Genomic DNA, 46,274 nt, shown 5'->3' with positions numbered 1-46,274 from the left:
CAAAGCGTTGGCCTTGGATTTTGGCCCATCCTCGGCGAATTGCCGTGCATAACTGTGTCTTTTTATAAGCGTCAGTGTGCGGTGCTGCTTGAGCAGTTGCCGACACAGCGAGGCGCGAAGACGGTGCTCCAGATAAGTCCCTGCCGGCCGTTGAGCACTGGGTAGTCGTCGCCCCAGCCGAGGTCGACTTCCTCGACGGTGGCGCCAAGCGACCGTAACACGTCGCAGGCGGCAAGCGTGTTCCTGCGCACTCCGCATCCACTTCGAAGAGAACCGAGGTCCATCGAGAAGGCGATCTTCCAGCCCTTGATCGCTTGTAGTCACGCGGCAGGCGCAATTTCGGCGCAGCGTGGCGATATCGAGCGGCTCGGTCCCGCATGCATTCTGCAGCAGGATCGCTGTCCCGGACTGTCGTGCAGCGGTCCGTGTGGCAATAGAAGTCGAGATTGAACGGCGGCTCGTCCCGGGTTGCGGCCATAAGGCGGCTTGAAGCCGACCACACCGCAGGCGAGGCAGGAATGCGGATCGACCCGGCAATGTCCGAACCGCTGCAATCGACGATGTGCCCGAGCAAGCGCCGACCGCCGCACCGCCGGACGACACCGGCGTGACGTCCGGCTTCCAGAGAGAGGATGGATTGCGCGTGACGCGCCCAGCGCCTCGACCAGTAAAGCAAGCCGGCGCAGCTGAATCGGCGTCGCTGTGCGCGCATGGACGATGCCGCCGGCCTTGATGATGCGCTCGTTCCTCGTCGAAGTGTGCCGCCCATGGCGTCCCTTCGACAGCAGCGAGCCGTGCGGACGACCTCGGCTTGTCTTGATGTAAGTCTTCATCCTTGATGCGATCGGCAGGCCCCTCGAGCGCGCCCGTCCTGCGCCGCTCGCGTCATTCGCCTTCGGCCTTTCTGGCCCCGAATCCATCGCTCGTCGAAATGCGCTTGACGGTCAGGCCGTTGATCGTCGACCTAGTGACTTCGGCGCGGCGGATGGTGGCCTGCATCAAATTCGACGGGTGAAAGTTTCTTCTTCGCCTTGACAGCCGCAGCGGCCTCGCTGGCGGCATGTAGCAAGGTCGAGATCGTCATGGGAGTCTCTGCGATCGCCGGATCGCGCTTGGCATGGACGGGAGGGCCGCGCCGCGTGTCACGGCGCGGAAGAGCCGGCTCAGGCTATTTCATGGAGGTCGGTCCTAGATTTTCGTGTAGAGCGCCTGCACCCTTGCACGCCGTCTTTCCCGCAAGCTTGGCGGCGGTGGGGACATGCGGTTCGGTGACCTCTTGAGCTCCTCCGGCTCCGGATTTTCTTTTTCTGGGCTCTGACCACATCCTCATCAAGCGCTCAAAGCTGGTCGAGGCGAGCGCCGAGGAAGCTGTTGCTCTATCAGCTCGCTCGGTGCGGCTAGCGTCTGGCATACTGGTGCTGCCTCTCCAGCACCGGTTCGCCCGTCCGCGACCCTGCCGTGCTGCGACATTGGCCCTGCTTTTCCAGGCGGTTTACATCGTCGCCTTCACCTATGTGCTTTGGGTCTGTCTGCTGCTGCGGCGCTATATCCGGCCTCGGGCTGTCCAGTTTTCACCTTCCTGTCGCACGGTTTTCGGCGTGCTGTGCAAAAGGCGCACATGACTTCTTAGAATGAGCCGCTGACCATGCGCATTTTCATTTTCCTGGCAACTTGGCCTGATTGCCAGCCGACTGATCCTCGTCAACGGCCGGCGCGCAAGCTCGTGCCGGTGTGAGAGAGACTTTTATGCGCGATATCCTCAACAGACTTGAAGCGGGCAACAGCTTTCGACCCGGATCCGGTGCGCCGCGCGCCAGATCCAGATGAAGAGACGCCACTGCCGAAGCGCTTCTAGCAAGACGATCTCGGTCGCACCCGGGTCGCGTGCGCTTTGCCGTGCATCGCCAAACCGAAGCACCCCATGTCCGCGTCCTGAGCAATCAGGATTCTGCCGTTCTCGCCGCAGGCGCACCACCGGAAATCCGAGCTCATCCTGACCTCGATCGTCGCCCGCCTCACGCCCGCGGCTCCGGCAGGTGCCTGATCATGCCTCTTGTTCGTCCGGACGACTGGCGCCCGCGTGGCATCGACGATCTCGAACCCGCAGCGTGGAATGCGCTCCGGCACGGCGGTTCGGCATGCGTGGTGGCTGGGCCTGGCGCCGGCAAGACCGAATTTCTGGCCCAACGCGCGGTCTATCTCCTCGAAAACCGGATCTGCCATGCGCCGCATCGCGTACTGGCGATCTCATTCAAGACTGACGCCGCCAGCAATCTTGCTGCGCGCGTTCGCCAGCGCTGCCCTCCCGAGCTCGCCAACCGCTTCGTGTCGCTCACCTTCGATTCGTTCTGCAAGAGCCTGGTCGACCGGTTTCTCAACGCCGTCCCGGCCGATTGCCGCCCACCCGACCCTATGACATCGCCTTTCCCAAGCGGTGGCAGGTCGATCAGTTTCCTGACGCTGGCGCGCCTCAACGCGCCGCAGGAATGGCAGGCCGACATCGCTGCCTTCAGTGCAACGGATTTCGAAGCGCGGGTGGTCGGCGGCTATCGACTTCCGCTCGCGCCTCAGGCACCGCAAAGCGCAGCAGAGTTCACCATCGCCCGATGGTGGGCGACGCAGTTGCGGCCTGGCCATCCCTCCTCGCTGACTTTTGTCAGCATCAACCGTCTCGCCGAGCTCCTTCTCCGCGCCAATCCGCATATCCGCAACGCGCTGGTCGCCACCTACCCCTTCGTCTTCGTCGACGAATTCCAGGACACGACTTTCGCGCAATACGACTTCCTGCTCTCGGCCTTCTCCGGTGGACAGACCATCGTCACAGGTGTCGGCGACGACAAGCAGCGGATCATGATATTCGCCGGCGCTCGAAGGGATGCGTTTCAGCGGCTTGAAGCCGATTTCGGTGCAGCCCGTTTCCCTCTGCTTTTCAATTTCCGATCGTCGCCCGATCTCGTTGCCATCCAGCATGTCGTCGCGCGCGCGCTCGATCCGAATGCCGCTCAGACAGTTGCCCGTGCGGCGCGCCAGGTCGATGGCGACGTGGCGCAAGTCTGGCGCAGCCAGACCAAAGCCGCCGAAGCCGCGCATCTCGCCCAATGGCTCGCCAATGACATGGGGACCCGTGGACGATCGCCGCGAGACTATGCGCTCCTCGTCAAGCAAAAATCCGATGATTACGAGCACGAGCTCGCATCACCGTTCGCTGCCCATGGCCTGCGCATCCGCAACGAGAGCCACGCTCTTGGGAAAACCTCGCTTCAGGATCTCCTCTCCGACGACCTCTGTCGCCTCGCGATCGCAATGTTTCGCCTCGGAGCGACACGCCGCGCGCCTGCGGCCTGGCAGTTGGTCTCGTCCAAAGTTCTGGCGCTCCGGGCGGTCGTAGCCGACGACGACATCGGCGCGGCGAAGGTCGAGGCAGACCTGACCGCCTTCCTTGCCGCGCTTCGCGCCGATATGGCGGCGACAGCTCCATCCCGGAATAGCGCCGCTGACTTCGCGACGCGAGTCTTTGAATATCTCGACCTGGCAGCCATCGCCCGAACCTATACCGAATACGGTGTCGGTGACCTCCTCCAAATCATCCTTGAGGCCTTCTGCCTGCATTTCTTCGCGTCGGCCGATGGCGCCGCCGACTGGACCGCCTGTCTGGACGCCTTCGAGGGCGTCAACCAGATCCCGATGATGACCGTGCACAAAAGCAAGGGATTGGAATATGACACGATCGTCTTCGTTGGCCTTGATGACCAAGCCTGGTGGGCACATGTTCCCGGAGATCCCGAGGGAGTAGCGGCCTTCTTCGTCGCCCTCTCGCGCGCCAAGCAGCGCGCCATCTTCGCGTTCTGCCAGGAGCGCGGTGCGCGCAACAATGTCGCCGAGCTCTACCAGCTCCTCACCGACGCCGGCGTGCCGGAGATCGCTATATGAGCGCGGAACCCAATCTCGGCGAGCGCCTAGCTGAATACCTCAAGACGCGCTCCACTCATGAGCAGATGCCGATCGTCGCGGCCGTCGCCGGCATCACGGTCCCGCCGCAGGAGGACAATATCAGCAAGCGCGATCGGGCGCGGATCGGCCTTCAAGGAAAGACCGAGTACGAGCTCGGCGAGATCGCGCGCAAGCTCGGGGCGCATTTCGGGGATTTCGGCCTGGAAGAGGCGGGCTGGGCCGTTCTGGAAAGGGATTGCCCCCGGATCACGGAGATCACCCGGCGCGATGTCGCCAAATGCTTCGGTGACGACCTGTCCGGCGAGCAGAGCGTTGTCGAGCTTGTCAAGCGTCTGTTCCCCATGGGCCTCGTCGGCACCAGCTTTTTCTCGGCCCGACCCCTCGCGGACGAGATCGACCAGCACATGGTCCGCAACTTCGGTGACTGGAGCGTCGAATTTCTCTTCGAGCAGATCGGCGCCCTCACATGCTCCCGCGACCGCTTCGCCCGCCTGATCGAGGCCGCGCTTCATCCCCTCGGGCGACGTGGACCCGGACAGGTCGATCTCGTCACCTCGATCAACGCCGTACTGCGGCGCGACGGATATGAGCTGAAGGTCGACGGCGAGGAATCCGGCTATCCGCTCTATCGTCTCGCGCCGATCGCCCGTGGCGTGGTCGGCGCCCCCAAAAATCTGATCTTCGCCTCCAATGGCCCAAAGCCCGAGATCGGCGTCTCCGACGCCATCAACAACGACATCGTCATCCTCTCCAATGCCGCGAGCTGCCTGGTCTATGATCGCCCCATACGGCGCGACGGCCTCCTTTGGAGCGAACTGGTTGATTGGTGGCGGTCGCAGGATCCGGCATCCGACGAACCCGCCCGCGCGCTCGGCGAGCGATTGCACGCCTCGCTCGCCTCGGATGCCGAACGCACCCTCTTCAGTACCTATTTCAAGATCTACCGGCCACGCCTCGGCGACGCGCTGCCGGCGCTCATCCCGCAGGTCTATCTTCACTACGATCCCGCCGTGGTGAAGCTTCTCCGGCATCGCTCCGGGCTACGCCGGCAGCGCATGGATTTCCTGTTGCTGCTCCCCGGCCATCAGCGTGTCGTCATCGAAGTGGATGGGTCGCAGCATTTCAGCGCCGAAGGGAAACCCTCGCTCACCCTTTATGCGGACATGGTCTCGGCCGATCGCGATCTTCGTCTGGCTGGCTACGAGATCTATCGCTTTGGATCCAACGAACTCGCCGGCGCCAATGCGCCGGCCGAAATCGAAGGCTTCTTCGATCGTCTCTGGGCACTCCACAAACCAATGCCACACAAATCCTGATGCCGACCGCAGGGGCGGTTCGAACGGATGTCATGGACGAAACGAGTCCTTTCGGCTTGGCCGTGAAGGAACTACAGAAGCCCCGCGTTCGGGTTCTCGTCGGAACCGATGCGAAGTCAAGCAAGGCGACAGGAGCAATCCTGCGGACGCACCGTCGATATTGATCGCCTGCGATAAGATCCGACTATAGAGTGGCTAAACAGGCGATTCAGCCGACGGTTACATTTAACTCGTGTCCGAAGTCTCCGCGCCATTATCATCCGTCGCGTCTTCTCCGTCGCGATCAAATTGGGACCCTGGAAAATCGCCGGCCAACAGCCTTTCCTTGCTGAGCAACCCGGCATCCTCGAGCTGCTCCATGTCTGGCAGATCGCGCAAGGTCTCGAACCCGAACTGCGACAGGAACGCCGGCGTGGTGACGAAGGTGTAAGGCGCGCCGGGCGTCGGGCTGCGCGGACCCGAGGCGATGAAGCCGAGTGAGCGGAGCGTTCCGATCAAATCGCGGCTGACCTCCTTACCGAAGAACTGGCCGAGTTCGCCGCGGGTGATCGGCTGAAAGTAGCCGATGCACATCAGCACCAGGCTCTCCGTCGAAGACAGAGGTCGGAGATTGTCGCCGAGCCCGGTGGCAGTGTGGATCGCGTTGGCGAAGCCCTTTTTGGTGCGGTGCTGCCAACCGCCGGCGACGGAGACGAGTTCGTAGGGCCGGCCGCGCAGTTCGTCGCGGATGTCGTCGATGATCAGCTCAATGTTGCAATCGCGGCCGACGACGCGGGTCAGCGCCTCCCGGCCGACCGGCTCCGGCGACGCGAAGATCACCGCTTCGATCCGGCCCATCCACTCGCGCCAGTGCAGCTCGGGCGGCAGGTCCGCAAGTTCGGTATCAAGCCCTTCGCTGGATCTAGAGCACGTCCGGTTTAATCTGGGTCATAACCTGCGGCCTTGAAGTAGTTCTGGCATTCGGCTGGGGTGAAGAGGTCGACGAGCGATCCGACGGCGGTCCACAGGGCTGTGATTGTCCTCTCGGCTTTGGCCCGCATAAGAGCCTTGAGTTTTGAGAAGGCGTTTTCGATCGGATTGAAGTCGGGGCTGTAGGGCGGCAGGAACATGAGCCTCGCGCCGGTCGTCTCGATTGCATCGCGAACGCCGGCGGCCTTGTGGGCGGGAAGGTTGTCCATCACGACGATGTCGCCCTCCGACAGGGTCGGGACCAGCACCTGCTCGACATAGGCCAGGAATACGTTGCCGTTCATGGCGCCGTCATAGACGAACGGGGCGGTCATGCCCGTCAGCCGCAGTGCGCCGGTGAAGGTGGTGGTTTTCCAATGGCCGTGCGGCACGCCCGCCCGGCAACGCTCACCGCATGGCGCACGGCCCCGCAGCCGGGCCATCTTGGTCGATAGTCCAGTTTCATCGATGAACACCAGCTTTGCCGGATCGAGGTCGAGTTGGCCGTCGAACCACGCACGACGGCGCTTCAGGATGTCGGGACGATCCTGCTCCAGTGCATGTGCGGACTTTTTTTGAACGTCCAGCCGTGCCGGCCAAGCCAGGCGCTTAAGGCGCTGCGACTGATCCGAGCCGATCGCTCGACCGCCAGCCGCTCTACCATCTCGTTCAGCGTGATGTCCTTGCGCTCATCGATCAACCCCACGATGAAGGCTCTATGCGCATCGAGGCTGGACGCGCGTCGACGGCCTTGCGGCCGCGGCGTCCGCTCGCCGATCTTCGCCCGTGCGATCCACCGGATTGCACTCGATATGCCGACGCCGAACCGCGCCGCCGCCTGCCGGGCAGACATGCCCGCGTCCGAAGCCTTCAAGACCCGCGATCGAAGATCGTCGCTCAGTGCTCTTCCCATCATCCACCTCATCAAAGTGGATGTTGAATCACCCGCGAAGCCCGACGTCACATCACAATCGATTCATTGATCGCGGGACGTGCTCTAGGGGTTGTTGATATTCAGGATTGAACGAACCCGCTGACGCGGGATTGGCGTGTGCATTGGCTGGAATGGCCTCCTGATGGGAAGGTTTGGTTGCTGAGACCAACCCCTGACCAGGAGACCATCCCATGGCTGAAGCCACGGCAGCGGTAAGCCCGCTGCGCCGTCGTATGATCGACGACATGAGCTTGCGCAACCTGTCGCCCGCGACGCAACGATCCTATCTGCATGCGGTGGCGAAGTTCAGCCGTTATTTCGGCCGGTCGCCGGATCGGTTGGGGCTGGAGGACGTCCGTGCGTTCCAGGTTTATCTGGTGTCGCAGGGCATTTCCTGGCCGGCGCTGAACCAGACGGTCTGTGCGTTGCGTTTCTTCTACGGCGTGACGCTGGACCGGGCGGAGATCCCGGAGCGCATCGTCTATGCGCGCACGCCGCGCAAGTTGCCGGCGATCCTGAGCGCCGACGAGGTGGTGCGCTTTCTGGAAGCAGTGCCATCGTTGAAGGCGCGCACTGCACTGACCACCGCCTATGCCGCGGGGTTGCGCGCCTCGGAGGCGGTGAGCCTCAAGGTGGCGGACATCGACAGCGACCGGATGGTGATCCAGGTCCGCCACGGCAAGGGCGCCAAGGATCGCACGGTCATGCTGTCGCCGCAGCTGCTCGGGATCTTGCGGACCTACTGGCGACTGGCACGCCCGCAGGACTGGCTGTTCCCCGGACGAGGCGACAAGCCGATCGACGTGCAGGTCCTTCATGCGGCCTGCCGCTCCGCGACCAAGGCGGCAGGTTTGGTCAAGCGGGTGAGCGTGCATACTCTGCGCCACAGTTTTGCGACTCACCTGCTTGAGAGCGGTACGGATATCCGGATTATCCAGGTGCTGCTGGGGCACAACAACCTCTCGACGACGGCGCGCTACACCCATGTGGCAACAAGCACGATCGCCAGGACGCAGAGCCCGCTCGACCGCCTGACGCTGGAGGTGGTGCCGCCCGCCTGAGCCCGGCGATGCGCTCCGAGCTGGAGGTGGCGGATATCTTCCGTCGCCATGATCATGCCTATCGTCTTGCCCATGACGGCCATCTCGGCCGCGTCGAGCGCCGCGTCATGTCCGCGATCGAGCTCTGCCGGACTGCGGCGCTTGGCGGCCATGTCGAGGCCTGTGAGGACTGCGCACATGCCCGCGTCTGCTATAACTCCTGCCGCAACCGGCATTGTCCCAAGTGTCAGAGCGCGACGCGCGAACGGTGGCTCGCCGACCGTCAGGCCGATCTGCTGCCGGTGTCTTACTTCCACGTCGTGTTCACGGTGCCGGCCGAAGTCGCCGAGATCGCCTTTCACAATAAGGCAGTCGCCTATGCCATCCTGTTCGAGGCCGTCGCCGCAACGCTCAAGACCATCGCCGCCGATCCGCGGCACCTCGGCGGGGAGATCGGGTTCCTGGCCATTCTTCACACATGGGGCCAGGCGCTCACCCATCATCCGCACATCCATTGCCTCGTCCCCGGCGGCGCTCTCTCTTCCGATGGGCGCTGGCTCAGCTGCCGGCCACGCTTCTTCCTGCCCATCCATGTCCTCTCCCGCCTATTCCGGCGGCTGTTCCTCGAGCGGCTCCAGGCGGCCTATGCGGCTGGGCGACTGCGCTTCTCCGGCACGCTCGACGGGCTCGGTCAGGCCCATGCCTTCACGGCCGCGATCCGGCAGCTTCGTCGCAAGAACTGGATCGTCTATGCCAAGCCGCCGTTCGGCTCGCCCGAGCAGGTCCTCGCCTATCTCGGCCGCTATACCCACCGGGTCGCCATCGCCAACAGTCGCCTGGTCAGCGCCGACGAGACCAGCGTAACCTTCCGCTGGCGCGATTATCGTCACGGCAACGCGCCCAGGCTGATGTCGCTCGATCCGCACGAGTTCATCCGTCGCTTCCTGCTGCACTGCCTGCCCGACGGCTTCCACCGCATCCGCCACTATGGCTTCCTCGCCAATGGATGCCGCCGGACCCGACTCACCATCATCCGGCAACTCCTGGTGGCGATGAAGCTCGCTGCGACCGCCGCAGCCGGCGAGACCACCAGGCCGCTCCCGCGCTTTGACCCAACCGTCTGTCCCTGCTGTGGCGGCATTCTGCGCATCACCGCCACGCTGCCGCGATGGCGCACTGGGCCATCACGACCGCAGCCGGATACCTCATGACGACAGGATGTCGCCCCAGCATCGATCGTGGCAGCGTCGCGGCATCAGCGTCGACGGACGCAATGACCCCCCATATCGTCATCTTCCCGACCAGCCCGAAGAGCACAAGCATTACCCCGAAGCACGCCCAAAGATGCCAACGGGCGCGTCGATCGCCTCGGTCAACGTCGGCGTCTCGGCCTCGTCTTCACCGACATGGCAGCGTTGCATCACACCAAGCCGCACACCTAGAGCAGGCTTCGCGATACTAATCCCATAGCGCGTGGCCGCGTCAGCGGGTTCGCTCAATCCGGCTTCAATGAGGTCGCGCACCGCGCCAAGCCAGACCATCACCGCCGCGCGACCTCACAGAACCCTCCAGATTCCCAAAACGTTTGATGGGTGATTCATTCCTCTCATGATGGAGGTATGAATGGCGCGCTTTGATCTTACGGATTTCGAGTGGTCGGTCATCGAGCCCTTGTTGCCGAACAAGCCTCGTGGCGTCGCGCGTGTTGACGACCGGCGGGTTTTGAACGGGATATTCTGGCGATTGCGGACCGGTGCGCCTTGGGCGGACATTCCGGAGCGCTATGGCCCGCACACGACATGCGTCAACCGCTTCAATCGGTGGCGCAAGGCCGGTGTGTGGGATCGGCTTCTGAGCGCGGTTTCAAAGGCTTACGATGGCGATATCGTAACCGGGGCAGATTTCCGGGCGGAGGTGGGGTTTGCAGGGGGGCGGGTTTGTGATTCACCCTTTGCGTGACTCTGCCGCCGAATGATTCGCTTGAAGGCCTGTCGCTGGCGGAACTCCGCGGGCTGGTTGGGACGCTGCTCGGCGAAGTGCGGGGTCTTCACGGACAGGTCGAGAGCCTGCAGATGGAGAACCAGGCGCTGCGCGCCGACAACCAGAGCCTGAAGGACGAGATTAAGCGTCTGAAGGACCTGCCTCCGCGGCCGCCAATCAAGCCGTCCAAACCGTCGGGGATGGAGAAGGCGACGGGGGCGAAAGCGGCCAAGGGCAAGCGTCGGCGGCGCGGCGCCAAGCGCGACAGCGCTCGTGTGAGCCGCGAGGTGACGGTTGCGGTGAGCTCCCCTGCGGGCTCCCGCTTCAAGGGGTATGAGACGATCCTGGTGCGCGATCTGGTGTTGTCGGCCGAGGTGGTGCGCTACCGGCGCGAACGCTGGGTGACCCCCAGCGGCGAGACGATCGTGGCGCCACTGCCGTCGGGGATTGTCGGCGGCTGGGGCGCGAACCTGCGCCGCTTCATCCTGGCCTGCCATTTTCAGGGCCAAGTGACGACGGAGCGATTAACCGCACTCTTGACGGGCATTGGCGTCGACATCTCGAAGCGTCAGGTGGTGCGGCTGATTTCGGAGGGCCTCGAGGTCTTCGTTGCAGAGGATCGTGACGTGTTGCGCACCGGACTTGCCACGGCGCGCTGGATCACGGTCGATGATACGTCGGCGCGCCACGCCAACCAGGACGGCTACACCGCTCAGATCGGCGATGACCGCTTCACCGCGTTCCGCACCGGGCGATCGAAGTCACGGGGGGCGTTCCTGGTAACGCTGCGCGCCGGGCACGGCGATTACGTCATCAATGACGAGGCGTTGGCCTATATGCGCGGCCGCAACCTCGCTGGTCCGGTGATCGACCGGCTGGCGGCTTTCCCGCAAAAGGTGTTTGCCGACAGCGCCGCCTGGCAGGCGCATCTGGCAGCACTGGGCCTCGACCAGCTTGCGGTTGAGCCGAACCCGGTCAAGATTGCCACTGAGGGGGCGATGTGGGGGGCGATCCGCCATCATGGCTTTCTTGCCGACGCCGTTATCGTCTCCGATGACGCCGGCCAGTTCCGCATCGCCGACCATGCTCTGTGTTGGGTCCACGCCGAGCGGCTCGTCCACAAATTGGTGCCGATGACGCCAGACCAGCGCCAGGCCGTTGACGTCATGCGCCAGTTGATCTGGTGGTTCTATCACGACCTGAAGAGCTATCAGCGGTCACCTTGTCCGCGCCGCGCGGCGGCCTTGCGTGCCCGCTTCGACCGCCTGTTCAAACGACGAACCGGCTACGTCATGCTCGACAGGCTGCTCACCCGGCTTCACCGCCGCAAGCATGAACTCCTGCGCGTTCTCGATCGCCCCGAGATCCCACTCCACACCAACGGTTCGGAAAATGACATTCGCGCCGTCGTTATCAAACGCAAGATCTCCGGCGGGACCGTCAGTGACGCAGGCAGAGATGCCCGCGATGTCCTGCTCGGCCTGATGAAGACCTGCACCAAGCTCGGCGTCTCCTTCTTCGCCTACCTCGGCGACCGCCTTGGTATCCCCACACAAACCGCCGTTCTGCCGCTTCCCGATCTCGTCAGCCAAGCCGCTCCAGCCTGATCGCCCGGAAATCTGCCCCGGTTACGGCGATATCCAGATGATCGATAGTTCCAGCGTGCGCGTGCATCAGCACGCCGCCAACGCCCAAAAAAAGATGGCCGACCCAGTTGCATGGGTCGCTCGCGGGGCGGTTTGACGACCAAGATCCACGCGCTCGTCGATGCTGAAGGCCTGCCGATCGACCTAAAGCTGACCGAGGGCCAGGCTCATGACGGTCGCAGCGCCCGTGACATGCTTGATACACTTGTCGAGGGACAGATCCTGTTGGCCGACCGTGCCTATGACAGCGACGAACTGCGGCAAGGCCTGACAGAGCGAGGGGCATGGGCCAACATCAAGCCCATGCCGAACCGAAAGAATGTCCCAGCTTTCAGCCCCTTCCTCTATAGATACAGAAACCTCGTCGAGCGGTTCTTCAACAAAATCAAACACTACCGTGCAGTCGCCACACGATACGACAAGCGATCTGATAACTTCCTGGCTGGCGTCAAACTCGTTTCCCTGAGAATCTGGATGCGATTTAATGAGTCTATGGCCTAGCATTACAGTTGCATATTTATCTATGGTCTGAATCTATGGGTCTCCATGATTCGGAGGTCATGGATGACAGGTGCATCAATCGAAACTACGCTTGAGCTTTGGGCATCATCGCTGCGTGACGTGAAAGCGCGTATGCGCGGACTGTTTACGCAGGAGCGAGTTGCAGCATCTGCGAACCTTTTCCTGGACGGCTTGCTGGGTGACGAGCGGCGTAAGACAGGTTGGATGCGCGCTGAGGCGGCCGGTGATCCCGGCCCGTGGCGGCAACAAGCCATTCTGGGTCGCGGGCGTTGGGACGCGGACGCACTTCGCGACATCGTGCGAGAGTATGTTGTAGAAAACCTCGCCACAGATGATGCGGTCCTGGTCATCGATGAGACGGGCTTCCTCAAGCAGGGCAAGACATCGTGCGGTGTTGCGCGTCAATATACAGGTTCTGCAGGCAAGATAACGAACTGCCAGATCGGTGTGTTCGCCGCCTATGTGTCCGCTCGCGGTCATGCCTTTGTCGATCGGGCCCTGTACTTGCCCAAAAGCTGGACCGGAGATCCGGTAAGGCTTGCAGCAACCCATGTTCCTGAGGCTATAGCCTTCGCTACCAAGCCAGGCTTGGCTGTCGATATGATACGGCGTGCGCTGGCAGCCGATGTGCCGTTTTCATGGGTGGCCGCAGATGCGGTGTATGGCGTCGGGGACGTCGAAGGAACCCTGCGGCGAGCCTGCAAAGGCTACGTTCTTGGGGTCAAGTCGGACCACCATTTCGGCTCTTGGTCGGGGAAGCCTCCGGTCGCCGGCACAGCTCAGGAGATCGCCCGTGATCTCGATCCAAGTGCATGGCAGCGTCTTTCCGCCGGTGAGGGCACCAAAGGCGCGCGGCTTCATGACTGGGCCTACTGCGAACTCGCCGATCTCGATGCCGACGAATATAACGAGACGAAATCGGGGCTTTGGACCCGTGGCCTCCTGATCCGGCGCAATATCAGCGACGGCGATCTCGCATTCTTCACCACATGGTGCCCGGCCGGGACGGGCATCCAGACGCTCGTTTCCGTGGAAGGCCATCGCTGGGCGATCGAAGACAGCTTCGAGACCGCCAAGAACGAGCTCGGACTCGATCACAACGAAACCCGGTCATGGCATGGCTGGCATCGCCACGCCTCCCTCGTCATGCTCGCCTTCGCCATGATGGCGGTGATCCGATACCGCGCCAATGACGCGACGCCCCAAAAAAGACCGCGGATGCCGACCATCAGGATTTGATCCGCTGGTCTATCCAGGAAGTCCGGCGCATCGCCATCAGACTCGCCCAGCGTCGCATAAACCCCGCCTACGTCATCGCATGGTCATGCTGGAGGCGCGCCCATCAGGCGGCCGCTCGACGAGCTCACCTAAAATCTAGAATGCAACTGTAATGCTAGAGCGGTTTTCCCTTAATCGGAGTCGTTTGTTTGCAGTGAACGGCTTGTTCTGATTCCCTGATCGAAGTGATTTGCGGAAGGAGCAGCGGCATGGCACGAGCTTACAGCCTGGATTTGCGGACGCGTGTTATCGAGGCGATAGAGGCAGGCCTGTCGACCCGAGAAGCGGCACGGCGGTTTGCCATCGGGATATCGACGTCTGGTGCATGGTATCGGGCCTGGCGTTCGAGCGGCAATCTGGAACCTGGGCGGCAGGGCAAGCCGAAGGTATCGAAGCTGGACGCGCACGAGACTTTCATTCTCGCCTTGGTCGAGACCGATGAGCGGGACATCACGCTTGCCGAGATCGTCGATCGCCTTGCGGCAGAGCGCGGGGTCAAAGCCAGCCTGACGACGGTCCATGCGTTCTTCGCAAAGCGTGGCATCACGTACAAAAAAAGACAGCGCACGCGGCCGAACAGCAGCGACCGGATGTTTTGGCAGCGCGGGAAGAGTGGTTCGAAGGCCAACTCGATCTCGATCCGAGCCGCCTGATCTTCATCGACGAAAGTGGCCTCAATACCAAGATGGCCCGGCTACGAGGCCGCTCTGCGCGTGGACAGCGTTGCCGGGCGGCTGTTCCTCATGGGCACTGGAAATCCACGACCTTCACGGCCGGCCTGCGCCTCGACGGGATCGTCGCGCCCTGGCTCCTGGACGGCGCCATGGATGGCGAAGCATTCCTGGTCTACTTGCGCCGCGTCCTCGTGCCGACGCTTCAACCCGACGATGTCGTCGTGATGGACAACCTGCCTGCTCATAAAGTGGTCGGTGTCCGCGAAATCATCGAGGCTGCGGGGGCTTCCCTTCGCTATCTTCCGCCCTACTCCCCGGACTTTAACCCCATTGAAAGCGCATAGTAAGGAAACCTCTGGAGGTGAGGTTCCGCTGATACCACGCATTGGCCACAAAGCGCTGATTCTGTTGACCCAATGGATGGCGAATCGTGATGAGCCAGAAGCGAATATACATCCGCTGGACGGATTTGCCGGCAGATCGCCGTCGTCGCCTCGTAGCGCTGATCAGCAGCCTGATACAACGGAATGTGTCGACGGATCGGGAGATCGGTCATGAATGCAGAACCGAGCCTGCTCACCTTCACGTTGCCGGAAAAGATCCACAGCCGTCACAATGATCGCCAGGCCATCGTGTACGTTCGGCAGTCGACGGTTCGACAGGTCGAACACAACCGCGAGTCAACGCGGCTTCAATACGCCTTGGCGGACCGGGCATTCCGGCTGGGGTGGCGTCGTGACCAGATAACGGTGATCGATGACGATCTGGGCCGCTCGGGCGCGTCGGCGCTTGATCGGCCCGGCTTCCAGCGTCTCGTCGCGGAGGTTGGGCTCGGTCATGTCGGAATGGTCATTGGCATCGAAGTCTCCCGCCTCGCACGATCATGCCGTGACTGGCATCAACTTCTGGAAATGTGCGCGTTGTTTGATACGCTGATTGGCGATGCCGACGGCATCTACGATCCGAGCACCTACAATGACCGGCTGTTGCTCGGCCTGAAGGGCACGATGAGTGAAGCTGAGCTCCATATTCTGAAAGCTCGGATGTACGAAGGGCGCAAGGCCAAGGCGTGTCGTGGCGAACTCATCCTTGGTCTGCCGCGCGGTTATGTGCTGAAGCCCTCAGGCGAAGTGGCACTGGACCCGGACGAGGAGGTTCAAAGGGTCATACGCCTGGTCTTCGCTTTGTTTGAAAGGTGTCGCTCGATCAGTGGCGTCCTGCGATACCTCGTGGACCATGACATCGCACTTCCCGATCGTATACGGAGCGGCCCTGAAAAGGGCGACGTGTGCTGGAACCGACCTAATACGGCCACTCTCAGCGACATGCTTCGTCATCCTGGTTATGCCGGTGCCTATGTCTTCGGGCGCCGTCACCATGACGGACGCCTCCGGCTTCCCGGAAAGCCGCATAGCGGCCGACGCTTCGTTCGCGATCCACAAAAATGGATGGTGCTGCACCAAAACGCACATCCAGCGTACATTGACTGGCAATCCTATGAGCGGAATCAGGAACTGATGGCGGCAAACCGTTCTCGATATACCGGCGTCCCGCGTGGTGGCGCAGCACTGCTTGGCGGCTTGATGATCTGCGGCGTGTGTGGCCGCAAAATGGTGACCGGCTACAATGATGACGGACGGGAAGCGCGCTATAGCTGCAGCTATGAGGCCACCACCTATGGCGGTCCACGGTGCCAGTCGATCAGCGCCCGTCCGGTGGACACATGTCTGACCGCGTTGATTCTTGAAGCCCTTTCGCCGGCAGCAATCGACGTCAGCCTTCAAGTTGCCGAGGATATCGAACTCGAACGACAGCAGCTCCATGACGGCTGGAAGCAGCGACTGGAACGCGCAGATTATGAAACATCACTCGCACGTCGGCGCTACGAAGCTGTCGATCCTGACAACCGTCTGGTCGCGCGGACGCTTGAACGGGATTGGGAAGCAGCAATGGCGACGAAACAGGCGCTCGCGGATGATCACCAGCGGGCCCTTGCGCGCCAACCTGAGCGGCTAACGGCGGAGGAAAAGGACACGGTCCGCCGGCTGGCAGAAGATGTGCCTGCCCTGTGGAGGGCGCAGTCCACTACATCACGCGACCGGCAAACCATCGCCCGTATGATGCTCGATCGCGTCGTCATCCGGGTGTTTGGAGAAACCGAGCGTGCCGAGGTAAAATGCCACTGGGCCGGAGAGATCGTGACGACGCATCCGATTGTCCGAACCGTAAGACGCTTTGAACAACTGGAGCATCACGACGAAATACTGGATCGGATCGCGGCGTTGCGTGCCGAGGGGGCGACCGCTCGACAGATCGCCGACGATCTCAATGCGAAAGGCTGGACGCCTGCGAAGAAGCCAACGTTCGACGCGTTGATCGTCCAGAAGCTTCTGGTACGAAAGGGACTTGGAAAGAAGCGACCCATCTGGTCCGGCAATGTTCCCCGTCGCAATGCCGACGAGGTGACCCTGCAGGAACTCTCCGAACAGCTCGGCGTCCATCGCCAGACCGCCTACGGCTGGCTCCGGCGCGGAAAGCTCAAGGGGCGTATCGCCAAAGTGGGGACACAACGTATCTGGCTCGTCAGCCTGTCTCACGCCTCAACAGGAATCCGGACTGGAGAGTCATCATGACAACACGATCGAGATGGCCTTCGCCAAGCTGAAGGCTTTACTGCGAAAGGCAGCAGCCCGGTCCATCCCGGAATTATGGGACGCCGTGGCCGTCGCCATCGATCGTTTCCACCCCAAAGAATGCGAAAACCTGTTCGCCCACGCCGGCTACGATGCCTAACCGTGATTATCCAGAAACTGCTCTAGGTGGAGTTAATAGCCCATCGGTTCAGCAGTGGGGCCGAGGAGCGTTTCGGACTCGAGAATTTGAAACGGACCAACCAACAATCGAGCGGCTTGGTCACGTAGAGAATTCCGAGAAATCCGATTCCGAGTCAGGGAGTAACGGGCAGAATTCGTGTCAACCCTGCGGCATCCGCTTGCGGACGCGGGATATCTCGACAATCCGCTCAAGATCCCGCCTCCCCTGGCGGGTGACACGCCTGCGCAGGACATTCGTTGCTTCGGCGCGGTCGTAGCCGGCGGCGACAAGAAGATCGAGCGTGCCCCGGAGTAAAATCTTGATGGTCAAGCGGTCTGCCGGAGAGCTGACCCTAGCTTCGAGGACATCAATGTAAGCAACCGACGCTGCCGCCAAGGCGAGGTCGACGGCGATGGCCTCAGGCGCGCCCCGGCGCATCAATCTTGCGCGGTATCGGCGCTGGTGCGCCTGATGTGGCGTGAGCGGTTCATCCTGTTCGCCTGGCATTTTGTGCTCCTACATCACAATGAGAACGTCCCTATCTCAATGTGACGAAGGTTGGCTCCGACGATGCAAGTAACAACGGTGCCGTTGCACGGGCGGTGTAACCGAAAGGTGTCAAACTCAATTTAAGTCAGGTTGCCTGCAACGGCAGGTGAGGTGCCGGCACGTCCACTCAATTCCCCATACGGAGGTATTGGCTCACCATGTGACTTGCACACCTTCCTGCCGATCTTGAGATTGGAAGTTCGCCGATATTGGTCATAGCTGCTCGGCGAGCGCGTCACCGAAAACACACGGCGTGCAGGCGTGTCAGGATCTGGATAAATTCCTGCCCGGACGGCGGAACCGTGCTCTTTTCGCCGGGTCGGATCAGATACACCGCAGGCAAAGTTCAGAGGCGCCGGGAGCGACGGCCTCCAAGCGTCCGGCCTCCGCCTTTCCTTTTCAGCTGAACAGGCCGCCTAGAATAGGGGCCCGTCGCAGTAGTCACTGGTCATGTGGCGGCGAGGCTCAGCTTTCTGCTACCGAGCGTGCAGGATTACGTGGCCGAGAACCACCCGCCGCGGCTGATCGTGGCGCTGATGCGGGAATAGCTTCATCTTTCGGCGATTGTTGGCGGCTGCCGGAGCGGACTTGGTCAGCCACCGTTTGATCCGCGATGATGACGGCTACCAACGCATGAAGAAGCGGGAGGCTGAGCTTCAGGCCGAAATTGGCCGGTGGCCGACGCGGCGGAGGACACGCTCCACGGCAGGAATGCTGCTAAGATGCCCGATTGGAAAGCCGACAAGCAGAAGCGGCTGGAGGGATCGCGGTGCCAAGGCCCAAGCTGGAGGCGAAACCCAAAGCCGCCGCCCCTTGAAGCCGTATTGATATGACGTCTGCCTGGCCACGCCGATCTCGCCGGCTATGCGAAGTGAATCCCAGCCAGCCCGCTTCAGGATGCCGCAAACGGCGATGTAGTGATCCCTGATTTCCTGGTGCGACGCAGTCCTCATGACGGCCTCACTTCCGATCGTGCTGCGTCGGCTGCGAAGGCTGCCCAATCCCAGTCGGGCAGCTGCATGTCGCGGATGACGTTCAGCGCGTGTGAGACGGCACGGTCCATCGACCGGACCAGACGTTCGTCCGGCTGGCCGACTTTCAGGTATGAGGCCTTCGCCTTCTCCGCTTGCCGGACAGAGTACTCGAGCAGACCGATCATCGATGCCGGGTCAGGCTCGCGGCATACGGCGGCGACCGTGTTGAGCAGCCATTGTGTCTGCATCGCGACCTCGGCGCTGGCCTTAGCCAGGGCTTCGAATTCGTTTCTCATAGTGTTCCTCCCGTTCTTTTTGAGGTTGATCAACATCGTAGCGTGTAGGGATGTGCTCGCGGACGATACCTTTGCGCTCAGGTCTCTCTGGTAAGACCGCAGGCTCACAGGAACCTCCCGACGCAGCCGCTCTGCAGATCGTAGCGGTTGTCGATCCAGAACATAGCCGACTGAAATTTTTCTCCGAAAAGCAGCTTATCAGCGGTCTCTTTCGACACCTTGCCGAGCGTGTCCTTGCGGATCGTTTCAGCCCAAGCCCTCTGCTTCGGCGTCCCGGTGAGAGCCTTGCCGCCGAGGACCGTTGCGGCCCGACGTTCCTCCTTTGCGGTAACCTTGGCCTTTTCGGTTCTCAGCGCGTCAGCCTCGACCGCATTCTTCGGCAGAGCGGCCTTCGCTGCGTCGTCCATCGCATCGTATGCATCTGCTTTAGCGACGTATGCGTATTGAAGCCATTTCTCTGAATACGTGTTCCTGAAGGGCTCGCCGACACCCGTGACGACATACTCGCGCAGCGACTTCGATGTGAACCTATCGCCTGCGGCGAAAGTGCCCGGAGCTGCTTCGACGTACATCTTGTCGTCCGTTCTCGTGATAGAATCGAGCGGCTCGTCGTGACGCTTTGGCTCGCGCGCCAGCGCCGACATGACGGCGATGATCCGGCCGAAATCCTGGTCTTCGACGAGATGCACGATCTGCCCGCGGTTGGTAATATCCGACAGCTCAATAATGCGCGTCGTCAAGCTGCCAGAAACGACGCGGTCGCCCACGGCCGCGCCCTGGGGCACGTATGTGTAAAGCTTGTGCGCGCCGTCGTGAGTGCGTGTCCTGATACCAGTGCGCTCGTCTGCTTCGATGTCTTTCGGTTCAGAGGTCACGACGGGCATTGAAGGCTTTGCCTTCGGCTCCGCCGGCTGCGCGGCCTTCTTCGGAGCCTTCGGAGCGGCAGGCTTGCGGATCGGAGCAAAGCCGCTGTACGCCTTGCCGTCTGCCGCCGTGAAGACCAGCAGCTTTTTCGAGAGCGTCGGGATGCCATAGGCGCTGACGGATACGCCGTTCACGTCGACGGTCTCGAGGAACTCGTGCCTGTGGCTCGTGTCCGCCAGAGCCCTGCGGACGATCTCGTCCGCGGAGAACGGCACCGCCCGCAGCTGCGTCTTCTGCGCGGTCGTTTTGAACGCGCTCAGTATCGATGCGGTGAGTGTTTCAATGTCGCTCATGTCATTCTCCTTTGTCTTCAGCACTTTTGAAAATAATTACCTTCAGCAAAGGTGTGTTCGCTGTTCAGCCATCGAGAATTTCGCCGGCACGATCGTCAGTCCCTCAAAAGGCACCCGACATAGAGGCCGAGCAGTGCCTGACAGGTGCCCTGGTTCCACTCATGCAGGCATCCTCGACGGACCGAGATGGTCGAATTCCGGAATCCTTGCGGACCGGCTACTCGGACCACCGGACGACACTGCTCGCTGACGAAATCGTTATGGTACCGAACGACTTGGCTGCAAGGTAGGCCGCCTCGGCTTCGGCATCAAAGATCAAAGAAGCCCCGCCTATCCTGGCGGGGCTTCGGGGTCTGACGGATCAGACGTGGGGTCTCGACATGGCCGTCAGGCGGTCGAGCAGCCGTTCGCGGACGGCACCCGGCTGACGCTGTTCGCGATCGTGCCGGACTTCGAACCGCTCGCCCGTCTCGGCGTAGTAACGTCGGAGCGCGTCGAGCGCCAACGCCGCCGACCGTTTGGCAGCCGCTTCGGAACCGCGGTTCGCGCACGGGTAGCGACGCGGAATGGTCACCGCGCAGCGCGGCTGCATTCTGTCGCCGGACGGCACGAACTGGATCTCTGCCATCCAGTTCGGCGGACCTTGGCGCAGGGTTCGCATGTCGAGGGGGGTGGCCTGGAACACCCGCGTTTCGTAACTGCCCGGGAGGGTCAGTTCGTTGACGGATCTAAGTTTGAGTTTGAGGGCAGCCTTCATCTTCTTGGACTCCACTGTTGGTATGATGAGGTAGGAGTGGGAAGTCCCGGACCCGCTTAGAGAGCGCGGTTCAAGCAGTCAGGCGATGACGCAACATGACAGCCAATGCGGCTGTAATCATGGATCAGCATCGGAGTCGAGATCTCCGAAATATGCAGGCCAGATTATTTAGGATGAGGTGAATCCTTTAGGGAGGGAACCGTTCAAATTGTAACGGCTCCGCACCGGCAGGCGCGGAGCCGTATGAATCAGGCGGCGAGCTTGTCGGAAGCTGGCGACAATCATGGACGACGCCGAGCCCGACGTGCTGGCCTACATGACCTTCCCGAAGGAACATCGCGCCAAGCTCCACTCGACGAATCCGATCGAGCGTCTCAACGGCGAGATTAAGCGGCGCACCGAGGTCGTCGGAATCTTCTCGAACGACGATGCGATCGTGCGCCTCGTCGGCGCAATCCTGCTCGAACAAAACGATGAATGGGCAGTGCAGCGGGCCAGATATATGACCCTGGAAACGATCAGCCAGATGATCGATGATCCCCTCATCAGCCTGCCAGCCGTGGCACGCTGATCAGCCCGGCCCATGCGGGAGAGCATGGCGACCAATGCCGCCAGCTACACCACGCCGGGGGACACGATCGATCGCCCCCACAGCGATTGGAGTTCAAGAGCCGCGAGCCGTTGGCAATCACCGCGGCACACCAAGCAGCCTCGCCCCATATTAGGCGGGACCGGCCGACGTTCGGATAAGAACCGCCTTGCGTCAGCCGATGCGCGAGGTCATCACGCGACGTCTCTCAGCGGCAGTGTCCGCCGCAGCCAGCAATCCAGCAGCCGCTCGCCGATGAAGCGCATGCACGGCACAGCCATGGAATTGCCGACGGCCCGGTATCGCGGCGTGTCCGCAGCCTGGCGCCCACGGAACGGAACATCGGTCCATCCGTCCGGAAATCCTTGCAGGCGCTCGCATTCCACCGGGAGCAGATATCGGACGACCCACCGAGGGCCGGTAGCAGAAGCGGTTTTTCGCCGGCTCGATAACCCATCCCGTGATCTCGATCGACCCGTCGAAAGACGTAGATCCCCACGCCTACGCCGCGCGGCACTGGACGACGCGCATCCCGGGAGGGACTGGACAACGCTCGGCACCTGGTTGGTGCCGCTGTCGCTAGAGCGCAGCGTTGGCGCGATGGTCCAGGAGGCGGCGATGCCTCCTGCCTTGCTCCCCTGCCCGGCCATAAAGGCCAAAGCCTCGCCGTGCACGACACATTGCTTATGCCCGGTGCCCGTACGTGATCCGGCGAGCAACGTATAAGCGACATCCGGCGAAGCCTTTGGCACATAGTCGTCGCAGAGTGCATAGACTAGCGAACCGCCCGCAGAACCTTCGGCAGCGGCGCCGGGAGTTCCTTTCCGCGTTTCTCCGCCCGCCGCAGAATGCCCTCGCAAGCCTTCCGGCTCAAACAATATCGCGCAAGGATCGATGGACTGGTCTCCAATACTTGCGACAGCGAAGACGCGACGGCGACGTTGGGGCACTCCCCAATATTGTGCGTCGAGGACACGCCATGCCACCTGCCCCTCGGGTCCAGCAACGTGACCCGCGTTCGTCCACTTTTGCCCTGGCGCGACGAGCGCCTGGCTTTCCCCGACCAGCGCGGCGAGCAAATTCCCAAAACCGTTCGTCTTGTCTGACAAGATTCCATGCACGTTCTCCCAAATGACAAATTGAAGATTGTTGATGCGGCGCATCCGCTCCACCAACCGGCAGAAAGCGAGCGTCAGATTGCCCCTTGCTCCGGTCAGTCCTTCCCGCAGGCCAGCCACCGAAAAATCCTGGCAAGGTGTGCCACCCTCGAGCACGTCGACCGGCCCTAGCGCCTTGAGATCCTCATCGGTGATCCGGGTGATGTCGCCAAGATTTGGTATGCCGATTTCCGGCAGCCCCGCCACGGCTTTGGCACGCTTGAGATCGCCCTCGGGCAAATGTTTGGGGCGGCTAGCGCCACAGCGATGATGAAGCACATGACACGGAAGTGGTTCGATCTCGCTGAAGCCGACGAACCGAAAGCCTAACGGCTTCCAAGCGACACTTGCCGCCGAGATACCTGAGAAAGTCGAGAAAACCCGCATGCAAGAAAGCCCTCGTTGTTGATGCCTGCAACCAGGGTTCCCCGGATTTTTAACCAGGTCAAATTCCCAAATAGAACCAATATGTTGACACGCTTCAGCTTTCACTGGGGTCGGTCAACAGATTTTGCTGAAAATAATTTGACGAGGACTGATTCTGTTGCATTTCAGCAACATTTTTGAGAGCAACGATGGAACACATGCCAAGTGCCCAGTCACCGAGTAGTAGCCGTCATCGCAATAGACGTCGTTAAACTCGGCCATGGCGCGCCGGGCGACTTCCGGGATCATTTCATCGAGAATTTCGGCGATGTACGCCTCGCGGCTGCGATCGTCTGGAAACTCGTGTGCGCCGAGGAACGTCGAGACCACCTCGAAAGGCTGGGAAAGCCCGCCAGACGGCTGGCGACCACAAAATTCCATACTGCTGAACGTGAGTTGCGGCCGCGCCGATGTCGCCTGAGACGTCCGCGACGAGAAGCGCATCGACCGCTGGTTCAAGGCATGCCGCATCGATCGAGCCGCTCTCCGGTAAACTCGCCCGGGACCGTCACGCCTGTCCGCATGCCCGCGGGCCGCGCCCGCCGAGCACCCACATGTCTATTAATTGAAGCGCGCGGCGCGCTGCCGCTCCCGCCTCTGCCTTTTTCTCTCAGGATTTCCAGCCGCCCGTGAAGTTTTCGCCGGCTCGAGGCATGTCAACAATTGCGGGAGTCCTTGGTGTCACAACCGGGACCAGCCCCCCTGCGACCGGACGCCGCCGGCTTCGTCGTTGACGTCCCTCCGCATCCAGATGACCCTTGTCCAGTTGGCGCTGCCGGCGGACGGGTCCGGGACGGGATCGGATCCTTGCGACACGTCCATGATGCCACGCCCGGCGGCCCGAATCCCGCCAGCGAGGCGACAGATCAAGAAAATAACTTCATCGTAAACTGCAGATTAAATAAAGTCTTATTCCAAGGATTCGTCAAAGTTTTGATATGTGTCAACAATTACGGAAGCACTCGTCAACAAATTAGTCCTTGCAATTGTATCCGACAGCGGACACCCTTAGAGCATGGACGGCGCAAAAAGCGACCGGGACCATGGGGAAAGCCTCCGATGGGGCACGGATACAGGGGTTTTAGATATGTCAGACTTCAACAGCGGCTACGACGGGATCCGCAAGCTTATCGAAAACGGAATCGACAGCGGCGACACCAAGTCTTCCAGGATCGGCGTCATCGACGGCTGCGGGTACCGCGGCATCCGAGGCGCAGACAGCGCCGACACGCTGCTGATGCACGTAGCGGATCAGATCATGGATATCCACGGGCTCAACCAGCTCTCCGGAGAGACTTGGCGGCTGGCCCGGGCGATCATCAGGGGCATGATCGCCCACTTCAACGCCACGGAATCCGCCGAGATCAGCGTGGCTATGAACGGCGTCGAAGATTTCTTCGTGGTCACCGTGCCGGCCTGCGCGATCGAGGAAGAGATCGTCGAGGAGATCGAGGCCCAAAACCGAAGGGTCGGGGGCCAGGACGCGACAGTGGCTTTCAGCAGCAGGAACGCCGTCCGGGTCTACCGCAAGGGCATCGAGATCGAAGGCCTACGCAGCGACGAAGGGAGCGACCTGCTGGACGACGCAGCCTGACGGCGCCAGGGAACCGGGGCTATGGCCCCGGCTGCCCCCTTCCAAGTCCTCCGTGGCGAGGGCTTCGATGGCGGCAGCCACCCGCAAGGACGCGGGAACGAATGAAGGGAGAGATACGATGTTTACGGAGAAAGAAGCGAAGGCCGAAATCCTTATCGCGCTGGGCGCTATCGATGCGGTCAGGCAGCGGCTCCACGGGTTCAAAAAGGTCCGGCTGCACGAGTGCGGCGCTGCCGGACTGACTGCAGCGTTAGACGAGGCGGAAAGCATCCGTGCGGCCGCTGCAGATGCCTTCGGGCAGACGCTGGATCTCCTTTGCGCCGGCATGCCGACCCGTGAACTGAACCTCGACCTCGCCCGCGAACTACGCCAGTGCGGCGACCAGTTGCACCGCGCCGAAACGGCCGTCGCCTTCGTCGCGGAAAAGTTGGTTTCCGTAGCTGGCGATGCCGCCGACGAAGCCCTGCGCACACGGCTACAGTCAGAAATCGACGATGCGATCGGGCTCCTGGACCGCGCCAGGGTCGCGTCTGCAACAATCGCCGAGCGCAAGATCGACGGGCTGATCCGGATGCCGAAATTCTGGGCCAGCGCATGCGCGAAGGAGATCGCCGCGCTCCGCGTTCTCAAAGTCAGGGAGGCCGCATGATAGACGCCAAAGCCCGCTTCAACGATCTCCGAGGGGAACTGGGCGTTCCCCTTGACGAACTGGCCACGCTCCTGCGGAGGCCGTTCGGCACCGTAAAGGCCTGGGGCTCCGAAAGCCGACCGGATTGCGTGCCGCCGGCCAACGCGCTCGGCAGCATGGAGGCCGAGCTAGTCGCCAGGGCGATCTCGCGCTGCCGTGCGGCCGGGCTCGAGGTGATCCCCCGCCGGAAGGCCGCCTAGGCATCTCAGGAGGCCGCTGTCCGGCGGCCTTCAGAAAAATCTTACTGTAACATCCAAATCAGTCGGCAAGCAGTTTCAGCATACCGTTAACAATATTGGCGCTCACGAAGGCTGGAATGGGTCGTTGTCAACAAACTAGTCTATTGCAATTCTATCCGATTGCGGACACCCTTGTTATCTGAGCGGCGAAGAAACGCCATGATCACAGGGAAATCCTCCGATGTGGCAAGTTAAAGGAGTTTTAGAGTCCCCGATAGGGGATCTGTAAACCCCACGCCTTTAGGCGGCCGGGATGGGGCGGTGACGATTTGCGGTATAGATTGTCTGGATGGAAGCGTACAAGCGCGGCAGCCATACGGTTTGGGACTGTAAGTATCACCTGGTTTGGGTGACGAAGTACCGCTATGCGGTTCTTGGTGGCGACGTTGGCAATCGGTGCCGTGAATTGCTGCGCGAGACGGCGCAAGCGCATGAAATGGTGGTGCATGCCGGGTCGATCAACCGAGACCATGTGCACATGCTGGTGTCGATCCCACCGAGCCTGTCGGTATCGCGCGCGGTGCAATATCTGAAAGGTCGCAGTTCGCATAAGCTGCTGAGCGAATTCGGGATATTGCGCAAGCGCTACTGGGGTCAGCATCTGTGGGCGAGGGGCTATTGGGCGGCGACGAGCGGAAACGTCACCGACGAGATATGGCTTGAGTACATCAAGAACCAGATGCCACCGGAGCCCGACGACAACTTCAACGTGACATGAGTTGACGCCCTGTCCGCCAATGGGCGGACCGATCCGGCTTTAAGCCGTAAACTGAAGCCACCGCCTTTCAGGCGGTGGAGAATTCACATATGTCAAACTACTTAAGCGTCATGAACGAGCCGGCCGAGCCGGAGACCGAAGAACTGGTGATCCGCACCGAGGTGCCGGCCGACCTCGCCGGCACGGTCGATCTCATCGAACGCAACGATGCCCGTACCGCGACGGTGTGGTTTACCAAGTCCGCCGGGGCGGTCCTCTGCACGGAGGCGGTAACGCTCACTTTCGGCATGGACTCGTATTCCGGGGAACTCACGTACAATGGCGTCGAGCGCTACTACGAGTTCGCTCCTGGGTCGCCGACTGAGGGAGCCATAGGGACCGCCTGGGCGGCGGCGAATCCTGCCGCTGCCGCGATCGAGGCCTGCGAATGGGCGGAGCGGATCGAGGAAGAGGAAAAAGAGGCCGCCTGACCGCGGCGAGGGAAACCGGGGCTTCGGCCCCGGCTGCCCCCTTCCAAGCTCTCCGTGGCGAGGGCTTCGATGGCGGCAGCCACCCGCGGGGGCCCGGAAACGAATGGGAGGGGATGATGGCGACGAAACTCGAGATAGCCGGCAAACACGTCTGGAACGTGTGCATCGCGCTCGACCAGCTGGCGAATACGGTCCTCGGCGGCGATTCGGACGATACCGTCTGCAGCCACGCAGCGAAGCGCATGCACGCCAGCAGGCTCTGGGGCGCGTTCGCGGCCGGCATGGAACGGCTCGACCCAGGTCACATGCAGCGCAGCGCGGAGCATGGCTGCGGCAAGGACTCGATCTCCGAGTTCATCGCCCGCAAGCGGCGGAAGAAAGCCGATTGCGAGTCGGAAGGCGACTCCCCGCCGTCGATCGTCACGCGGCTGGTCATGTGGATGATCATGAGAGCATGGCGCAGCTCGATGACGTCCTGACCCGCTGCGGGAGATCATCGGGTCATCGCTGTCCTGATGGCCCCTGGCTCACCCCGGGGGGCTTTTGCTCCTGCAGGCGCTGTCCGCAATCGGATACCCATCACGGGCTTTTTCCATGGGCCCGAGTAGCCTGGCGCCTCGCCGAGGGCACTCAGTGCCAACGTGTGTCGATCCGTTTTGCGATGAATCAGCCGAAAAGGCTTGAACACACTGACCCGGGCAGGTTTTCCCGATCGGCGCCCGCCCTGATCGCACCCGCTGCGTGCGCGTCCCGCGCTTGCGATGCCTGACCGGCAGGAACGAATCCTTCGTCCAGCGCCGACATCCGCCCGCTGCGGGCGCATTGCCGGAGGCTGCGGCGAGGCATCCGAGAATGGCGTGTAATGGCCGGCTCCCCCGTTACTTCCCTCAACGGAATCGGGATTTCGCGGATCCTTCAGGAGGCGATCGCCTCGAAGCCGCCCTCGACGCACTGAGCTCCTTGCATAGTCGACTGCGCCTGAACGAAGGCGTTCAGCTTGCCCTCCAGCCGGGTCTGCTTCCGGGGGAAGGCTACAAGGAGGTCCGGGCACATGCGCGGGCGGCCGTAGACCTCGCCGTCCACCTCCAGCATCGCAGGACCGCGACGCGGCAGCTGGCAGCCCTGTGTCTCGAAGCGACCTCCTCCGCAGTCGCAGTGGTAGCCATAATCGCTAGGCGCGGCCTCTAGACACCGAAGTCCTTGTCCATCGCCCGCTTCCATCGCCTAGATGACCTTGAGGCGAAGGTCAGGGAATTCGGATCAGCACCTTCTCAAGGCCGAGCACAATGCCGTGGACACGGACACGTGACTTGATCTCGCCCGCCGTGGCAGGCCCGACGTTGTTCGCGGCTATGGCCAAGGATTCGAGCAGGTTCAAGTAGTCGACGGCGGCCTGCTCGGTCGCATGCGCAGCGAAGTGGTCCTCACCTGCCTTGATGACCGCGCTCAGCATGACGACGGACTGGGCATCCAGCGCGGCGACTACTCGATCAACGATGGTCAACGAGACAATCCATCACGCTCTCCCACCAAACCGTGGCCCGGACGCGTCGACCGCCTCCAAGATGTCTTCCATCTCCTCGACCACAAACCGCTCGATCTCGCGCCGTTCAACGAGCGCGCGCATCCGCTCTACGTCGACGCCCGCGATTTCAGCCACGGCTTCGACGGACAGGCCACGCTGCCGGATATTGTCGAGAATCGACAGCGCGAGATCGGCCTTAATGGCCTTGGGGCTACGAATGTTCATGGCTCCCTCTTGTTTCCCGGCGCCGCCTCAAGCGCCTCGTACACCTTGTCCAGTCTCTCGATGCTCACCCCGTCCGTGCGCCCATGCTCAACGAGCCCGCGCAGCACGGCCGCCTCCAGATCGACTAGTTCCGCAGCCTCATCTATCGTCAGGCAGCGCTCATGGATCAGGGCCGCGATGGAGGTGACGGCGTCGGCTTTGACGAGGAGAACCAGCTCATCGCCTACTGGATCCGGGATCACGAGTTCATCGATGAACTCGGACCACGGTATTTCCGTTCCGATGTCCTCCGGAGCGAGCCCATACTGCCTAGCCAGCGCGGCCTCCTCCGGCGTACGATGATACAACTCGTTGCCGTTCGCGGCGATCATCGCGACGGCTTCATCGACGGTCAGTGTGCGGATATCCGACCCCGTAAGGTCGAAAATCTGCGACCAGACCTCCCGCGCCACGGCGAGGCCGTATTCCGTATCGGCTTCGCCGGCGAGGCGGTACGGACGTCCGGACGCCGTCACCGCAGTCCCGGCTGCGGGATCGTAGCCGACCAATGGAGTCGACGTCCGCTTGCGGCCATTGGATTCTTGCCCGGCGAGATACGGCCCATTGCCGTTCTCGACGACGAGCGCCCAGTGCAGGAGTGTTCGGGTGGACTTGGTCATGCTGCCGCCTTCATCCGGACGGTCACCGGAATGCATTCACCGACTTCGCCCTGCTCGAAAAAAACTTCTGGGATCACGCTCCCGTAGAATCCGCAGATGCTGACAGACGGCTCAAAGCCGGACCTGGCGAGCCGACCAAGGATCGCGATGCGCTGGCCGTAGGCATTCATCTGAGCCTCGATTGGGTCGGCCTCGGTCTTGTAGAACTCGGCACAGTGACGCGTGAACTTGCGGCTCTCCGCCAGCACATCAGCGACGACGCTGCCGAGCGTCCCGGACTCGTGTTCCACCGTCTCTCCGTCGACGATGATCTCGATGGTGACATCTGGTGTTCTCATCGCGCCTCTCCTCATAGTGCATACTCACTATGATTGACGCCGCGATGCCTGAAACAAGACTTACGAGAAGAATTTCCTGAGAGCTGGCGCTACTTGATCACGCCCAGTGCAAGGAGAGCGATGATCCCGACCATCAGAACGCCGAACCAAACGGCGAGGCCTTCCACCAGTCCATAGGCCGACGACATGGCGCATGGAAGGACTCCGGTTCCTCCCTGCCGCCGCTTACGCCATGCGTATACCGGGAGCACGATTGGCGCGACGGGGACGAGACAGGCCAGCTTGGCTCCAAGCAAGGCGTATCCCGGCAGGTCGCGTCGGTTCCGGACGAGCCATTGAATGCCGTCAGAAGCGGCGAGCAGAGCCATCACGCCGAACGCTCCGAAGAGGACGTACATCCATACTGTGCCGAGCAGCGACGCCATGGCTGCGTCCATCGGCTTGTGCACGCCTTCGAGCCAGAGCAGGCCGGCGTACCCCATTAGCGGGATCACGATGACCATGAAGATGAGTCCCATGGTATTGATCCCGGCCTCACGCCAAGTCTTCGTTTCCCGATAGGTTTTGGCGGTCTCCCTGATGAGGTACGAGGCGAACATCAGGATCGCGAAAAGGATTCCGATGCCGATCCCGAGGATGACGACCCACCAGATTCCGCCGACCATTGCCTCGTGGCCGAACAGCAGCACGCCAGCGATGATCGCTAGCAGTAAGTTCGTAACTCCCTTGGCTTCCATGGCGCTCTCCCCTGGCCGCGCATGGGCTATAATGCACGGAGTCTACGGAACAGCAAAACGTGGGCAGGAAACTAGTCCTTTCGTCAGTGGTGTCAGGCGTCTACGCTGGCGTCGGGGAGGGACTCGAATGCTTAGGCTGCTCTTGGACACATCGGTGTGGCTCGACGTCGCCAAGGACTGGCGACAGCAGCCCGTGCTCGGCGCGCTACGCGAACTCGTTCGCGAAGGCGAGATCATGCTGGTCGTTCCGGATGTCGTCCGCGACGAGTTCGCCCGCAATAAGGACAGGGTAGCAGCCGATGCCCGACGCAGCCTGCAGTCCCATTTCCGACAGGTGTGCGAAGCGGTGAACCGCTTCGGCGACGACGGGACGAAGCTCGACACCCTCTCCAGGCTTCACGAAGTGGACCACCGTATCGTGATCAACAACGAAGCAGTCTACGACTCCATCTGGCAGATCGATGTTCTGCTTGCGGGCGGGCACAGGATGAGGACCACGAAAGCTATTAAGCAGCGCGTCACGGAGCGCGCGTTGGCAGGGCTGGCGCCATATCACAGGTCTCGCAACAGCGTAGGCGATGCTGTGATCGTGGAGTGCTACGCGGCCATGGCGAAGGCTGCCGCAGATGACGGAAACCCGTGCGCCTTCGCCACTCACAACGTGAAGGATTTCAGTGACGAGAGTGGAGACCGCCGCGAACCACACCCGGACCTCGCTGCGATGTTTGACTCAGAAGCTTCGACTTTCTGGGTCTCGCTGGTGGATGTGCTCAGGCACGTCGACCCTGACCTGCTCGACGACCAGGATGCGGAATTCAACTGGACACAAGAGCCGAGAAAGCTATCCGAAATCCTGGAAGCTGCTCACCTGCTCGACAGGCAGGTCTGGTACAACCGCCACTGGAACCTGCGTTGGGAAATCCAGGAGGGAAAGGTCAAGGTGACCCCGAAATCGGAGTACTCGACCCAGCCGTACCGACAGGATCAGATTCTTGACACCGTATGGGCGGGAGCGCTGAAGGCGGCGAAGAGGACGGAGCAGGAAATAGGCAAGGAAAATTTGGGGCCATGGACCGATTTCGAATGGGGTATGGTCAACGGCAAGTTGAGCGCAATCCGGTGGGTTCTCGGCGAGGACTGGGACGAGCTGTACACTTAGTGGGGACGACGCATGAGATTGGGGATCAATTGGGCTACCATCATCCCGACGGCTGTGTTCTGCTTGGTGCTCTGGCTGCTGCAGTCGGCTCTGTCGACGCTTTACGATGCCGTAGAAGCCTCCTGCGGGGAGTTTTCATGCGGGGAGAAAATCGCAGTCGCGTACCAAGTTCTTTCGCTTTCGACCCTAGTGTCGGCAGGCGCTGCGGCTTGGGCATCGTACCGCTACAACTCGAGCCTCTACAAAGGTAAGGGCGGACAATGACAAGACTGGCAGTTGGTCCTGCTTAGCCAGAATCTTAGTAAGTCCCTGCATTACTTCCCGCTGTATGGATCCTCTCTCTAGCCTTCGAGCGAGGGCAGAGGAAGAGGTTCGACATCACTGCATCCTCGGCAGGGTGACATCGATCCCCGTCGGCAGCAGCACGAGCTCGTCGAGGTCGGCGAGCGCGACCTCGCGTACGGAGATGCCGTGCCGAAGCAGGTACCCCCGGATGTAGTGCGCGGCGGCGGGATTGGAGTCTCCCCGTAGGATGTACCTGCGGCCGGACTCGGTCGTCGCCGTCATCGTCTCGAAATTGAACGCGACGATGGGGCTTGTGATGCGGCCGACACTGGTGTCCTCGTGCGCGCCGACAAGTCTGTACCCAACGCCATTATGCTGGACGAGCGCCCAATTTGTCAGCCCGATCTCGGGTTCGTCGGCGACGGATGCGACGGTCATACGGCCTCGCTTTCGGCCTCAAAATCCGCCAGCTGTGACTCCAGATTCCTACACCTGGCGGCAATGCAATCCCGGGTGTAGCCGGCGATGTCGGCCTGCACTACCGCCTCGTCCCGTTCGTCTTCGAGTTGCCGGATTTTGGCGACGGTCTCGTCGAGGTCGGAGATAGAGATGCTAGTATCCACGACACGTTGATATGCGAGCTCCTCATACACCGGGTGAAGCCGTTCGGATGGCAGCCATCCGGCTTCAATGGCAGCACGGATATCGGCGTCGGAGATCTTCGAATGCTTGTAGGTCATGCAGGCGCGAAGGGTTTCCAGGTGGCGGTTCGCAGTCGCCAGTTCGGACTCGAGTCTGGCGACCTCGGTGCCGTCGACGGAAACATATGCGCCCGTGATGTAGTCCTTGCTCGCGTTGAACTCATCCATGTTCCCCACTCCTCGTTTTCGGAACCATCTTCGGAACTGCTTCGGCTGCCCCGCCACTCATCATTGTGTCCGCCGACGCAAAACCTAATCCGCCGGCGGGAATTTATTGGTCGCCGCGCTCGACGATCTGGATATCCCAGTGCACGCGCACCCGGCCGTCCTCTTCGGTCACTGTCGGCGCGACAGGCCCCACGACTTCGTAGAGCTCCAGGATTTCAGCGAGGGAGAAGCCTTCGGCTTCTTTCTCGGCGATGAATTTGGACGTCAGGTCGCAGATGCGGCGCATGGCTGCGTGGACGGCTTCCTTGATCCGGAGATCGGCATGCGTGTCGGCGCGTTTGACAGTCAAATAGTCCGTCAGTTTTACGGCCGTAGCGGCGGGTGCCGGAGCGACGACGGGCGCTGCGGCGGCGACGGCGGGGTCGGGCTTGCGGCGGGCCATCATCCTGATGCGAGGCTGCGCAAGGTGGCCTTCGGCTATGGTTGACACGAAACCTTGTGGCGGAGCCGGTCGAACTCGGGGGCGTAGCCTCGAAGCCTACGGCCAAGGATTCGAACCCGGCCATCCAGATTCGAATCCTTGGCGACGGTGCAGGACTGGCACTGCCTGTTTCATCTGGCTCTGCCTAAACCCCCTCCGAGCGAAGCGACCCGGTTTCTTCCTTGCAATGCCGGAGGCGATCGTTGACGAAAGACCGGGATCACGGAGCCACAGGTATCGATCCTTCGGAGCCTTCCAGCGGAGCCTCCGATTCCATTGGTCCGGAGGACAAAAATGGCACCCCCGGAAACCCTCTGCTAGAATCTGTCGAAAACTGGAGGCGCCGGACCTCGGATTTTTCTAGGCTGCGTCAGCGTTCGTCAACAATGATTTCGTCCAGGTTTCCGCAAAACGTGTCAACAATCGCATGTGGTTTCGTCCCGGTTTCCGCAGTTTCGTTCACACCGCTTTAAGTGATGAGACGAAATCGACGTGGTTCCAATCTGTCCCACGTCTGATAATCATGAGACGAAACCTTGTAGCACAAGGGGTTTGGCTATTTCGTCTCACGTTCCGTAAGCACGGGACGAAGCCATTTCGTGCCATCGACAAAAATAAATGGGACGAAACCATTGACGCCTGCATCGCCCGGACAAATCCTTGATGAAGCAGAGGGAAAATCGAATGCTTCATCAACCGAAACCGCCAGTCGGACACAGGGTCAGCAAAAGGACCGCCGAAGGGCTGTTCCGGCCCGAAACACGCGGAGACCTAGACCAGGCCTTCTCGTCTAAGGGAAAGCTGCAGATCGTCGCTCCGGAGTCGCCGCGTCCATCGGAGATGCTTGAAGGCGTGACCGTCGGCGGCAGAGATGAACTCACCGCCGACGACCATCACTTGCACGAATACTTGATCAGCCGCGCGTATGCCGACAATATGCCGATGACGGAGGAGACGCACTCGCTCGACATGACGGACGCGATCCGATTCCTCGGCAGCCGCGTCGAACGGTCTGACATCCGGGCCTCTCTAGCGCGACTGAAGCGCACTACCGTCTCGTACGGCCAGTCGTCTGAGCGGCGCTTCGAAGATGTTCAGTTGCTCGAAGGCTGGGTCGAGATCGCCCCCGGCTCCGACGTGATCCGCTACCGCCTTCCGGAGCCACTGCGGGTGCTGATGCGCGACCAGCGCCAGTATGCCTACGTCGAACTGGCGGCGCTTCCCAGGATGCGGTCGAAGTTTTCGACGAGGCTCTACAAGATGTTCGCGTTGAAAGCTAAGGACCGCCCGTGGGTTCCCGGGGAAGACAACGTCATCACCGTGAGCGGCACTCCGGATGAGGTCGCGGACTGGATCGGCTTCCCCAAGGAAGCGGACGGCCGTGTTCACGGCGGCAAGCTCAGGGCGCGCTTTCTGGAGAAAGCGATAGAGGACTTCGCCGACGTCAGGGCCTTCCGCATGGAGATGGACCTGAAGCAGGGCGGCCGCGGAAACGCAATTCAGGCAGTGACCTTCACACTCCATCTGTCGCCGCCGTCGCGCCATACCGTGCCGATGTTCTTCAAGCCGTCGGATGACAAGGTCCGCGTTGGCAATAAGGACGTCCCCCATCTTCGGGTCGAGTCCCGGACCTGGCGCCGTGCTGCCACAAAATTCAGCCATGCCCTCGGAATGACGAATAGGGGATTCGCCGACATGTGGCAGATCGCCGTCAACGAAGCGAACACCGGGGTCGCCCTGTCGGACGGCTATCACAGTAGAAAGTTCCGAGGCAGGAAACTCCTCGATGCCATCCAGTCCCGCGGAGCAGACTATGCGGCATGGGGATTCGTGACCGAAGAAGCCGACGCTCCGGATATCGGGGCGAAGAGAATGACAGGCGGCTACGGAGCCCTTGAGAAAGAGGCCGACGAGGCCAGGCAGGCTCGTGTCGGCTTCGGCAAGCGTCGCCGCGGCAAGGCACCTGCGTTCATCGTGGACGAAGGCGAGCTTGATCATGTGCCGGCTGCGCAGGTTTCGTTCTCAGAAGCGAAGGAAATCATATTCGACGTCGACCCGGCGCTGACGAGCCTCGACATCGAGCCGCTCGTCGGCCTGCCGATCCAGCGGCGTGTCTTCACGGGCGACCGCAAGATCGCCCTGACGTTGCGTTTCTTGGACCGCGGTCAGCCTGACGTCTGGAAGCTCGGCAGATTCCCGGTCTCGGAAGCCGATCTCGACGGCATCCTTAAATCGCTTGGCCGCTTTTTCGACGGCCCCGAGGAGTATGTTTGATGTCGAAATGGGAACGAAACCGCGTCGCTAAGCCCCAAGCGAAAATGTACGCCGCAATGCCGGAGGGAGTGCCGCCGACCCTTCGCTTCATGCTTGATGCCGAAGCCCGTGATGAAGCCAACGCCTTCCTGCGGCACGTCCAGAACGGCTTCGCGTGGAACAGCATCCCGGACCATCGCCGTGTGGACTTCGTCGAACGGCATCTGGTCGAAGTCCTGCCAGAGCACTGGCCTTCCGTCGCGCGGGCTGATGAAGCCGTTGGCGGCCTGCTGGTCGAAGTCCTCCGAGTCTTCGCGGCCAACCCAAAACTGCCAGGATGGTGGCTGTCACCGGCTGTCGCGCTATCGAACGGACATCCGGAACGGCTGCGGGAGTCCTGTGATGCGGTCCTTGCCCATGCAGGAGTCTCGCAGCCGGAGATCGAATCCTATCCGGAGGAAAGGCCCGACCCGGTCCTCAGGTTCGCCGCCAGCCACTGGCAGGACCGGGACCTTCCGGAGCATGAAGGCGACGACGTTTGACGTCGCGGCCGCGAGCCCTGTATCGATCGCGAATTATTAGATCTCTGCCACTACAGTGACGGCAGATCGGAGACAGAGACCATGCGCAGGACCTCGATACGAATAGCCGGATGACCGCAGCGTGCCTTGCGGCGCGCCCGTCTACCCTGTTCAAAATCGAGGAATTATTGTCATGGCTTACGTCACCAAACGCTATATTGCCGACACCCACTTCGGCCACGCTTCCATCATCGCCAACTGCAACCGTCCCTTCGGCAGCACCGACGAGATGGACGCCGCGATCGTCCGGCGTTGGAACGCGACTGTAAAATCCGTTGACGACGTCACCTATGTTCTCGGCGATTACGGCCGTCCCGGAAAAGACGTCATGGCCTTCCGGCGGCTGTTTCACTCGCTCCGCGGCAAGAAGGTTCTGGTCCTCGGCAACCACGACATGAGGCATGACGGGGCCGTGAATCCGGAGATCGCGGCGCTGCCCTGGCACCTGCCGCCGACGAATCTGCTCGAGGTCCGCGACGAGGGTCGCCGGGTGATCCTCTGCCATTACGCGATGCGCGCATGGCCTGCGTCGCACCACGGCAGCGTGCATTTCTACGGGCACTCGCACGGTCGGCTTCCCGGCTACGGGCTGTCGCGAGACGTCGGCGTCGACATGCCGGACGTCAACTTCGCGCCGAGGACTTTCAAAGAACTGACAGCGGGGATGGACCTCGACAGGCATGGAGAAGCGGCATGAGGCTCTGGGTTTTTTCCGATCTCCATTTGGAATTCGAGCTTTTCTCAAGGCCGCTTTGTCGACGAGATTTTCCGGAAGCCGAGGTTTGCGTGGTCGCAGGGGACGTCCTTAACGGGGTGGCGAACTCCGTTCACTGGCTCGCAGCCAACGTCGCGCCAACGATGCCCGTGATCTTCGTGCCGGGCAACCACGAGTACTACAACAGCAGCGTCCTCGAGGGATTGGAGTGGGGGCGGTTCGCCGCCGATCAGCACGCGGACGTGCACCTGCTGTCTGACGATGCCGTCGTCATCGACGGCGTGCGATTCCTCGGCGCGACGCTTTGGACGGACTATGCTCTGGACGGGCGCGAGCGTTCCGAGCGGGCGTGGGCCATGGCGAATGCTGAGGGACGCCTGAACGATCACAAAGTAATCGCGTGGAGAACGTTGCCCCAGTACGAGGCGTTCACACCGCTAAAGGCCTTGGATCTGCACGAGCGCAGTCGGAACTTCCTTCAGCGCGAGCTGAAGACCCCATTTGACGGTCAAACGGTGGTTGTCACGCATCACGCGCCGCATCCGCTTTCGGTCAACGCGCGCTGGAAGGGCAGCTCGCTTAACCCAGCGTTCGCGTCGGACCTCGGGGAAATGATGGAGCTGTGGCGGCCAGCATTGTGGGTGCACGGACACATGCATGACAGCGCTGACTACGTCGTCAGAGACACCCGGGTGGTCTGTAATCCTTGCGGATACGGAAACGAGAATGCGGCGTTCGACCCCGCGCTCGTGATGGAGGTTTGACGATGGTGACGTGGCACGACATCGAGCAAGCCGTCGAGAAAGCGCGGATGCATTTCGCATCCGCTGGCCTCATCCGCGGCCGGATGGGCGCCCATCCGGCCGGATCGCTTGATGACTACACGACCGAGATGGCGCTGCGACACGCGATCCAGTCCGGAGAGACAGAGCTTAGCGATGCGGCGTCGATGCTGCAGCACATGCTTCCAGCTGCTGCTGACAGCATGCTTTCGGAAGGCGTCCGCTGCGCTCGCGTAGCCATCCACGCGCTCGCGCACGACGAGACTCTGAGTCCGTCGTCGATCGGGCCGGGGACCCTAGCGGCCGCAGCCGACGCTGCGGCCGTCATGGCGGAGGCACTTGTCGGCGATTTCGCGAGAATCAGGAAAGAGGTCGACGATGTATGACTGGGACACGGACGACTACACCGCCGCGCAACGGACAGCTTACGAAGCCATACGCCAGCGTCATCCAACGCTCGTGACCAAAGGATTCGGCTGCTACGCGGGCTGGCTCCCGATTCTCGGGCGCTTCTTCGACGAGGTCGCCTCAGCCAAGGCTGCAGCTCCTGAGGTCTCGTTCGACCTGTTGCAGGTGAAAGAAAAATATGGAGCACTGAGTATCCATTACGTCGTGCCGAGGAATACTCAGGTCGCGCGCGAGGACGACGCTCGCCGCAGGATTGGCGGGGCTTACGAGCGGGCCTGGAAGGAAGCCAACAAGACCTGTGACGTCTGAGGCAAAGCGGGTCTGCTCCGTGTTCGCAACGGCTGGTTCGCGACCCGCTGCGAAGAGCACGCGGACGGCAGCGTGCCCTATCGGCCAAAGGGAGATGTCGAATGACCGACGAGAGCCAGCACCTGCGAAACCACGATCTCCTCTCGGAGGCCGTGCGGGACCGTTTTGAAAGCGTCGGCTACACACCGCTGGCCGCCTGCTCGGTATTATGGAGCGGCTGGGAGTGCGATTCATACGTCGTCTTGGTCAGGCTCGCTGATGGCCGCATCGAAATCCTTTGGCCGGACGGCACAGGCATGCCGGACGGCATGTCTACCGAGCAGCGTCTCGAAGAGCGAATCAGAGACTACGAACGCGCCGCCGAGAAGACACGAGCGTTCCTGGACCGTCTAAAAGCCGAGCGGGCGCTGGCGATCCTCGACCGGGCACCTGACGCGCCTCCGGAGCCCGCCAACGAGGTACCAGAGTGACCGATTGGACTTGCCTGAGATGCGGGATGGGAACGGGGCGGCTGACGGTTTGGATGTGCTGCAAATGTTGGACTGAGGGGACAGGGCAGCGGCCCAACGAATGCCCGACCTGCGGGTGTGCGAACAGTTGGTACGTGACAACGACGGACCCTGATAACCCGCGCCCCGCGAAAGCGCTGTTCGACGCGATGCTCGACGGACTGAAAGTCCCGTCGAGGAGAAAGCATTGACCGAAGCCGAAGAACTGACAGACTTCGCCCGCGAACGGTTCGGCGACGTCGTGACCGGCGCGATGTCGCCTGAGCAGGTGGGCAGGCTGCTGATCAATACGTCGACGGCGGGACCACGGCTCTGGACTGGGATCAACATCCTGCGAGCGCTCGGCATCTTGGTCGATGGCAGCAGCCTTTCGTCGTGATGCCAAATAGCTGATAGTCTCCTCAATGGCGCTGCATTGGTTTTCTCCCCCCGTCTATATCAAAGCCCTTCAGCCCGGCGTGACATCGGGCGTCAGTCACGTCGAGGGCGCTGCGGAGGAACTCATCAGGTTCACCAAGAGGGGACCGAAGTGGGACCTTGCGGTACGGGCGTGCATGGCTGCCTTGGCTGACGAAGCGACACCTCAAGAAGTCCGACGGTGCTTCAGGCTCGCCGCCAAGGAAGAAGGCATCCTGAGAGAGGGGACGTGATCAGGCGGCGATGGCCTCAGTTGCCGCTGCCTTCTGGCAATCGTATTCGTCGAGCAGCGCGTTCGTCCAAATCTCCATCGCCTCCGCCTTCAGCTTGGGGTACTGAGCCGCGCCGTAGGCCGCGTTCGTGATCTTCGCCACACGCTGGCGCATGAACTCATCGCGTTCCAATTCGGTCATGGTGACGGTAAGGTTTACGTCGGATTTCATCTCGTGAGCGAGCACGGCCGACGCTCCGCCGGAGATGCCTGCGTTGTCCAGGACTTCTTGCAGCGTCCGCCTGACGTCGTGCAGTGACCACCATGCGACGTCGGATTCGGCCAGCAGGTCTCGCCGGCCCGTTCGCTCGAGAACCTTGCGCGGGGTGCCGTCACGTTTCAGCTTCGGCTCGTGGCCGTCAGGCTTCGGTTGGATGAGAGCATCGCGGCCAGCTAGACGGTATAGGATTCGGTATACGCCGGAGCGCGAGGCGTTGACGTCGGGGTCGCGGTCCGATGGAAAGGCCCACTGTTTCGCCCCCGCATTCTTTCCTTTGGCACGGATGCTGTCGACGATGGCAGCAGCACGCGGCGGGATCGGCAGCATCTGAACTTGGCCAGCCTTCATGACTTCGGCTTCCCACGATGCGATCTTCCACCCATCGCCGCGCTTGAGATCGTCGACAAGGTTGTAGGTTTTCAGTTTCATAGCCGCATCCGAGCGCTGACACGTCAGCACGATCCACCACAGTCCGGACAGGACGCCTGCCCCGACAGACGGCCTGTCCATCGTGCGGCCCGGCAGCGGCTTGTCGAGGTACTCTTCGGCGAGGATCAGAGACTTCACGATGTCGGAAATCGCGGGCTTCCGCGTCCGCTCCTTCAATTTATATGGAGCGTGGAGGAGTTCCCACCATGGGTCCTGTCCGGTGATGCCGGACTGGCCGGAGTGGTTCTTCGCCATGTATCCAAAGACGGACCTGACCCAAGCCACGAGTTTCTTCGCCGACGACGCGCCAACGGTCTTTCTCACCTCGTCGCGAGCAGTCTCGACCTCTCCGCGGGTGACCAGGGAAGCTGGTTTGTCCATCAGCCTCTGCATGCATGGGCGTTTGAAAGCGGTCCTGATCTCGAGGACGGAGGCCGGACGCAATGGCTCGTCGGCGTCCTTCTTCTCTCGGTCCGAGATCATCTGCTCGACGCATTCGCGAAGCGACCAGGTGTTCGAGTTCGGGCGCAGGGCGGACAGCGCCTCGGCATGCGTGAGCCTGCGATGACCGCCCTTCCCGTCTTCGACGCGGCGGTGCCGCAGAAGGATGTATTCTTCCCGCCGCTCAGGCTGGTCGATTAAAACCGACTTTACATCGGAGGCGATATCAAGGGCTTCCTTGTGGCCGCCTATGGGACGCTCGTTTCTCTCCGGGAACAGGTAGCCGATGGTCGCCGTGTAGTCCTTGTACCTGACCACCCATGCAGCCGTGTTCTTCTGAACCCTGAGTTGGAGGCCTTCGCGGCCGACATGCTTGTAGATGTGGACCCCGTCATAGCCGTCCCGCGCCATGCGCTCGGCCTTGCCTGTGATGGTTTTGTCGATGGAGCAGCGTTCGGTCGGCATGATCAGGCCCATTTTGCGTATACCGTCTCTATACCGTCTGCTATTTTGTTTACAAGCCCAGTGTTATCCGAGGTCTATCCGTTCAAGCTTGATCCGACATTGATTAAAAAAGTGGACAAAGCCTTTTGTTTTCAAGGATTTGGTAACAGGATTGTCGCTATAGCTACGCTTGTCAACAGATTGGTTTCGTGCCAGAAAGTCCGACACTAGCAATCATAATCCTGGGGTCGGGGGTTCAAGTCCCTCTCCCGCTACCACTTAATCAATAAGATCAATCGGCTGCGTAGCCAGCCGCTACCATCAGCACTGCGCGCCTACCTCGATAACGCGCTAACCAGGCCTTCCTGCCGGTGGCTCTGCGCCATTCCTCGCAGCGATGGCAGGCGACGACACTGCGGGACTAAGCGCCCGACGCCAAGAGTGCACGTATCCTGGAGGTCTCGAAGGGCACTACCGGGAGGCCGTTTGAAAGCCACCCCTGCATGCCCCCCTCGATGTCGGTAACATTGCTTAGACCAATGCGCACCAGGTTCGCCGCAGCAAAACTCGACTGATAGCCTTGGTTGCAGAGCACTATGATGCGCTGCTTGTAGTCGTCTTTGTTGATCATCTCGTGGCGCCACGGAGCGCTCGGATCGCAGCGCCACTCAAATTCGTTGCGGCTGATAATCGCCGCGTTGGGAATCTCGCCGTCGCGGACCCGTTGCTCGAGGTAGCGGATGTCGACCAGCAGTGCTCCTTGCTGCAGCTCCCCATAGGCCGCGGCCGGCGACAGGCGCGGCGTCAGCATGGCGCGAGCCTCACTGAGCATTTCATCAACTGTCATTTTTCAGCCCCCTGGGGCGGTCGCTACATCGTCACCTCAACAGGCAGTCCCGCGGCTTTCCATTCCGGCAGTCCGTCTTCCAAGCGCCGAGCCTGGAAGCCGCTTTTGCGAAGCGCCGCAACAGCTTCAAATGACATCACGCACCAAGGTCCGCGGCAGTAGGCAACGATTTCGCGATCCGGGTCGATTTCCGGCAGACGCGCTTGAAGATCGGCGAGCGGCACATTGATCGCGCCCGGCACGTGCCCGAGCGCGAACTCGTCCGATGGGCGGACGTCGATCACGGTAACCAGCCCGTCGCGCATCCGATCTGCCAGCTCCTCCCGGGTTACAGGCTCCATGCTGTCGCGAGTTTCGAAATAACCCTGCACGATACGGTCGACCTCGGCGAGGTGGCGCTCCGCGACAGAGCGGACCGACGCAAACAGCGACAGCACGGTGTCGTCGGCGAGCCGGTAGTTCACGAATTTCCCGTCGCGTTCGGCCTGGACCAGCCCAGCTCGACGCAGGGTCTGCAGGTGCTGAGAGACGTTGGCGATTGGAAGCCCGACCTTGGTAGCCAGCAGGTCGACGCTGCGTGCACCCTGCGCCAGATGTTCGATCAGCTCTAGCCGCTGAGGGTTGCCGAGCGCCTTCGCTACAATCGCGAACTGCTCATAAAGTGCCTGCTTCGGTTTGCGGATTGACATCAGCTTCGAGTCCACGTTAGATCATTCAATATAACTTTTGAATGACACGCATCGACCGGCCTGTCAAGGTTCGGCGCATTTTGCCGGGCCGATGATGGCGGCCCATGAAGGACATATCCCCATGATCCTGCGCCAGTTTCTTCATTCCGACCCCGTCGCCGTATCCTACCTCTTTGGCTGCGGCGGCAAGGCATCCGCTGCGGTCGTTGATCCCGTTGGCGACGTTCAACCCTATCTCGATGCGGCCAGAGCGACCGGCATGCGCATCCTCTATGTGATCGATACGCATATCCATGCAGATCATGTCTCGGCCGGCCGTGCTCTCGCGCAGGCCGCCGGTGCGGAATACGTGCTGCATGAGAGTGCAGCTGCCGACTTTCCGTTCCGCCGGGTCAAGGACGGCGAGGTGCTTGAACTTGGCAATGTCACCGCGCAGATCATGCACACGCCCGGCCATACGCCTGAGCACATAGCATTGCTGGTGACCGACCGCACACGCACCGTCGAACCTTGGTTCGTGCTGACCGGCCATACGCTGATGGTCGGCGATCTTGGCCGCACCGAACTTGCCTCGAGCGCAGAGGATGGCGCGCGTCACCTGTTTGCCAGCGCCCAGCGCCTCAAGGACCTGCCCGACCATGTCGAGGTATTGCCCGGCGCCTTTTCCGGGTCGGTATGCGGCCGTTCGCTCAGCGGCAAGCCGACATCGACCATCGGTTTTGAGAAGCGTTTCAACAAGGCTTTTCGCATCGCTGATGAGGACGAATTCGTCGCGGCCATGGTGGCCGATATTCCTCCGCCACCGCCGGAGGCGGCACGTACCCGCGCGCTCAATGCCGGGGCTCCACAATGAGTGAAGCCGGCGTTTCGCCGCGTGTAGCCCTCGGCCTCAAAGCCAACTGGCAACAGTTTTCGCTCCTGGTCCTCATCAACGCCTTTGTCGGCGGCATGGTGGGCATCGAGCGCACCGTCGTACCGCTGATCGGCTCGAGAGAATTCGGGATCGCTTCGACGACGCTGGTCGTCTCCTTCATCGTCAGCTTTGGCGTGGTGAAGGCTTTCGCCAATCTCATCTCTGGTCAGCTGGCCGATACATGGGGCCGCAAGCGCGTGCTCATTCTCGGCTGGCTGTTTGGGCTGCCGGTGCCGTTCATCATTATCTGGGCGCCGAGCTGGGGCTGGATCATCGCCGCAAACGCCTTGCTTGGCATCAGCCAGGGGTTTGCCTGGTCGATGACTGTGATCATGAAGGTCGATCTCGTCGGGCCCAAAGGCCGGGGCATGGCGGTCGGCCTCAACGAGTTCGCCGGCTATTTCGCAGTGGGCGTCACGGCCTTTCTCACCGGGTATCTCGCCGGGCAATACGGTCTACGTCCTGTGCCGATCTATCTCGGCGTGGCATACGCCCTGCTTGGAACCATCCTCTCGCTCGTGCTGGTGCGTGACACGCGGGACCATGTTCGGGCGGAGGTGGCCGGCCATATCAAACAAGCCTCGCCGATTTCCTTCCGCGAGGTATTCGTCCTCACAACCTTCCGCGATCGCAATCTGTTCGCCGCCTGTCAGGCCGGGCTGGTCAACAATCTTAATGACGGCATGAGCTGGGGCATCTTCCCTCTGTTCTTCGCTGCCAACGGTCTGGGCGTTGAGCGCATTGGCATCCTGAAGGCCGTCTATCCGGCGGTGTGGGGACTGCTGCAGGTCGCTACAGGCCCCTTAAGTGACCGCTGGGGGCGCAAGGGCCTGATCGCGGCGGGCATGTGGGTGCAAGCGGCGGCGCTGTTCCTGACCGCTTTCACGAGTGACTTTCGCTGGTGGCTGCAGGCGAGCGTGCTGCTCGGGCTCGGCACGGCCATGGTCTATCCAAGCCTGATCGCGGCCGTCTCGGACGCCGCCCATCCGTCGTGGCGCGCCCGCGCGCTCAGCGTCTATCGGTTCTGGCGCGATCTTGGCTACGCTATCGGCGCGCTCTCGGCCGGCCTCATCGCCGATTTCTTCGGACTGGCCGCGGCGATCGCAGCGATTGCCGGTCTGACTTTCGTGTCTGGCGTGATCGTGGCCGCGCTGATGAAAGAGCGCTCGACCGGCACGCCACTCGTCGATGCCGAAGCCGGAAAGGCCGCTCCATGAACGCCCATGCGTGACCAGTGCATTAACGTCTGCTCGAGATTTGTAATTTGTAACTAAGCCACATGCCGGCGATAGTGGAAGAACAAGCCTCGGTGTTGCGCCTAGATAACCCAATCGTGCAGGGCGTAGGCATGGATGTAGTCGATTTGCATTTCCGCGGGCGTCGCAAGCCCGTCGGCGGGCGCTCCCGCGATGCCGCCCACTGCCAGATCGACCAGCATATACATCGGCTCGTGCATGTCGGCAGGCGTTGCGGCGCGGGCAACTTCGACGTCATCGAAATACCAGACCAGCTCGTCTTCCGTCCATAGCACCCCGTATTTGTGGAACCCATCGGTATCCGAGACAAAGGGCGTCGAGGCCACGGTCGTATGAGTTCCCGTCTCGTTCGTGTGGCTTGTCATGAGGAGCTTGTTTGGATCCTGACCGGTCATCTCTACGACGTCCAGTTCCGGTGGCCAGGAGCCGTCTTCGGGAAGAAGCCAGAAGGCCGGCCATGCGCCTTGCTTTTCGGGCATGTCGGCACGAATTTCGAAATAGCCATAGGTCTGTGCGAAGGATTCGTGAGTCGTCAGCAGACCTGACGTGTATTGGTAGTTGTTTATGAAGGGCTTGATAGCCTCAGGGGTTCGCGCGGCGGTGATCGTGAGAACACCGTCCTCGACGCTGAACGGGTGGACGGAACTCGTCGGGGCGTAGTTGGTATCGATGTACCATTGAAGCTCACCGTTGCCCGTCAGCGTGCTGCCATTCGCGCCCCCCCACCAGAAGTTCGAGTCCCAGGTGCCGCTCGAGCCGTTCCACAGGTTCAACGTGTTGAACTCGTCCGCGAAGGTGAGTTGCAGATGCGACCTGTCCAGAGCCAGATCGAACTGGCTTGCGGTGAACTGGTCGATGGTCTTGTTGGCGAAGACGAGAAACTCGGTGCCGGATAGATCAAGCCGGACGTTCGCTCCCGACTGGACCATGTTGGCGTGCACCTGCTCGAAGGAGGTGAAGCCGTAGCTCCCGACGCGCACGGTATCGTCGGCGCCAAAGTCCAGGATCAGGTCGCTGCCGTTGCCCCGGGTAACGACGAAAATGTCCGCCCCGGATCCGCCCTTGAGGACGTCATCGCCCTTCAAGCCGTCGAGCGTCTGTTGGCCGGAGCCGCCTGTAATGATGTTGTTTAGCTCGTTCCCGAAAGCATAGCGTTTGTCGCCGGTGACCGTCAGGTTCTCGAAATGCGCCGGGAGCCTGTAGCTCATCCAGGTCGAGATGGTGTCGACGCCCTCGTTGGACAGCTCGACCGCCTTGTTCTTCGTGGAATACAAATAGTAAATGTCATCGCCCTTGCCGCCATACATCGTGACGCTGACGCTGCCGTCGCCGTAGAGCGAGTCGTTGTATATGCTGCCATAGAGTGCTGGGCCGGAATTCGTCGCCGAGTACCACATTACCGAGGACCCGCTGTAGGGGAGTGGAACGCCCTTGGCGTTCAGGACGGTAGCCATGCTGGTCTCTGCTCCTTGGACTCGCCCCCGATGTCAGCCCCAGCATCTATGGAGGGCACGAGAAGCCAATGCCTTTTTTGGCCTTCGACCTGTGTTCGACTTGGGAGGGTTACCAAGAACTTAACACGCAGGCGGTCCGGACCGCCCGCATTGCCTCGAATGCATCAAGGTTGGGCTGCCAGCACTTTTTTTGGTCACAAGCCGTCGCAATCTGTGGGGGCGAGGTTTGACTTCACCGTCAGCGTGGAGAAAACGCGCGTTGCGCCATCAAAAGGTAGTCC

General features: G+C 61.5%; 47 protein-coding genes and 5 pseudogenes. 30 read left to right on the top strand and 22 right to left on the bottom strand.

Annotated features, from left to right (window positions below; all coding sequences use genetic code 11):
* Positions 1-2,046 precede the first annotated feature (2,046 nt).
* Both ACFSQT_RS14385 and ACFSQT_RS14380 read left to right on the top strand, forming a co-directional pair.
* Positions 2,047-3,930: a UvrD-helicase domain-containing protein gene (locus ACFSQT_RS14385; RefSeq protein WP_379019621.1), complete on the top strand. Its 1,884-nt coding sequence runs from the start codon at positions 2,047-2,049 to the stop codon at positions 3,928-3,930.
* Complete coding sequence (locus ACFSQT_RS14380; protein WP_379019619.1) at positions 3,927-5,267, top strand: AbiJ-related protein; 1,341 nt, start codon at positions 3,927-3,929, stop codon at positions 5,265-5,267. Before ACFSQT_RS14385 ends, ACFSQT_RS14380 begins: the two co-directional genes overlap by 4 nt.
* Before the next feature lie 225 nt (positions 5,268-5,492).
* On the opposite strand, the gene scpB is transcribed toward ACFSQT_RS14380, so the two are convergent.
* Both scpB and ACFSQT_RS14370 read right to left on the bottom strand, forming a co-directional pair.
* Entirely contained in the window at positions 5,493-6,104 is a 612-nt protein-coding gene (gene scpB, locus ACFSQT_RS14375; protein WP_379019617.1) for an SMC-Scp complex subunit ScpB, read from the bottom strand.
* Positions 6,105-6,184: 80 nt separating this feature from the next.
* Positions 6,185-7,128, bottom strand: a protein-coding gene (locus ACFSQT_RS14370; RefSeq protein WP_379019625.1) for an IS630 family transposase whose coding sequence is annotated in 2 segments (ribosomal slippage) — positions 6,185-6,792 and positions 6,792-7,128 — 945 coding nt in all. Because the reading frame shifts where the segments join, the coding sequence is not laid out codon by codon here.
* A gap of 212 nt (positions 7,129-7,340) precedes the next feature.
* Here ACFSQT_RS14370 and ACFSQT_RS14365 point away from each other — a divergent pair.
* Positions 7,341-8,210: a tyrosine-type recombinase/integrase gene (locus tag ACFSQT_RS14365; protein ID WP_095090404.1), complete on the top strand. Its 870-nt coding sequence runs from the start codon at positions 7,341-7,343 to the stop codon at positions 8,208-8,210.
* An 8-nt stretch (positions 8,211-8,218) separates the two neighbouring features.
* Positions 8,219-9,400, top strand: coding sequence for an IS91 family transposase (locus tag ACFSQT_RS14360; protein WP_379019615.1), 1,182 nt, complete (start codon positions 8,219-8,221; stop codon positions 9,398-9,400).
* Positions 9,401-9,511: 111 nt separating this feature from the next.
* On the opposite strand, the gene ACFSQT_RS14355 is transcribed toward ACFSQT_RS14360, so the two are convergent.
* Positions 9,512-9,733, bottom strand: coding sequence for a hypothetical protein (locus tag ACFSQT_RS14355; protein WP_379019613.1), 222 nt, complete (start codon positions 9,731-9,733; stop codon positions 9,512-9,514).
* Positions 9,734-9,812: 79 nt separating this feature from the next.
* Between ACFSQT_RS14355 and ACFSQT_RS14350 the strand changes: the two are divergent.
* The 7 genes and pseudogenes from ACFSQT_RS14350 to ACFSQT_RS14320 form a co-directional block, all read left to right on the top strand.
* Positions 9,813-10,079, top strand: a pseudogene (locus ACFSQT_RS14350) (IS5 family transposase); the annotation flags it as partial.
* 65 nt (positions 10,080-10,144) lie between these two features.
* Positions 10,145-11,776, top strand: coding sequence for an IS66 family transposase (locus ACFSQT_RS14345; protein WP_379019611.1), 1,632 nt, complete (start codon positions 10,145-10,147; stop codon positions 11,774-11,776).
* A gap of 25 nt (positions 11,777-11,801) precedes the next feature.
* Positions 11,802-12,316 (top strand): annotated as a pseudogene (locus ACFSQT_RS14340) (IS5 family transposase); the annotation flags it as partial.
* Between the two features lie 45 nt (positions 12,317-12,361).
* A complete protein-coding gene (locus ACFSQT_RS14335; protein WP_379019609.1) occupies positions 12,362-13,576 on the top strand; it encodes an IS701 family transposase in 1,215 nt (404 codons plus the stop codon).
* A gap of 248 nt (positions 13,577-13,824) precedes the next feature.
* A pseudogene (locus ACFSQT_RS14330) lies at positions 13,825-14,630 on the top strand (IS630 family transposase); the annotation flags it as partial.
* Positions 14,631-14,843: 213 nt separating this feature from the next.
* Positions 14,844-16,922, top strand: a complete 2,079-nt coding sequence (locus ACFSQT_RS14325) for a recombinase family protein (protein WP_379019607.1) — start codon at positions 14,844-14,846, stop codon at positions 16,920-16,922.
* Position 16,923: 1 nt separating this feature from the next.
* A pseudogene (locus ACFSQT_RS14320) lies at positions 16,924-17,082 on the top strand (IS630 family transposase); the annotation flags it as partial.
* 180 nt (positions 17,083-17,262) lie between these two features.
* Here ACFSQT_RS14320 and ACFSQT_RS14315 read toward each other — a convergent pair.
* From ACFSQT_RS14315 to ACFSQT_RS14300, 4 genes are all read right to left on the bottom strand, one after another.
* Positions 17,263-17,610, bottom strand: coding sequence for a hypothetical protein (locus tag ACFSQT_RS14315; RefSeq protein ID WP_379019605.1), 348 nt, complete (start codon positions 17,608-17,610; stop codon positions 17,263-17,265).
* 991 nt (positions 17,611-18,601) lie between these two features.
* Entirely contained in the window at positions 18,602-18,922 is a 321-nt protein-coding gene (locus ACFSQT_RS14310) for a hypothetical protein (protein ID WP_379019603.1), read from the bottom strand.
* A 104-nt stretch (positions 18,923-19,026) separates the two neighbouring features.
* Positions 19,027-20,139 carry a hypothetical protein gene (locus ACFSQT_RS14305; protein WP_379019601.1) on the bottom strand — a complete coding sequence of 371 codons (1,113 nt, stop codon included), beginning with the start codon at positions 20,137-20,139 and terminating at the stop codon, positions 19,027-19,029.
* Between the two features lie 361 nt (positions 20,140-20,500).
* Positions 20,501-20,896 (bottom strand): hypothetical protein, encoded by a 396-nt coding sequence (locus ACFSQT_RS14300; protein ID WP_379019599.1) that lies wholly within the window; start codon positions 20,894-20,896, stop codon positions 20,501-20,503.
* Between the two features lie 268 nt (positions 20,897-21,164).
* Between ACFSQT_RS14300 and ACFSQT_RS14295 the strand changes: the two are divergent.
* Positions 21,165-21,467, top strand: a pseudogene (locus ACFSQT_RS14295) (transposase); the annotation flags it as partial.
* Between the two features lie 212 nt (positions 21,468-21,679).
* Here ACFSQT_RS14295 and ACFSQT_RS14290 read toward each other — a convergent pair.
* Complete coding sequence (locus tag ACFSQT_RS14290) at positions 21,680-23,134, bottom strand: DNA cytosine methyltransferase (RefSeq protein WP_379019598.1); 1,455 nt, start codon at positions 23,132-23,134, stop codon at positions 21,680-21,682.
* 9 nt (positions 23,135-23,143) lie between these two features.
* Positions 23,144-23,527, bottom strand: coding sequence for a hypothetical protein (locus ACFSQT_RS14285; protein ID WP_379019596.1), 384 nt, complete (start codon positions 23,525-23,527; stop codon positions 23,144-23,146).
* Positions 23,528-24,155: 628 nt separating this feature from the next.
* Between ACFSQT_RS14285 and ACFSQT_RS14280 the strand changes: the two genes are divergently transcribed.
* From ACFSQT_RS14280 to ACFSQT_RS14255, 6 genes are all read left to right on the top strand, one after another.
* On the top strand, positions 24,156-24,662 hold the full coding sequence (locus ACFSQT_RS14280) for a hypothetical protein (protein ID WP_379019594.1): 507 nt from the start codon (positions 24,156-24,158) through the stop codon (positions 24,660-24,662).
* A 67-nt stretch (positions 24,663-24,729) separates the two neighbouring features.
* A complete protein-coding gene (locus tag ACFSQT_RS14275; protein WP_379019592.1) occupies positions 24,730-25,311 on the top strand; it encodes a hypothetical protein in 582 nt (193 codons plus the stop codon).
* Positions 25,308-25,550 (top strand): hypothetical protein, encoded by a 243-nt coding sequence (locus tag ACFSQT_RS14270; RefSeq protein WP_379019590.1) that lies wholly within the window; start codon positions 25,308-25,310, stop codon positions 25,548-25,550. Before ACFSQT_RS14275 ends, ACFSQT_RS14270 begins: the two co-directional genes overlap by 4 nt.
* 328 nt (positions 25,551-25,878) lie before the next feature.
* A complete protein-coding gene (tnpA, locus tag ACFSQT_RS14265) occupies positions 25,879-26,307 on the top strand; it encodes an IS200/IS605 family transposase (protein ID WP_379019588.1) in 429 nt (142 codons plus the stop codon).
* 89 nt (positions 26,308-26,396) lie between these two features.
* The gene (locus tag ACFSQT_RS14260; RefSeq protein ID WP_379019586.1) at positions 26,397-26,777 is read left to right on the top strand and encodes a hypothetical protein; all 381 of its coding nucleotides are present in this window, start codon (positions 26,397-26,399) and stop codon (positions 26,775-26,777) included.
* A 116-nt stretch (positions 26,778-26,893) separates the two neighbouring features.
* On the top strand, positions 26,894-27,256 hold the full coding sequence (locus ACFSQT_RS14255; RefSeq protein WP_379019584.1) for a hypothetical protein: 363 nt from the start codon (positions 26,894-26,896) through the stop codon (positions 27,254-27,256).
* A gap of 436 nt (positions 27,257-27,692) precedes the next feature.
* Here ACFSQT_RS14255 and ACFSQT_RS14250 read toward each other — a convergent pair whose 3' ends face one another.
* The 6 genes from ACFSQT_RS14250 to ACFSQT_RS14225 all read right to left on the bottom strand — a co-directional run bounded on the left by ACFSQT_RS14250 (position 27,693) and on the right by ACFSQT_RS14225 (position 30,261).
* The gene (locus tag ACFSQT_RS14250; RefSeq protein WP_379019582.1) at positions 27,693-27,869 is read right to left on the bottom strand and encodes a hypothetical protein; all 177 of its coding nucleotides are present in this window, start codon (positions 27,867-27,869) and stop codon (positions 27,693-27,695) included.
* A gap of 154 nt (positions 27,870-28,023) precedes the next feature.
* The gene (locus tag ACFSQT_RS14245; protein ID WP_379019580.1) at positions 28,024-28,281 is read right to left on the bottom strand and encodes a hypothetical protein; all 258 of its coding nucleotides are present in this window, start codon (positions 28,279-28,281) and stop codon (positions 28,024-28,026) included.
* A gap of 12 nt (positions 28,282-28,293) precedes the next feature.
* The gene (locus ACFSQT_RS14240; protein ID WP_379019578.1) at positions 28,294-28,527 is read right to left on the bottom strand and encodes a hypothetical protein; all 234 of its coding nucleotides are present in this window, start codon (positions 28,525-28,527) and stop codon (positions 28,294-28,296) included.
* Positions 28,524-29,186: a hypothetical protein gene (locus tag ACFSQT_RS14235; RefSeq protein WP_379019576.1), complete on the bottom strand. Its 663-nt coding sequence runs from the start codon at positions 29,184-29,186 to the stop codon at positions 28,524-28,526. The genes ACFSQT_RS14240 and ACFSQT_RS14235 overlap by 4 nt, the downstream gene beginning before the upstream one ends.
* Positions 29,183-29,524: a hypothetical protein gene (locus tag ACFSQT_RS14230; RefSeq protein ID WP_379019574.1), complete on the bottom strand. Its 342-nt coding sequence runs from the start codon at positions 29,522-29,524 to the stop codon at positions 29,183-29,185. Before ACFSQT_RS14230 ends, ACFSQT_RS14235 begins: the two co-directional genes overlap by 4 nt.
* An 89-nt stretch (positions 29,525-29,613) precedes the next feature.
* Positions 29,614-30,261: a hypothetical protein gene (locus ACFSQT_RS14225; protein ID WP_379019572.1), complete on the bottom strand. Its 648-nt coding sequence runs from the start codon at positions 30,259-30,261 to the stop codon at positions 29,614-29,616.
* A 127-nt stretch (positions 30,262-30,388) separates the two neighbouring features.
* Here ACFSQT_RS14225 and ACFSQT_RS14220 point away from each other — a divergent pair, with 127 nt between their 5' ends.
* The gene (locus ACFSQT_RS14220) at positions 30,389-31,420 is read left to right on the top strand and encodes a PIN domain-containing protein (protein ID WP_379019570.1); all 1,032 of its coding nucleotides are present in this window, start codon (positions 30,389-30,391) and stop codon (positions 31,418-31,420) included.
* Between the two features lie 378 nt (positions 31,421-31,798).
* Here the strand turns inward: ACFSQT_RS14220 and ACFSQT_RS14215 are convergent, their stop codons facing one another.
* The 3 genes from ACFSQT_RS14215 to ACFSQT_RS14205 form a co-directional block, all read right to left on the bottom strand.
* Positions 31,799-32,143, bottom strand: a complete 345-nt coding sequence (locus ACFSQT_RS14215) for an SANTA domain-containing protein (RefSeq protein ID WP_379019568.1) — start codon at positions 32,141-32,143, stop codon at positions 31,799-31,801.
* On the bottom strand, positions 32,140-32,574 hold the full coding sequence (locus ACFSQT_RS14210; RefSeq protein WP_379019566.1) for a hypothetical protein: 435 nt from the start codon (positions 32,572-32,574) through the stop codon (positions 32,140-32,142). The genes ACFSQT_RS14215 and ACFSQT_RS14210 overlap by 4 nt, the downstream gene beginning before the upstream one ends.
* A gap of 103 nt (positions 32,575-32,677) precedes the next feature.
* On the bottom strand, positions 32,678-33,016 hold the full coding sequence (locus tag ACFSQT_RS14205; protein WP_379019564.1) for a hypothetical protein: 339 nt from the start codon (positions 33,014-33,016) through the stop codon (positions 32,678-32,680).
* A 723-nt stretch (positions 33,017-33,739) separates the two neighbouring features.
* Here ACFSQT_RS14205 and ACFSQT_RS14200 point away from each other — a divergent pair.
* The 9 genes from ACFSQT_RS14200 (at position 33,740) to ACFSQT_RS14160 (ending at position 39,262) form a co-directional block, all read left to right on the top strand.
* A complete protein-coding gene (locus ACFSQT_RS14200) occupies positions 33,740-35,329 on the top strand; it encodes a replication initiation protein (protein ID WP_379019562.1) in 1,590 nt (529 codons plus the stop codon).
* Positions 35,329-35,850, top strand: coding sequence for a hypothetical protein (locus ACFSQT_RS14195; RefSeq protein ID WP_379019560.1), 522 nt, complete (start codon positions 35,329-35,331; stop codon positions 35,848-35,850). The genes ACFSQT_RS14200 and ACFSQT_RS14195 overlap by 1 nt, the downstream gene beginning before the upstream one ends.
* Positions 35,851-36,022: 172 nt before the next feature.
* Positions 36,023-36,586, top strand: a complete 564-nt coding sequence (locus tag ACFSQT_RS14190) for a hypothetical protein (RefSeq protein ID WP_379019558.1) — start codon at positions 36,023-36,025, stop codon at positions 36,584-36,586.
* Positions 36,583-37,368, top strand: a complete 786-nt coding sequence (locus ACFSQT_RS14185; protein WP_379019556.1) for a metallophosphoesterase — start codon at positions 36,583-36,585, stop codon at positions 37,366-37,368. The genes ACFSQT_RS14190 and ACFSQT_RS14185 overlap by 4 nt, the downstream gene beginning before the upstream one ends.
* Positions 37,369-37,370: 2 nt before the next feature.
* Positions 37,371-37,772 (top strand): hypothetical protein, encoded by a 402-nt coding sequence (locus ACFSQT_RS14180; RefSeq protein ID WP_379019554.1) that lies wholly within the window; start codon positions 37,371-37,373, stop codon positions 37,770-37,772.
* Positions 37,765-38,103, top strand: a complete 339-nt coding sequence (locus tag ACFSQT_RS14175) for a hypothetical protein (RefSeq protein WP_379019552.1) — start codon at positions 37,765-37,767, stop codon at positions 38,101-38,103. Before ACFSQT_RS14180 ends, ACFSQT_RS14175 begins: the two co-directional genes overlap by 8 nt.
* A 101-nt stretch (positions 38,104-38,204) precedes the next feature.
* Positions 38,205-38,573, top strand: coding sequence for a hypothetical protein (locus tag ACFSQT_RS14170; protein WP_379019550.1), 369 nt, complete (start codon positions 38,205-38,207; stop codon positions 38,571-38,573).
* A 226-nt stretch (positions 38,574-38,799) separates the two neighbouring features.
* The gene (locus ACFSQT_RS14165) at positions 38,800-38,991 is read left to right on the top strand and encodes a hypothetical protein (protein ID WP_379019548.1); all 192 of its coding nucleotides are present in this window, start codon (positions 38,800-38,802) and stop codon (positions 38,989-38,991) included.
* A 25-nt stretch (positions 38,992-39,016) separates the two neighbouring features.
* On the top strand, positions 39,017-39,262 hold the full coding sequence (locus tag ACFSQT_RS14160; protein ID WP_379019546.1) for a DUF982 domain-containing protein: 246 nt from the start codon (positions 39,017-39,019) through the stop codon (positions 39,260-39,262).
* On the opposite strand, the gene ACFSQT_RS14155 is transcribed toward ACFSQT_RS14160, so the two are convergent.
* The 3 genes from ACFSQT_RS14155 to ACFSQT_RS14145 all read right to left on the bottom strand — a co-directional run bounded on the left by ACFSQT_RS14155 (position 39,263) and on the right by ACFSQT_RS14145 (position 42,370).
* A complete protein-coding gene (locus tag ACFSQT_RS14155; protein WP_379019544.1) occupies positions 39,263-40,867 on the bottom strand; it encodes a site-specific integrase in 1,605 nt (534 codons plus the stop codon).
* 388 nt (positions 40,868-41,255) lie between these two features.
* Entirely contained in the window at positions 41,256-41,681 is a 426-nt protein-coding gene (locus ACFSQT_RS14150; RefSeq protein ID WP_379019542.1) for a rhodanese-like domain-containing protein, read from the bottom strand.
* 23 nt (positions 41,682-41,704) lie between these two features.
* Positions 41,705-42,370: an ArsR/SmtB family transcription factor gene (locus ACFSQT_RS14145; RefSeq protein WP_379019540.1), complete on the bottom strand. Its 666-nt coding sequence runs from the start codon at positions 42,368-42,370 to the stop codon at positions 41,705-41,707.
* Between the two features lie 121 nt (positions 42,371-42,491).
* Here ACFSQT_RS14145 and ACFSQT_RS14140 point away from each other — a divergent pair, with 121 nt between their 5' ends.
* Positions 42,492-43,223, top strand: coding sequence for an MBL fold metallo-hydrolase (locus ACFSQT_RS14140; protein WP_379019538.1), 732 nt, complete (start codon positions 42,492-42,494; stop codon positions 43,221-43,223).
* Positions 43,220-44,500: an MFS transporter gene (locus ACFSQT_RS14135; RefSeq protein ID WP_379019536.1), complete on the top strand. Its 1,281-nt coding sequence runs from the start codon at positions 43,220-43,222 to the stop codon at positions 44,498-44,500. Before ACFSQT_RS14140 ends, ACFSQT_RS14135 begins: the two co-directional genes overlap by 4 nt.
* 101 nt (positions 44,501-44,601) lie before the next feature.
* Here the strand turns inward: ACFSQT_RS14135 and eglC are convergent, their stop codons facing one another.
* Positions 44,602-45,993 carry an endo-1,3-1,4-beta-glycanase EglC gene (eglC, locus tag ACFSQT_RS14130; protein ID WP_379019534.1) on the bottom strand — a complete coding sequence of 464 codons (1,392 nt, stop codon included), beginning with the start codon at positions 45,991-45,993 and terminating at the stop codon, positions 44,602-44,604.
* Between the last annotated feature and the right edge of the window lie 281 nt (positions 45,994-46,274).

Source organism: Mesorhizobium calcicola (assembly GCF_042682105.1).
GTDB lineage: Bacteria > Pseudomonadota > Alphaproteobacteria > Rhizobiales > Rhizobiaceae > Mesorhizobium > Mesorhizobium calcicola.
The sequence above is the reverse complement of the archived record's forward strand: the minus strand, read 5'-3'. Positions and strand labels throughout refer to the sequence as shown.

Bases quoted from the DNA above. Each gene is read 5' to 3' on its own strand.
- ACFSQT_RS14145 (WP_379019540.1), bottom strand. From the start codon at position 42,370: ATGTCAATCCGCAAACCGAAGCAGGCACTTTATGAGCAGTTCGCGATT.
- ACFSQT_RS14140 (WP_379019538.1), top strand. From the start codon at position 42,492: ATGATCCTGCGCCAGTTTCTTCATTCCGACCCCGTCGCCGTATCCTAC.
- ACFSQT_RS14280 (WP_379019594.1), top strand. From the start codon at position 24,156: ATGTCAGACTTCAACAGCGGCTACGACGGGATCCGCAAGCTTATCGAA.
- ACFSQT_RS14170 (WP_379019550.1), top strand. From the start codon at position 38,205: ATGACCGACGAGAGCCAGCACCTGCGAAACCACGATCTCCTCTCGGAG.
- tnpA (WP_379019588.1), top strand. From the start codon at position 25,879: ATGGAAGCGTACAAGCGCGGCAGCCATACGGTTTGGGACTGTAAGTAT.
- ACFSQT_RS14190 (WP_379019558.1), top strand. From the start codon at position 36,023: ATGGCTTACGTCACCAAACGCTATATTGCCGACACCCACTTCGGCCAC.
- ACFSQT_RS14250 (WP_379019582.1), bottom strand. From the start codon at position 27,869: ATGCTGGAGGTGGACGGCGAGGTCTACGGCCGCCCGCGCATGTGCCCG.
- ACFSQT_RS14335 (WP_379019609.1), top strand. From the start codon at position 12,362: ATGATTCGGAGGTCATGGATGACAGGTGCATCAATCGAAACTACGCTT.
- ACFSQT_RS14185 (WP_379019556.1), top strand. From the start codon at position 36,583: ATGAGGCTCTGGGTTTTTTCCGATCTCCATTTGGAATTCGAGCTTTTC.
- ACFSQT_RS14240 (WP_379019578.1), bottom strand. From the start codon at position 28,527: ATGAACATTCGTAGCCCCAAGGCCATTAAGGCCGATCTCGCGCTGTCG.
- ACFSQT_RS14380 (WP_379019619.1), top strand. From the start codon at position 3,927: ATGAGCGCGGAACCCAATCTCGGCGAGCGCCTAGCTGAATACCTCAAG.
- ACFSQT_RS14210 (WP_379019566.1), bottom strand. From the start codon at position 32,574: ATGGATGAGTTCAACGCGAGCAAGGACTACATCACGGGCGCATATGTT.
- ACFSQT_RS14300 (WP_379019599.1), bottom strand. From the start codon at position 20,896: ATGAAGGCTGCCCTCAAACTCAAACTTAGATCCGTCAACGAACTGACC.
- ACFSQT_RS14255 (WP_379019584.1), top strand. From the start codon at position 26,894: ATGGCGACGAAACTCGAGATAGCCGGCAAACACGTCTGGAACGTGTGC.
- ACFSQT_RS14220 (WP_379019570.1), top strand. From the start codon at position 30,389: ATGCTTAGGCTGCTCTTGGACACATCGGTGTGGCTCGACGTCGCCAAG.
- ACFSQT_RS14385 (WP_379019621.1), top strand. From the start codon at position 2,047: ATGCCTCTTGTTCGTCCGGACGACTGGCGCCCGCGTGGCATCGACGAT.
- scpB (WP_379019617.1), bottom strand. From the start codon at position 6,104: ATGGGCCGGATCGAAGCGGTGATCTTCGCGTCGCCGGAGCCGGTCGGC.
- ACFSQT_RS14275 (WP_379019592.1), top strand. From the start codon at position 24,730: ATGGCGGCAGCCACCCGCAAGGACGCGGGAACGAATGAAGGGAGAGAT.
- ACFSQT_RS14305 (WP_379019601.1), bottom strand. From the start codon at position 20,139: ATGAGCGACATTGAAACACTCACCGCATCGATACTGAGCGCGTTCAAA.
- ACFSQT_RS14235 (WP_379019576.1), bottom strand. From the start codon at position 29,186: ATGACCAAGTCCACCCGAACACTCCTGCACTGGGCGCTCGTCGTCGAG.
- ACFSQT_RS14180 (WP_379019554.1), top strand. From the start codon at position 37,371: ATGGTGACGTGGCACGACATCGAGCAAGCCGTCGAGAAAGCGCGGATG.
- ACFSQT_RS14200 (WP_379019562.1), top strand. From the start codon at position 33,740: ATGCTTCATCAACCGAAACCGCCAGTCGGACACAGGGTCAGCAAAAGG.
- ACFSQT_RS14310 (WP_379019603.1), bottom strand. From the start codon at position 18,922: ATGAGAAACGAATTCGAAGCCCTGGCTAAGGCCAGCGCCGAGGTCGCG.
- ACFSQT_RS14195 (WP_379019560.1), top strand. From the start codon at position 35,329: ATGTCGAAATGGGAACGAAACCGCGTCGCTAAGCCCCAAGCGAAAATG.
- ACFSQT_RS14215 (WP_379019568.1), bottom strand. From the start codon at position 32,143: ATGACCGTCGCATCCGTCGCCGACGAACCCGAGATCGGGCTGACAAAT.
- ACFSQT_RS14155 (WP_379019544.1), bottom strand. From the start codon at position 40,867: ATGGGCCTGATCATGCCGACCGAACGCTGCTCCATCGACAAAACCATC.
- ACFSQT_RS14360 (WP_379019615.1), top strand. From the start codon at position 8,219: ATGCGCTCCGAGCTGGAGGTGGCGGATATCTTCCGTCGCCATGATCAT.
- ACFSQT_RS14230 (WP_379019574.1), bottom strand. From the start codon at position 29,524: ATGAGAACACCAGATGTCACCATCGAGATCATCGTCGACGGAGAGACG.
- ACFSQT_RS14150 (WP_379019542.1), bottom strand. From the start codon at position 41,681: ATGACAGTTGATGAAATGCTCAGTGAGGCTCGCGCCATGCTGACGCCG.
- ACFSQT_RS14205 (WP_379019564.1), bottom strand. From the start codon at position 33,016: ATGGCCCGCCGCAAGCCCGACCCCGCCGTCGCCGCCGCAGCGCCCGTC.
- ACFSQT_RS14135 (WP_379019536.1), top strand. From the start codon at position 43,220: ATGAGTGAAGCCGGCGTTTCGCCGCGTGTAGCCCTCGGCCTCAAAGCC.
- ACFSQT_RS14160 (WP_379019546.1), top strand. From the start codon at position 39,017: ATGGCGCTGCATTGGTTTTCTCCCCCCGTCTATATCAAAGCCCTTCAG.
- eglC (WP_379019534.1), bottom strand. From the start codon at position 45,993: ATGGCTACCGTCCTGAACGCCAAGGGCGTTCCACTCCCCTACAGCGGG.
- ACFSQT_RS14315 (WP_379019605.1), bottom strand. From the start codon at position 17,610: ATGCCAGGCGAACAGGATGAACCGCTCACGCCACATCAGGCGCACCAG.
- ACFSQT_RS14260 (WP_379019586.1), top strand. From the start codon at position 26,397: ATGTCAAACTACTTAAGCGTCATGAACGAGCCGGCCGAGCCGGAGACC.
- ACFSQT_RS14365 (WP_095090404.1), top strand. From the start codon at position 7,341: ATGGCTGAAGCCACGGCAGCGGTAAGCCCGCTGCGCCGTCGTATGATC.
- ACFSQT_RS14325 (WP_379019607.1), top strand. From the start codon at position 14,844: ATGAATGCAGAACCGAGCCTGCTCACCTTCACGTTGCCGGAAAAGATC.
- ACFSQT_RS14175 (WP_379019552.1), top strand. From the start codon at position 37,765: ATGTATGACTGGGACACGGACGACTACACCGCCGCGCAACGGACAGCT.
- ACFSQT_RS14225 (WP_379019572.1), bottom strand. From the start codon at position 30,261: ATGGAAGCCAAGGGAGTTACGAACTTACTGCTAGCGATCATCGCTGGC.
- ACFSQT_RS14270 (WP_379019590.1), top strand. From the start codon at position 25,308: ATGATAGACGCCAAAGCCCGCTTCAACGATCTCCGAGGGGAACTGGGC.